The sequence below is a fragment of the Faecalibacterium sp. An192 genome, from assembly GCF_002160175.1.
Lineage (GTDB): Bacteria > Bacillota > Clostridia > Oscillospirales > Ruminococcaceae > Faecalibacterium.
The window spans coordinates 1-47946 of record NZ_NFKB01000026.1; the positions used below are offsets into that span (position 1 = coordinate 1).

General features: G+C 62.1%; 40 protein-coding genes and 2 tRNA genes. 25 read left to right on the forward strand and 17 right to left on the reverse strand.

The window, feature by feature from the left end; all coding sequences use genetic code 11:
* Window positions 1-537: 537 nt before the first annotated feature.
* A complete protein-coding gene (locus B5F27_RS09025) occupies window positions 538-3336 on the reverse strand; it encodes a glycoside hydrolase family 2 TIM barrel-domain containing protein (protein ID WP_087366752.1) in 2799 nt (932 codons plus the stop codon).
* A 246-nt stretch (window positions 3337-3582) separates the two neighbouring features.
* Between B5F27_RS09025 and B5F27_RS09030 the strand changes: the two genes are divergently transcribed.
* Both B5F27_RS09030 and B5F27_RS09035 read left to right on the forward strand, forming a co-directional pair.
* Window positions 3583-3670 (forward strand) — tRNA-Ser (locus tag B5F27_RS09030).
* A gap of 36 nt (window positions 3671-3706) precedes the next feature.
* Window positions 3707-3797, forward strand: a tRNA-Ser gene (locus tag B5F27_RS09035).
* A 57-nt stretch (window positions 3798-3854) separates the two neighbouring features.
* On the opposite strand, the gene B5F27_RS09040 is transcribed toward B5F27_RS09035, so the two are convergent.
* Together B5F27_RS09040 and B5F27_RS09050 are read right to left on the reverse strand one after the other, a co-directional pair.
* Complete coding sequence (locus tag B5F27_RS09040; protein WP_087366755.1) at window positions 3855-4205, reverse strand: cyclophilin-like fold protein; 351 nt, start codon at window positions 4203-4205, stop codon at window positions 3855-3857.
* Window positions 4206-4577: 372 nt separating this feature from the next.
* Window positions 4578-5945: an MATE family efflux transporter gene (locus tag B5F27_RS09050; protein WP_087245934.1), complete on the reverse strand. Its 1368-nt coding sequence runs from the start codon at window positions 5943-5945 to the stop codon at window positions 4578-4580.
* Window positions 5946-6302: 357 nt separating this feature from the next.
* Between B5F27_RS09050 and B5F27_RS09055 the strand changes: the two genes are divergently transcribed.
* The 4 genes from B5F27_RS09055 (at window position 6303) to B5F27_RS09070 (ending at window position 8418) form a co-directional block, all read left to right on the forward strand.
* Window positions 6303-6926: a GH25 family lysozyme gene (locus B5F27_RS09055; RefSeq protein WP_087366761.1), complete on the forward strand. Its 624-nt coding sequence runs from the start codon at window positions 6303-6305 to the stop codon at window positions 6924-6926.
* Window positions 6927-6930: 4 nt separating this feature from the next.
* Window positions 6931-7158, forward strand: a complete 228-nt coding sequence (locus B5F27_RS09060; RefSeq protein WP_087245931.1) for a hypothetical protein — start codon at window positions 6931-6933, stop codon at window positions 7156-7158.
* Window positions 7159-7174: 16 nt separating this feature from the next.
* Window positions 7175-7414, forward strand: a complete 240-nt coding sequence (locus tag B5F27_RS09065) for a phage holin (protein ID WP_087366764.1) — start codon at window positions 7175-7177, stop codon at window positions 7412-7414.
* Window positions 7415-7536: 122 nt separating this feature from the next.
* Window positions 7537-8418, forward strand: coding sequence for a LysR family transcriptional regulator (locus B5F27_RS09070; RefSeq protein WP_087366766.1), 882 nt, complete (start codon window positions 7537-7539; stop codon window positions 8416-8418).
* A 57-nt stretch (window positions 8419-8475) separates the two neighbouring features.
* Here B5F27_RS09070 and B5F27_RS09075 read toward each other — a convergent pair whose 3' ends face one another.
* Window positions 8476-9129, reverse strand: a complete 654-nt coding sequence (locus tag B5F27_RS09075) for a YitT family protein (protein ID WP_087245925.1) — start codon at window positions 9127-9129, stop codon at window positions 8476-8478.
* An 83-nt stretch (window positions 9130-9212) separates the two neighbouring features.
* Between B5F27_RS09075 and B5F27_RS09080 the strand changes: the two genes are divergently transcribed.
* A complete protein-coding gene (locus B5F27_RS09080) occupies window positions 9213-10049 on the forward strand; it encodes a MerR family transcriptional regulator (RefSeq protein ID WP_087366769.1) in 837 nt (278 codons plus the stop codon).
* Window positions 10050-10103: 54 nt separating this feature from the next.
* Here the strand turns inward: B5F27_RS09080 and B5F27_RS09085 are convergent, their stop codons facing one another.
* Window positions 10104-11411 (reverse strand): hemolysin family protein, encoded by a 1308-nt coding sequence (locus B5F27_RS09085; protein ID WP_087366772.1) that lies wholly within the window; start codon window positions 11409-11411, stop codon window positions 10104-10106.
* Between the two features lie 263 nt (window positions 11412-11674).
* The gene (gene clpB, locus B5F27_RS09090) at window positions 11675-14287 is read right to left on the reverse strand and encodes an ATP-dependent chaperone ClpB (RefSeq protein ID WP_087245919.1); all 2613 of its coding nucleotides are present in this window, start codon (window positions 14285-14287) and stop codon (window positions 11675-11677) included.
* 499 nt (window positions 14288-14786) lie between these two features.
* On the opposite strand from clpB, the gene pckA reads away from it, so the two are divergent.
* A complete protein-coding gene (gene pckA, locus B5F27_RS09095; RefSeq protein ID WP_087245917.1) occupies window positions 14787-16376 on the forward strand; it encodes a phosphoenolpyruvate carboxykinase (ATP) in 1590 nt (529 codons plus the stop codon).
* Between the two features lie 101 nt (window positions 16377-16477).
* Here the strand turns inward: pckA and B5F27_RS09100 are convergent, their stop codons facing one another.
* The 4 genes from B5F27_RS09100 to B5F27_RS09115 all read right to left on the reverse strand — a co-directional run bounded on the left by B5F27_RS09100 (window position 16478) and on the right by B5F27_RS09115 (window position 19609).
* Window positions 16478-16870: a metal-dependent transcriptional regulator gene (locus tag B5F27_RS09100; protein WP_087248321.1), complete on the reverse strand. Its 393-nt coding sequence runs from the start codon at window positions 16868-16870 to the stop codon at window positions 16478-16480.
* A 110-nt stretch (window positions 16871-16980) separates the two neighbouring features.
* The gene (locus B5F27_RS09105) at window positions 16981-17535 is read right to left on the reverse strand and encodes a Fe-S-containing hydro-lyase (protein WP_087248319.1); all 555 of its coding nucleotides are present in this window, start codon (window positions 17533-17535) and stop codon (window positions 16981-16983) included.
* A 49-nt stretch (window positions 17536-17584) separates the two neighbouring features.
* Window positions 17585-18424 (reverse strand): fumarate hydratase, encoded by an 840-nt coding sequence (locus B5F27_RS09110; protein WP_087366775.1) that lies wholly within the window; start codon window positions 18422-18424, stop codon window positions 17585-17587.
* Window positions 18425-18436: 12 nt separating this feature from the next.
* Window positions 18437-19609: a malic enzyme-like NAD(P)-binding protein gene (locus B5F27_RS09115; protein WP_087366778.1), complete on the reverse strand. Its 1173-nt coding sequence runs from the start codon at window positions 19607-19609 to the stop codon at window positions 18437-18439.
* Between the two features lie 234 nt (window positions 19610-19843).
* On the opposite strand from B5F27_RS09115, the gene B5F27_RS09120 reads away from it, so the two are divergent.
* A complete protein-coding gene (locus B5F27_RS09120) occupies window positions 19844-20968 on the forward strand; it encodes an FKBP-type peptidyl-prolyl cis-trans isomerase (protein ID WP_242956935.1) in 1125 nt (374 codons plus the stop codon).
* A gap of 68 nt (window positions 20969-21036) precedes the next feature.
* On the opposite strand, the gene B5F27_RS09125 is transcribed toward B5F27_RS09120, so the two are convergent.
* From B5F27_RS09125 to B5F27_RS09135, 3 genes are all read right to left on the reverse strand, one after another.
* The gene (locus tag B5F27_RS09125; protein ID WP_087366784.1) at window positions 21037-21909 is read right to left on the reverse strand and encodes a YitT family protein; all 873 of its coding nucleotides are present in this window, start codon (window positions 21907-21909) and stop codon (window positions 21037-21039) included.
* Window positions 21910-22139: 230 nt separating this feature from the next.
* On the reverse strand, window positions 22140-23462 hold the full coding sequence (locus B5F27_RS09130) for an NAD(P)-dependent oxidoreductase (protein WP_087248312.1): 1323 nt from the start codon (window positions 23460-23462) through the stop codon (window positions 22140-22142).
* Between the two features lie 217 nt (window positions 23463-23679).
* Window positions 23680-24711 (reverse strand): glycosyltransferase family 2 protein, encoded by a 1032-nt coding sequence (locus tag B5F27_RS09135; protein ID WP_087366787.1) that lies wholly within the window; start codon window positions 24709-24711, stop codon window positions 23680-23682.
* A gap of 313 nt (window positions 24712-25024) precedes the next feature.
* Here B5F27_RS09135 and B5F27_RS09140 point away from each other — a divergent pair, with 313 nt between their 5' ends.
* The 14 genes from B5F27_RS09140 to B5F27_RS09205 all read left to right on the forward strand — a co-directional run bounded on the left by B5F27_RS09140 (window position 25025) and on the right by B5F27_RS09205 (window position 41101).
* On the forward strand, window positions 25025-26581 hold the full coding sequence (locus tag B5F27_RS09140; RefSeq protein ID WP_087248308.1) for an ATP-dependent DNA helicase RecQ: 1557 nt from the start codon (window positions 25025-25027) through the stop codon (window positions 26579-26581).
* Between the two features lie 411 nt (window positions 26582-26992).
* Entirely contained in the window at window positions 26993-27859 is an 867-nt protein-coding gene (locus tag B5F27_RS09145; protein ID WP_087366791.1) for a type III pantothenate kinase, read from the forward strand.
* Window positions 27856-28836 (forward strand): Gfo/Idh/MocA family oxidoreductase, encoded by a 981-nt coding sequence (locus B5F27_RS09150; RefSeq protein ID WP_087248304.1) that lies wholly within the window; start codon window positions 27856-27858, stop codon window positions 28834-28836. Before B5F27_RS09145 ends, B5F27_RS09150 begins: the two co-directional genes overlap by 4 nt.
* A gap of 224 nt (window positions 28837-29060) precedes the next feature.
* Window positions 29061-29666 (forward strand): ECF transporter S component, encoded by a 606-nt coding sequence (locus B5F27_RS09155; protein WP_087248302.1) that lies wholly within the window; start codon window positions 29061-29063, stop codon window positions 29664-29666.
* 112 nt (window positions 29667-29778) lie between these two features.
* On the forward strand, window positions 29779-30582 hold the full coding sequence (locus tag B5F27_RS09160) for an NAD(P)-dependent oxidoreductase (RefSeq protein WP_087366794.1): 804 nt from the start codon (window positions 29779-29781) through the stop codon (window positions 30580-30582).
* A complete protein-coding gene (locus B5F27_RS09165) occupies window positions 30579-31181 on the forward strand; it encodes a dipicolinate synthase subunit B (protein WP_087248298.1) in 603 nt (200 codons plus the stop codon). The genes B5F27_RS09160 and B5F27_RS09165 overlap by 4 nt, the downstream gene beginning before the upstream one ends.
* Before the next feature lie 72 nt (window positions 31182-31253).
* Window positions 31254-32594 carry a serine hydrolase gene (locus B5F27_RS09170; RefSeq protein WP_087366797.1) on the forward strand — a complete coding sequence of 447 codons (1341 nt, stop codon included), beginning with the start codon at window positions 31254-31256 and terminating at the stop codon, window positions 32592-32594.
* Between the two features lie 15 nt (window positions 32595-32609).
* Window positions 32610-33176 carry a dTDP-4-dehydrorhamnose 3,5-epimerase gene (gene rfbC, locus B5F27_RS09175; protein WP_087248294.1) on the forward strand — a complete coding sequence of 189 codons (567 nt, stop codon included), beginning with the start codon at window positions 32610-32612 and terminating at the stop codon, window positions 33174-33176.
* A 5-nt stretch (window positions 33177-33181) separates the two neighbouring features.
* Window positions 33182-33991, forward strand: coding sequence for an ABC transporter permease (locus B5F27_RS09180; protein WP_242956933.1), 810 nt, complete (start codon window positions 33182-33184; stop codon window positions 33989-33991).
* A gap of 22 nt (window positions 33992-34013) precedes the next feature.
* Window positions 34014-34772: an ABC transporter ATP-binding protein gene (locus B5F27_RS09185; RefSeq protein ID WP_087248290.1), complete on the forward strand. Its 759-nt coding sequence runs from the start codon at window positions 34014-34016 to the stop codon at window positions 34770-34772.
* Window positions 34773-34807: 35 nt separating this feature from the next.
* Complete coding sequence (locus B5F27_RS09190; RefSeq protein ID WP_087366800.1) at window positions 34808-36691, forward strand: glycosyltransferase family 2 protein; 1884 nt, start codon at window positions 34808-34810, stop codon at window positions 36689-36691.
* A gap of 34 nt (window positions 36692-36725) precedes the next feature.
* Complete coding sequence (locus B5F27_RS09195) at window positions 36726-37262, forward strand: DUF5662 family protein (RefSeq protein WP_087366803.1); 537 nt, start codon at window positions 36726-36728, stop codon at window positions 37260-37262.
* 739 nt (window positions 37263-38001) lie between these two features.
* Window positions 38002-38682, forward strand: coding sequence for a vitamin B12 dependent-methionine synthase activation domain-containing protein (locus B5F27_RS09200; protein WP_087366806.1), 681 nt, complete (start codon window positions 38002-38004; stop codon window positions 38680-38682).
* Window positions 38672-41101 (forward strand): homocysteine S-methyltransferase family protein, encoded by a 2430-nt coding sequence (locus tag B5F27_RS09205; RefSeq protein WP_242962143.1) that lies wholly within the window; start codon window positions 38672-38674, stop codon window positions 41099-41101. The genes B5F27_RS09200 and B5F27_RS09205 overlap by 11 nt, the downstream gene beginning before the upstream one ends.
* A gap of 464 nt (window positions 41102-41565) precedes the next feature.
* On the opposite strand, the gene B5F27_RS09210 is transcribed toward B5F27_RS09205, so the two are convergent.
* Window positions 41566-41997, reverse strand: a complete 432-nt coding sequence (locus B5F27_RS09210) for an Rrf2 family transcriptional regulator (protein ID WP_087248323.1) — start codon at window positions 41995-41997, stop codon at window positions 41566-41568.
* A 179-nt stretch (window positions 41998-42176) separates the two neighbouring features.
* On the opposite strand from B5F27_RS09210, the gene cysK reads away from it, so the two are divergent.
* Window positions 42177-43115: a cysteine synthase A gene (gene cysK, locus B5F27_RS09215; protein WP_087248282.1), complete on the forward strand. Its 939-nt coding sequence runs from the start codon at window positions 42177-42179 to the stop codon at window positions 43113-43115.
* A gap of 488 nt (window positions 43116-43603) precedes the next feature.
* On the opposite strand, the gene nrdG is transcribed toward cysK, so the two are convergent.
* Window positions 43604-44155 carry an anaerobic ribonucleoside-triphosphate reductase activating protein gene (gene nrdG / locus B5F27_RS09220; protein WP_087366809.1) on the reverse strand — a complete coding sequence of 184 codons (552 nt, stop codon included), beginning with the start codon at window positions 44153-44155 and terminating at the stop codon, window positions 43604-43606.
* A gap of 550 nt (window positions 44156-44705) precedes the next feature.
* On the opposite strand from nrdG, the gene B5F27_RS09225 reads away from it, so the two are divergent.
* On the forward strand, window positions 44706-44927 hold the full coding sequence (locus B5F27_RS09225; RefSeq protein WP_087248278.1) for a hypothetical protein: 222 nt from the start codon (window positions 44706-44708) through the stop codon (window positions 44925-44927).
* A gap of 251 nt (window positions 44928-45178) precedes the next feature.
* On the opposite strand, the gene nrdD is transcribed toward B5F27_RS09225, so the two are convergent.
* Complete coding sequence (gene nrdD, locus B5F27_RS09230; RefSeq protein ID WP_087248276.1) at window positions 45179-47350, reverse strand: anaerobic ribonucleoside-triphosphate reductase; 2172 nt, start codon at window positions 47348-47350, stop codon at window positions 45179-45181.
* 356 nt (window positions 47351-47706) lie between these two features.
* Window positions 47707-47946, reverse strand: a 240-nt coding sequence (locus B5F27_RS16990; RefSeq protein WP_206423000.1) for a hypothetical protein, incomplete at its 5' end; no start/stop codon positions are given.

Sequence of the window (47946 nt, forward strand, 5' to 3'; positions counted from 1 at the left end):
TCCTTCTGTTGTTGATCGCACCAAAACAAAAGAACTTTTGCGTCACGAAAGATAGGGTCCCTCTGCGAGGGCCGGCTCTCACGAGCTGGCCCTCGCATTGTTTGTTATAAGGGAAACGTACAGAATAGAGAATGTACCCTGTGTCCAGAGCCCCGCTGGGGCGAGCCCGCAGGGCTGGGGGAAGAGAAACTCCCCGCTCCTTTTGCAGGAACGGGGAGTTGTGATTTTATAGAACTTTTCTGTGGGTCAGAAAATCAGGCTTTGAGGTGGTTTGCATCGTACCGGAGCGCAGCTCCGAACGCCGGGAGCGAGCCGAAGCGTAAAGGTTCCGTGAAACTGTCGGAGACCCGCAAACTGCATGGTACCCAGTGAATCCCTCTTGCGCTTAGCCAATTTTCTCTGCGGGCATGAATGCCCTTGTGAAAATTGGAGCGCGGCGCCAGCGGCGGCTCCCTGTTTCATCCACTGGATGCGGTCGCCGCCGCTGCCTTTTGCTTCCTTTTTCTTTCAAGAAAAAGGAAGGCAAGAAAAAGAAAGTCAGGAGAAAGAGATGAGGAAGGAAGTGGTGTGGTCCTCCTGGCCGCTGATGTGGTAGGCGGGCTCCACGTCGGTGCCCCAGCTGTCGATGCCGCCTACGCCGCGAACGGCGCCCATCACCGTCAGGACGGTGCGGCTCACCGGCGGCAGCTCGTCCTGGTGGGCGGCGTTCTCCAGCTCCTGGGCCGTGTAGGGCAGCGCCGAAAAGGCAAAGGGCTTGCCGTCTGCCATCTGCACCGTCAGAGACGACGTGGTGCGGCGGGCGGTGTCCTGCTGCTCCAGGGTCAGGGTGTGGGTGCCCATGTGGACGCCGCAGTCCTGGGGAACCAGATAGGCCGGGATGTGGGGCTCTTCGGCCCAGCGGCCGAAGGTCGCGCCGCGGAACCGGTCGGGGTAGGTCTCTCCCGACAGGCCGGTCCAGCAGACCCGTGCGGCAGGCCGCAGGGTGGACAGACGAACGCCGAACACCGGCAGCTCGGGAGCACTCTCGGCGCCGTGATAGTGGGCGTCCACCCGCAGGGCGCTGCCCGTTACCGTGTACAGGATGTCGGCAGAGGTGCCCGGCACCGACGGGAAAGCAAAGGTATAGCGGATGCGGACGCAGGAAGCGGTCTTTTCCTCCACCTTCCAGCCCGTCACCTGGGGATAGGCGTCGGCGGCCATCCAGGCGCCGCTCCGAATCGGGAATCCGCAGCCCTTGTCGTTTTCGGTGGCGGCACGCCAGAGGGCGGGCCGCGGTGCACGCCAGATCCACTCATTGCCATCGGCGGTGCGCAGGGAGGCCAGGCCGCCCTCGGTATAGGAGAACTGCAGCTCAAACCGGTCGCCTCGGACGCCCAGGTTCACGTCGCCCTCGGTGATGGTCAGGGGACCGCCGGCCCGCAGGGCAGGCAGGGTGCAGGCGGCCGCCCGGCGGGCGTTTTCGGCGTCGTGGGCGGCGCGGTGGGCCGGCGTGTCGTACCAGTAGCGGGCTTCCTGCATGGCCGGCTTTTCGGCGCCGTCGGCAAAGACGATGCCGTTGCCGCAGAAGGCGTAGTCGGTGGGACGCTCCCCGAAGTCGCCGCCATAGCCCAGCCGGCGGCCGGCAGGGCCGTCCTGCCACAGGGCCTGATCCATATAGTCCCAGATGAATCCGCCCTGATACTGGGGGTACTCGTCGATCAGGCGGATATAGCTCTCCATGCCGCCCAGGCTGTTGCCCATGTCGTGCATGTACTCGCAGAGGATGAAGGGCTTGGCGGGCTTGCTTTCCAGGTAGGCGCGGATCTCGTCGGGCTTGGCGTACATCCGGCTTTCCATGTCGCTGATCCGGTCAAAGGCCCGGCAGTGGAACACGCCCTCGTAATGGACCAGACGTCCCGGGTCGTTGGCGTGGAAAAAGTCGCTCATGGCCAGGATATCCTCGCCGGCATAGGACTCGTTGCCGCAGCTCCAGATCAGGACGGCGGTGTGGTTCTTGTCCCGCTCAAACATGGACCGGGCCCGGTCCACCACGCAGTCCTTCCACTCGGGCAGGCTGCCCGGCACGTTCCAGGAGGGCTCCACCGCCCCCATCTTCTGCCAGGAACCATGGCTTTCCAGGTTGGCCTCGTCGATCATATAGATGCCGTTCTGGTCGCACAGGTGATACCACAGGGTCTGGTTGGGGTAGTGGCAGGTGCGGACGGCGTTGATGTTGTTCCGGCGGAAGGTCTCCATGGCCCGGAACATATCCTCGGGACCGATGGCCCGGCCGGCCTCGGCGCTCCACTCGTGGCGGTTGACGCCGTTGAAAATGATCCGCTGGCCATTCAGCTCCATGACGCCCTGGTTCATCCCAAACCGGCGGAAGCCGGTCTCATAGGGTACCGTCTCCTGGACTTCCCCGGCGGCGTTCCGCAGGGTCAGGGTGATCTGATAGAGAGCGGGGTCGCTGTGATCCCACTTGCGAATCCGGGGCAGGGTCACCGGCTGGCCGTAGAAAAAACCGTCCTCTGCGGCCTGCAGGGGCATGGGGCCATCCCAGATGACGCCGCCGCCCGGCGCGGTCACGGTGCACTGAAGGGTGCAGCCCTCCAGCGAGGCCCCCTGGGCGGCGCTGAGCCGCAGGCGGGGGGACAGGGTGCCGGTGGTGTTGTCGGTCTCCAGACCGGCCCGCAGCCACAGATCCTCGATGTGCAGGGCGGGCTTGGCGTAGAGGTACACCGGGCGGAAGATGCCGAAGAACCGGAAAAAGTCCTGGTCCTCCAGCCAGCTGCCGCTGCAGTGCTTGTAGACCTCCACGCACAGGCGGTTTTCGCCCTCCTGCAGATAGGGCGTCAGGTCAAAGTCGGCGGGGGTAAAGCTGTCCTCACTGTAGCCCACAAACTGCCCGTTGCACCAGCAGTAGAAGGCCCGCTCCACGCCCTGGAAGGAGACGCAGACCCGCTTGTTTTGCAGGGCCTGGTCCAGGACAAAGGTTTTGACGTAGCTGCCCACAGCGGTGTCCTCCCAGGCAATCTGGGGCGGCCGGATGGCCCGGCGGCCATCCCAGGGGTACATGGTGTTGATGTACTGAATCTGACCATAGCCCTGCAGCTCGATGTGGCCGGGGACGGCGATCTCGCCGAAGCCGTCCAGACAAGCGCCGGCCTGCCAGAAATCAGCCGGCCGCTGATCGGGGCAGGGGCTGTAGGCGAACTGCCAGGGGCCGTCCAGGCTCTGGCGCAGCCCGTCGCCGGCGGCGTCGTACCAGGTGTGATCGGAGTGAGCGTCCAGCCGGTTGACCGCGAAAACCCGCGGATCTTCCAGCCAGCTCAGCTCGGGGCGGGAAGCGTTCATAGGGGGTACCTCCTTGCAAAAACCAGGCGGATGTAACAAAACCATTCTACATATGATTGTACCTTTGGGACATAGCGCTGTCAACGCGAAAATCGCCCGTGAAAGATAGAGGAATGTTGCGTCCCCGCCGGCAGGCGGCGGGACACGCGGGGGCAAAATGAAACTTTTTGCAATTTCCTCTTGACAATACGGCAGAAAACTGGTATCATAAATGGGCATTCGGTACGGCGTATGGGGTGCCCACGAGGAGAGATGTCCGAGTGGTTTAAGGAAGCAGTCTTGAAAACTGCCGTGCGGCAACGCACCGTGGGTTCGAATCCCACTCTCTCCGCCATTTTTTAATTGAATCAGTTTTAGCTGACTTTGCTCTGGAGTAGTACTCAAGAGGCCGAAGAGGCGCCCCTGCTAAGGGCGTAGGTCGGGAAACCGGCGCGAGGGTTCAAATCCCTCCTACTCCGCCAGAAAAGCACCAGAAACCACAGGATGGTTTCTGGTGCTTTTTTCATTGTCCGGACGTCTTATTCGGCCAGCGAGAAGGTGACGGTCACGTCGCCGCGGCCCAGGGCGTCGGCCCAGCCGGTCAGGTCGTTTACCCGGCCCAGACGGGTGTAGCTCCAGCTGTTGGAGCCGTAGAAAAGGACGATCTGGTCCCCCTGGTACAGGACGATGTCTCCCGCATGGGTGGTGGTCTGGCGGTCGTTGGCGGGCAGGCTCTCGCCCAGGGAGCCTACCTTTTCAAAGCCGCCGTAATTTTGCAGCCGGAGGGTCAGGGGAGATTCGGCCAGCCGCTGGGCCAGGGCCCGGGCGGCGTCGTTTTGTTCCAGCGTGGCCGCAAAGGTGCGGCCGTTTACCTGCAGTTGGATGGTCATGGCTTCTGCCTCCTTGGAAGGAATGGATGAAGCGGCCGCCGTCGGGGCGGGGCTGGACGCCCTGCTGGATGGGGTTTCGGCCGGGAGCGGAGCCGTACAGCTTCCCAGAAGCACCGCGGCCAGAAGGCACCCCAGCAGCCGGAAAACAAGCGTGTTCATGGACAGGACCGCCTTTCAAAGTAAGATGCGGGGCGGGCTGTGCAGCCGCCTCGTTTTCAGTATAAAACCGGCCGGGAGAAATAGCAAATACCTGTCTCCCATGGGCTGATATAGCCTCTGGGCATAACAAAAAGGTCCGGACAGGGCGCGCAGGGCGTCCGGTTCGGACCTTTTGTTATTTAATAGGTATTGCAGCGGGGAGAGGGCCGGGGATTATTCCCAGGCCGGGGCCGCCGGCATCCGGCACAGCCGGTGATAGAAGAAGGAGAAGCAGATCAGATGCACCGTGAAGGTGACCGCCCAGGTAACGGGATAGGACAGGTACAGGACGGTCAGGTTGTGGAAGGATGCAAAGACGGTGTAAATCCAGATGACCCGCAGGACGCAGGCGCCGGTCAGGGAGACGATGGTGGGGGTGACGGCGGCGCCCATGCCGCGGACCACGCCGCAGGTAACATCCATCAGGCCGCAGATCAGGTAGGGCAGACAGATGATGCGGATGCGTTCCAGGCCGTAGGGGATGATCTGGGGGTCGGAGGAATAGATGGACAAAAGTTCCCGCCCGAAGAAAACCGCCAGCCCGCCCAGGGCCAGGCCGATCACCGATACAATCAGAAGGCAGTCCCGCAGAATCAGGGGGATGCGCTCCTTTTTGCCGGCGCCGATGTTCTGACTGGTGAAGTTGAGGGCCGCCTGATAGACCGAGTTCATGGCGGTGTAGACGAAGTTCTCGATGTTGGAGGAGGCGGTGCCGCCGGCCACCGCCAGGGTCCCGAAACTGTTGATGGAGGACTGAATCAGGACGTTGGAGATGGAGAACACCGCGCTCTGGATGCCGGCGGGCAGGCCCACCCGGACAATCTGCACCAGCACCGGCTTGCACAGACGCATTTCCCGGGGGTGGAGCTGGTAGTGGGTGCCCGGTTCACTCAGGCACTGGATCACCAGGAACGCCGAAAGATACTGGGAGATGGAGGTGGCCAGGGCGACGCCTGCCACGTCCATCTGCAGGAACAGGACGAAGATGACGTTCAGGCCGGCGTTGGTGATGCCGGCGGCGGTCAGGAAAAACAGGGGGCGGCGGGTGTCGCCGGTGGCCCGCAGGATGCCTGCACCGAAGTCATAGATCATCATGGCGGGCATGCCCACAAAGACGATCCGCATGTAGAGGATGGACTGGTCCAGCAGGTCGGCGGGGGTGTCCATCCAGCGCAGCAGAATGGGCATCAGAGGGACGCCCACCGCCACCAGCACCACGCCGCAGAACAGAGCCAGAAGCAGGGCGGTGTGGACGGTGTCGTGGACCCGCCGCCAGTCCTGGGCGCCGTAGCTGCGGGCCATCACCACGCTGCAGCCGATGGACAGGCCCAGGAACAGGTTGACCATCAGGCTGTTCAGGGAGGAGGTGGCGCCCACCGCCGCCATGGCGCTGCTGCTGGCGAACTGGCCCAGCACGATGATATCCGCCGCGTTGAATAAGAGCTGTAAAATACCCGAAGCCATCAACGGGATGGAAAAGCGCAGCAGATTGCCCACCAGAGGGCCGCTGCACATATCCACATCAGGGGAATGCCGCTTCATTTGTTGTGCCTTCTTTCCGCAATAATCGTGTAAAAACCCAAGATTCTCCGCAAGAGAAACAAACGTCTCCTAGTTTACTCCACTGCCGCCGGAAAAGCAAATATCTATTTTGTATGCATGGATGCGCGGATTGTATAACAGAGTCCGCCCGCCCTCCGGCGCCGGGGACAAGGCCCCGGGGCGCAGTTTTCTGTGGGAAAAACGCCGGGAAATCCGGTCCAAAAGGCCACACTGGCCGCCGGCGCGGCGCTGTGGTAGGCTGAGACCGGAGAAAACCGCAGAAAGGAGGGCAGAACCCATGCAGTACAACAGCGGCCCGGACCGTTTCACAGGCGGCTGACGCCGGAAAGGAGGATTATGAAAGATATCATTGACGTGAGCCGCTACCAGGGGGTGATCGACTGGGAGCGGCTGGCGGGAAAGATCGGCGGGGCCATGCTCAAGACGGTGTCCACCAACAAGAGTTTCGGCGGCATCTACATCGACCCCCAGTTTGAGCGCAACTATGCCGAGTGCAGGCGGCTGGGGATTCCGGTGGGGGTGTACTACTACACCTACGCCCAGGACGTCCAGACGGCCGCCGCCGAGCTGGCCATGCTGCGCCAGGCGCTGACCGGCAAAACCCTGACCCTGCCGGCGGCGGTGGACGTGGAGGACAACAAGCTCAAGCCTTTGAGCGCCGACGCCCTCACCGACCTGGTGGCCTATGCCGCCGACACCGTCGAGAGCTGGGGCCTGTACGCCATGGTGTACACCTATACCTATTACGCCAACACCGAGCTGGATATGGACCGTCTGGCGGCCTACGATCTGTGGATTGCCGACTATCGCGGCCAGCGCCCCGCCCGCAGCCACGGGATGTGGCAGTACACCAGCACTGGCCAGCTGGAGGGCATCGCCGGAAACGTGGACATTTCCCACGCTTACAAAGACTATCCCTCCATCATCACCCGGGCAGGCCTGACCGGGCTGCGGGGGTGATGGAATGGAGAGCGTCATCGCGGCCGCCCTGTCGGGGGCGGTGACCCTGGTGGGAGTCCTGATCGCCAACAGCAAAAGCCAGGCCGTCACCGACACCAAGCTGGAGGAGCTGACCCGGGAGGTCCGGCTCCACAACAATTTCGCCCAGCGGGTGCCGGTGCTGGAAGAAAAGATGAAGGTCGCCGACCACCGCATCGGGGACCTGGAAAACAAACTGGAACACCTTACTTAAAAGAAAGGAGTACGCCATGAACGAAATTTCCATTGGCACCATTGCCCGCACCGCCTGCCTGGCCCTGGCCCTGACCAACCAGATCCTGTCGGCGGCAGGCAAGCCGGTGCTGCCCATCGAGGACAGCCAGCTGGAACAGCTGGTGACTTCGGGCCTCACCGTGGCCGCGTCCCTGGCCGCCTGGTGGAAAAACAACAGCTTTACCCCGGCGGCCATCCGGGCCGACGAGGCTCTCAAGGCCTTCCGCGGGCAGTAAGCTGGTGAAACAAGGGTGATACCGCTTGACAAAGGGCGGGGGAGATAGTACACTCAACAAAAGGAACTTCATCACCTTCACATAAAAGATGAAGAAGATTCACAAGTGGGGAAGTGTATCGGATGACTTTGTTTTCGTATGAGATCTTCGACGCGGTGGCGCGGCAGGGCAGCTTCAACAAGGCGGCCCAGCAGCTCCATCTGACTCCCTCCGCCATCAGCCACGCAATCGCCGTGATGGAGGAGGAGCTGGGCTTTGCCCTGTTCACCCGCGGCAAAAGCGGCGTGACCATGACCAGCTACGGCGCATCCCTTTACCCGGCCATTCGGGCGGTGCTGAACAGCGATGAAGCCCTGCAGCAGAGCATTGCCCGCCTCAACGGCCTGGAAAAGGGCAAGGTTCGCCTGGGAACCTTCAGCTCGGTGTGCACCCATCTGCTGCCGGGCATCCTCCAGAGCTTCAAGGCCCAGTATCCGCAGATCGACGTGGAGGTCTATCAGGGCACCTACGACGACGTCAAGGAATGGCTGCGCAGCGGCCAGGTGGACATCGGTTTCCTGGCCTCCAGCTGTCAGGAGGAATTCACCCTGACCGAGCTGCTGCGGGAGCCGCTGCTGGCCCTGCTGCCGGCCGACTGGCCCGCTCCGCCCGACGGGGTGATGACCCCCGCCATGATGAGCCAGAAAAACTTTGTGGTGCAGGGCGACGCCACCGACGCCGACATGCGCCGGTTTTTGAAGAAGTACAAGATCGGGGTTCAGCGCTGCTGCCATGTCATCGACGACATGGCCAACATCGCCATGGTGGAGGCCGGCGTGGGCATGTCCATCCTGCCCCAGCTGACGGTGAAGGATTGCCAGGCCAATATCCAGATCCTGCCCATCGAGCCCTCGGAGGAGCGCGTGGTGGGTCTGGCTCTGCCCCGGCCCTCGGCCATGGCCCCGGCGGTGGAACAGATGTTCCGCCACATCGTGGACTACTGCACCGGCAAGGCGGAAGCCTGAGCGTTCATCGGAAACCGCAAAAAGCGGCAGCTGTGAAAACAGCTGCCGCTTTTGTAGTTATTGGGTCTCCCGCATGGGCCGGCGGAAGGTGAAATTCTGGATGCGGTCGATAAGGTAGGAGGACAGGGTGACGGTAATCAGGGAGAAGGCGATGCGGGTCAGGGGGATGTAGCTGAGGGAGAGGAACAGGACCACCAGGTCGGTGAACAGGTAAGAGCGGGACAGCCGCCACCCGCTGACCCGGGAAATGGTGAGGGCCAGGGCGTCGTCGCCGCCGCTGGACCCGCCCTGCCGCACAATGATGCCCACTCCGACGCCCACAAACAGGGCGCCCGCCAGGGCCGCCATCAGAGGATGGCCGGACAGGTCGGGCAGCATGGGCGGGAACTGCTCCCACAGCTTGTAAAACAGGGACACGCTGAGGGTGGAAATGGCGGAAATCTTGATGAAGCCGCCGCCCAGATACTTGAAGGCCAGCAGATAACAGCTCAGGTCCAGCACCGGGGTGATGAAGGCGGGGGAAACCCCCAGCCAGTGCTCGACGAACAGCATCAGGCCGATGACACCGCCCTCGGTGATGCCGGTCTGCTGGTGAATGTTGTGGATGCCGAAGGTGGCGATCATGGCCCCCAGAAGGATGAGCCCCACCCGCCGGAAGGTAATTCCCTCTCCCAGACGGCGGAGCCAGACGGATACGGTGCTGCGAGACATACAAACTCCTCTTGCATTGCGGATTGATTTCATTACAATGATAGTATAAAGGATATAGTAACTATAGTGTCAAGGGGGCAGACATGGAAAATCTCTTTTCGATCGGCGAGGTGGCCCGCTATCAGAACATCTCCAAGCAGACCCTGATTTTTTACGACAAAATCGGGCTATTCCGGCCCACCTGGGTGGACCCGGACAACGGCTACCGCTATTACAGCGCCAGCCAGATCGACTACCTGGACACCATCCTGATTATGAAGAAGATCGGTTTCTCCCTGCAGGAGATCCGGGCCCATATGGAGCACTATGACCTGGACAGCAGCCTGGCCACCCTGCACCGCCAGCTGGACGTCATCGACCAGAAAATCGAGGAGCTGCGGATGCTCCGCAGCCGGGTCCAGAACCGGTGCGGCCAGATGGAGGCCTCGCTGGCCCACTGCCGGCCGGGGCAGAACATCGGCCTGGAATACGCCGGAGAACAGTATCTCCTCTGCCGGCCGGTGGAGCCGCCCTGTACCCTGCGGGAAATCAGCGTGGCCACCAAGCAGTGCTTTGCCGAGGCGTTCCGGGAAAAGCTGCCGGTGTTTTTCCAGTGCGGGGTGGTGGTGCCGCGGGAGCGGATTTTGGCGGGGCGGTACACCGAGGCCTCCCTGGCCTTTCTGCCCATCGAAAAGACCGACCAGGCCGGGAACATCCATCGGATGCCGGCGGGACGGCTGGCCTGCATCTATCATGTGGGGGATTATCTGTCGGTGGGCCGGTCCTACCGGCAGCTGCTGGACTATTGCCGGGACAACGGCCTGCGGATTGTGTCCGACGCCTACGAGTTCTGCATCAACGACTACCTCACCACCCACGACGAGAGCGAATACATCACCAAAATCGCCTTCTATGTGGAAAACGAAGCCCAGGAAACCTGACAACAAAAACGCCCCGCCGGTTTCAGGACCAGCGGGGCGCTGTGTTATGTGACGTTATGCAGATTCCGAGGAGCGGGAGAAGCGGCGGGGCGCCGGGTTCTCGTTTTCCTCGGGCCGGGGCGGGATGGGGGTAAGGCGGATTTCCGCCACCCGGCGGCGGGCGGTGTGGGTGACCACGCCGCTGTAGTTCCCCAGCTGGAAGCCGTCCCCCACCTTGGGCAGATGGCCGGTCAGGTCCTGCAGCAGGCCGTTGACGGTGTTGGAGTCGGTCTCCTGGGGCGGGATGTCCAGTTTGTCGTACAGGTCATCCACGCTGGCCGAGCCGGACACCAGCCAGCTGCCGTCCGACTGCTGGCGGAAGTCCTCCACCGCCTCGTCGTGTTCGTCCCAGATTTCGCCCACCAGCTCCTCCAGGATGTCCTCCAGGGTGATGATGCCCTCGGTGCCGCCGTATTCGTCCACCACCACCGCCATGTGATGGTGCTCCTCGCGGAAGGTGCGGAGCATGGCGGAGATCTTGGTGGTGCCGGTGGTGAACAGAGCCGGGGTCACCAGGCTCTGCAGGGTGGTCTGCTTGTGGAGGCGGGCCAGATAATAGTCCTTTTCGTGGACCACGCCAATGATGTCGTCGATGGTGCCGTGATAGACCGGCAGACGGGAATAGCCCGATTCGGCAAAGACCTGGGCCAGCTCCTCCAGCGGGGTGGTATCCCGCACGGCCACCACGTCCACGCGGGGGGTCAGGATTTCCTGGACCTCCACGTCGTCGAACTCAATGGCGCTGCGGATCAGCTCGCCCTCCCGGTCGGTCAGCTCGCCTTCGCTCTCGGCCTCCGAGACCATGGTGATCAGCTCGCCCTCGGTGATGGTGTCGGGCTCCTCCTGGGCGCGGAAGAAATGGCCGATCAGCTTTTTCCACTGGGTGAACAGCCAGTTCAGCGGGGTCAGCAGGGTGACAATCACCTGCAGGATGGGGGCCACCGCGGTGGCGAATGCCTCGGGGGATTCCTTGGCCATGCTCTTGGGGGTGACCTCGCCGAAGATCAGCACCACCAGCGTCAGCACAATGGTGGAGAGGGTGGGGCCCTTTTCGGCGCCCACCAGCTGGATAAAGAGAACGGTACCCAGAGAGGAGGCCGAGATGTTTACGATGTTGTTGCCGATGAGGATGGAGGACAGGAGCTTGTCATACTGCTCCGCCAGCGCCAGCACCCGCGCGGCCTTTTGGTCGCCGTTTTCGGCCCGGTTTTTCAGCCGGATCTCGTTCAGAGAGGAATAGGCGGTCTCGGAAGCGGAGAAAAAGCCGGAAAGAGCGATCAACACGACCAGCGCCGCAACGATCATCATACTGCCATCGTCCATAATGGATAAATCAACTCAACTTTCTTTGGTCAAAGGGTGAAAAACGGACGGGCCCGCCGGGTTCCAACGGCCGGAAACAGGCCCGGGGAAAGGGCCCGGAACAGGGCGGCTTTCCCGCGCATGGGCGGAGCGTCCGCCCAAAAAAATGTGCCTCCCGACGCCGGCTTCCGGCGACGGAAAGCACATTTCAATGCTTATCATAGCATATTTAGCCCATGTATTCAAGGGGCCGGGCCGGATTTGCCCGCCCCTTTACAGAGGCTTTACCTGAGGATAAACTGGCTGCCGTCCCAGTCCACCGTCAGGGTTGCACCCTCGGCAAAGTCGCCGCGGATGATGGCCTTGGCCACGATGGTCTCGATGCGGCTCTGGATGAACCGCTTGATGGGACGGGCGCCGTAGACGCTGTCGTAGGCGGCGTCCAGAATGGCGTCGCAGGCGGCGGTGGTGATCTCCAGCTTGAGGTGCTTGCCCTCCTCCATCCGGCGGCGCAGGTCGTTCAGCTGCAGGTCCACAATCTTGCGGGCCTCCTCTTTGGTGAGGCTCTTGTAGTAGACGATCTCGTCCAGACGGTTGAGGAATTCCGGACGGAACTTGCTGCGCAGCAGGGCGTCGATCTGCTGGCGAGCCTCGGCGCTCAGCTCGTTGGAGCCGGAGGCGCGGCTCTGCTCCAGGTCGTTCAGGATGATGTCGCTGCCCAGGTTGGAAGTCAGGATGATGATAGTGTTCTTGAAGTCCACCGTCCGGCCCTGGCTGTCGGTGATGCGGCCATCGTCCAGCACCTGCAGCAGGATGTTGAAGACGTCGGGGTGGGCCTTTTCCACCTCGTCGAACAGCACCACGCTGTAGGGCTTGCGGCGGACGGCCTCGGTCAGCTGGCCGCCCTCCTCATAGCCCACGTATCCCGGAGGCGCGCCGATCAGGCGGCTGACGCTGAATTTCTCCATATATTCGGTCATGTCGATCCGAACCAGGTTCTTTTCATCGTCGAACAGGCTCTCGGCCAGGGCCTTGGCCAGCTCGGTCTTGCCCACGCCGGTGGGGCCCAGGAACAGGAAGCTGCCGATGGGCCGGTTGGGGTTGGCGATGCCGGCACGGCTGCGCAGGATGGCTTCGCTCACCTTGGTGACGGCCTCGTCCTGGCCGATGACCCGCTTATGCAGCACATCGTCCAGGTGGAGCAGTTTCTCCCGCTCGCCTTCCACCAGCTTCTCCACCGGAATGCCGGTCCAGCGGGCCACGATCCGGGCGATTTCCTCGTCGGTGACGCGGTCCCGCAGGAGGCTGGCCTCCTTCTTCTCGGCGGCCAGTTTTTCCTCGGCGGCCAGCTCCTTCTGGAGCTCGGGCAGGCGGCCGTATTTCAGCTCGGCGGCCTTGTTCAGGTCGTACTCCCGCTGGGCTTTCTCGATGGCGGCGTTGGTCTGCTCGATCTGCTCCCGCAGGGTCTGGACCTTGCCGATGGCGTTCTTCTCGTTTTCCCACTGGGCCTTCATCTGCTTGAACTTGTCCTGCAGCTCGGCCAGCTCCCGCTCGATGTCCTTCAGCCGGCTCTGGCTCAGGGCGTCGGTCTCCTTTTTCAGGCTGACCTGCTCGATCTGCAGCTGGGTGATCTTGTGGGCCATGTCGTCCATCTCGCTGGGCATGCTGTCCATCTCGGTCTTGATCATGGCGCAGGCTTCGTCCACCAGGTCGATGGCCTTGTCGGGCAGGAAGCGGTCGGTGATGTACCGGTCGCTGAGGGTGGCGGCAGCAATCAGGGCGCTGTCGTTGATCTTGACGCCGTGGAACACTTCATACCGCTCTTTCAGGCCCCGCAGGATGGAGATGGTGTCCTCCACGGTGGGTTCGTCCACCTGCACCGGCTGGAACCGGCGCTCCAGGGCGGGGTCCTTCTCGATATACTGGCGGTACTCGTCCAGGGTGGTGGCGCCGATGCAGTGCAGCTCGCCGCGGGCCAGCATGGGTTTCAGCAGGTTGCCGGCGTCCATGGCGCCGTCGGTCTTGCCGGCGCCCACAATGGTGTGCAGCTCATCGATGAAGAGGATGATTTTGCCCTCGCTCTTCTTCACCTCGTTCAGCACGCTCTTGAGCCGCTCCTCGAACTCGCCGCGGTACTTGGCGCCGGCCACCAGAGCGCCCATGTCCAGGCTGAAGATGGTCCGGTCTTTCAGGTTCTCGGGCACGTCGCCCCGGACAATCCGCTGGGCCAGGCCCTCGGCGATGGCGGTTTTGCCTACGCCGGGCTCGCCGATCAGACAGGGGTTGTTCTTGGTTTTACGGGACAGGATGCGGATGACGTTGCGGATCTCCTGGTCCCGGCCAATGACGGGGTCCAGCTTCTGCTTGCGGGCCAGATCCACCAGATCCTGACCGTACTTCTGCAGGGCGTTGTAGGTCTCCTCGGGGTTGTCGGTGGTGACGCGCTGGTTGCCGCGCACCGAGCTGAGCACCTTGAGGAAACTGTCCTTGGTGATGCCGAAGGCCCGGAACAGTTCGGCGGTGTTGCTGGTGGTCTCGCTCAGCAGGCCCAGCATCAGATGCTCGACGCTGATGAACTCGTCCTTCATGGCCTTGGCCTCCCGGGCGGCGGCGCTCAGGGCCTTGTCGGCGGCCTGGGAGATATAGATTTTGTCGGGGTCACGGCCCGAGCCGGACACCCGGGGCAGGGCAGACAGCTTTTCAGCCACGGCAGCGGTGAAGCTGCCGGTGTCCACGCTCATTTTCTGGAGCAGCTGGGGGATCAGCCCGTTTTCCTGGCTGGCAATGGCCAGCAGCAGGTGTTCGGGCTCCAGGGCGTTGTGCTGGTACTCCACAGCCAGCTGCTGGGCCGCCTGGATGGCCTCGATGGTTTTCTGGGTGTATTGATTGGTATTCATAAAAGCTTCCCTCCATTCACCGGTGCGCTCGGCGCACGCGGGGGTGCAGTGATGCCGTAAAGTGGATGATTCCGCCGGCGGTGCAGCGTGACTTTGTCACTCTTGCGACGCAGCTGCTAACACGGCGGCGGGAGAAAGAAACCCGACCCCAAAGGGGCGGATGTACAAACGAATTGAATCATGGAGCGCACCTCCTGAACGGTTTTAGCACTCTAGCCTTACGACTGCTAAGAGTATAGCCCTTTCCCGCCTTTCTGTCAAGGGGAAAGGGCCGGAAAACCGGATGTTCACAAAAAGTTTACGCCTGCCGGGGAGATAGACAAACATTTGGCAATCTCTGCCCCTTTTGTTGTGGGAGCATCCAAAAAGCGGCTTGTGCCCTTGTAATGTGCGGGAAAAATGTGGTATAATTACACTGACCAGATAGGTATGTGCCGCCTGGCGGGATGCAGGGCGGCGTCTTGTCTATGGATAAACACTAAACGGAGGGACGTAAGCAATGGAAACGTATGGCATTGAGAAATACGGCATCATTGGCCCCAAGGCCGTGTACCGCAACCTGACCCCTGCACAGCTGACTGAGGCTGCACTGCGCCGCGGCGAGGGCAGCCTGAGCAAGACCGGCGCCCTGGTGGTGACCACCGGCAAGTACACCGGCCGCTCGCCCAACGACAAGTTCATTGTGGACACCGAGGGTGTGCACAATGACATCGCCTGGGGCAAGGTCAACCGCCCCATCAGCCGCGAGAAGTTCGACGCCATCAAGGGCAAAGTGGCTGCCTACCTGCAGGGCCGCGAGATCTTCATCTTTGACGGCTACGCCGGCGCAGACCCCAAGTACACCAAGAAGTTCCGCATCATCAATGAGCTGGCCAGCCAGAACCTGTTCATCCACCAGCTGCTGATCCGCCCCACCGCAGAGCAGCTGGCCGAGTACGGCGAGGCTGACTACACCATGCTGGTGGCCCCCGGCTTCAAGTGCGATCCCGCTGTGGACGGCGTCAACAGCGAGGCCGCCATCATGATCGACTATGAGGCTCACCTCATCGTCATCGCCGGCAGCCAGTACAGCGGCGAGATCAAGAAGAGCGTCTTCTCCACCATGAACTACGTCATGACCAAGGAGAACGTCCTGCCCATGCACTGCTCGGCCAACATGGATCCCGAGACCCACGAGACCGCCGTCTTCTTCGGCCTGTCCGGCACCGGCAAGACCACCCTGTCTGCTGACCCCGCCCGCAAGCTGATCGGCGACGACGAGCACGGCTGGAGCCCCGACGGCATCTTCAACTTTGAGGGCGGCTGCTACGCCAAGTGCATCAACCTGAAAGAGGAGAACGAGCCCGACATCTTCCGCGCCATCAAGTTTGGTTCTCTGGTGGAGAACGTGGTCATGGACCCCGAGACCCGCGAGCTGAACTTTGACGACGACAGCCTGACCGAGAACACCCGCGTGGGCTACCCCGTGGACTACATCTCCAACGCTCAGATCCCCGGCGAGGGCGGCATCCCCAAGGTGGTCATCTTCCTGACCGCTGACGCCTTCGGTGTTCTGCCTCCGATCAGCCGCCTGAGCAAGGAAGCCGCCATGTACCACTTCGTCACCGGCTTCACTTCCAAGCTGGCCGGCACCGAGCGCGGCATCACCGAGCCCCAGCCCACCTTCTCCACCCTGTTCGGCGAGCCCTTCATGCCCATGGATCCCCAGGTCTACGCCAAGATGCTGGGCGACAAGCTGGATGCTTACGGCACCAAGGTCTACCTGGTCAACACCGGCTGGGCAGGCGGCAGCGCAGCTGCAGGCGCCAAGCGCATGAAGCTGAGCTACACCCGCGCCATGGTCTCCGCTGCTCTGAACGGCGACTTTGACAACGTGGAGTTCAAGCATCACGACGTCTTCAACGTGGACTATCCCACCAGCTGCCCCGGCGTGCCCGCCGAGATGCTGGATGCCCGCGGCATGTGGGCTGACAAGGCTGCTTACGACGAGCAGGCCAACAAGCTGGCCAAGATGTTCGAGGACAACTTCTCCAAGAAGTATCCCCACATGGCCGCTGAGATCGCCAACGCTGGCCCCAAGGCAAAGTAAGGGATTTTTCCATCCAATCTGAATCATAAAAAAGCCCGCCGTCCTGGTTTTCGGGACGGCGGGCTTTTTGTTGTTTTTGGCGCTGTGGAAACGACGGGGACTTATTCGCCCTGGCAGGTGCTCTCGGCGTCGGTGAGGAGGGCGCGCTGGCGGATTTTCTCCAGGGTGACCTCGCTGAGGATGTGTTCTGCCTTGCAGGCGTCCTCGGCGGCGGTCTTTTCGTCCACTCCCAGCTGCATAAAGAAGTGGGTCAGCAGGCGGTGACGGCTGTAGATCCGCTCTGCGATTTCCTTGCCCGGCGGCAGCAGGGTCAGATTGCCCTCGCCGTCCACCGCGATGTAGCCGTTTTCGCGCAGCTTTTTCATGGCGATGCTGACGCTGGCCTTGGTGAAGCCCAGCTCATTGACAACGTCGATGGAGCGCACCTTGCCCTGACGCTCGGTCAGCATCAGGATGGTTTCCAGGTAATCTTCTGCGGACTGGTGGATGGTCATGATTGGTTCTGCCTCCTGTTTTCTGCCCGGCGGGCAGGTGATGATGGGATTATGATAAGAGTACCACAACCGGCGTCGTAACGCAAGGTCAGGGGGCCGGTTTCAGGCCGTTACAGGCTGGCCAGATAGGCGGCGGGGCCGGCCTGGTACAGGTCGCCTCCCACGCTGTCCAGAATGACGGTCAGAGGCATATCCTGGACGGTGAGCCGGCGGACCGCCTCGCAGCCCAGATCGGGCCAGGCGATGACCTCCAGCGATTCCACGCTCTTGGCCATCAGGGCGCCGGCCCCGCCCAGGGCGGCCAGATAGACGGCGCCGTTGCGCTGGACGGCGGCCTTGACGGCGTCGCTGCGCTTGCCCTTGCCGATCATGATTTTGTTGCCCAGGTCCAGCAGACGGGGGGACATGGCGTCCATGCGGCCCGAGGTGGTGGGGCCCGCCGAGCCGATGACCTGACCGGGCCGCTCGGGGGTGGGGCCGACGTAGTAGATGGCGCTGCCCTCAATGGGGAAGGGCAGGGCCTCGCCGGCGTCCAGAGCCTCCATCATCCGCTTGTGGGCCTGGTCGCGGGCGGTGTACACCACCCCCGACAGCAGCACGGTGTCCCCGGCCCGCAGGGGGGCCAGGTCTTCCGCTGTGCAGGGGGCTGTCAGTTTGTATTCCATAGGGGTTCGACTCCTTGCTTGTAAACAGGTGAATGGCTGGGCCGGCGGTTCACAGCCGGGCGGTGGCCCGGCGGGTGACGTGACAGGAGACGTTCACCGCCACCGGCAGGCCGGCCACATGGGTGGGCATCTGCTCGATGGCCAGGCCCAGACAGGTGGTGCGGCCGCCGAAGCCCTGGGGCCCGATGCCCAGCGCGTTGATTTCCTCCAGCAGGGCCTTTTCCAGGTCGGCGTAGTAGGGGTCGGGATTGGGGACGTCCAGGGGGCGCAGCAGGGCTTTCTTGGCCAGATAGGCCACCTTGTCAAAGCTGCCGCCCACGCCCACGCCCAGAATCACCGGCGGGCAGGGGTTGGAGCCGGCCTGGCGGACGGTGTCCACCACAAACTGCTTGAATCCCTCCACGCCGTCGGCGGGTTTGAGCATCCCGATGCGGCTCATGTTCTCGCTGCCGAAGCCCTTGGGGGCCACGGTGATGGTGCAGCCCTCGCCGTTGACCAGATGGACGGTGATGGCGGCGGGGGTGTTGTCGCCGGTGTTGCCCCGGCGGAGGGGATCGGCGGCAATGCTCTTGCGCAGGTATCCGTCGGTGTAGCCCCGGCGGACGCCCTCGTGGATGGCGGCCTCAAAGTCCCCCTCGATGTGGACGTCGGTGCCCAGCTCCACAAAGACACAGGCCATGCCGGTGTCCTGGCAGATGGGCAGGCCGGCCTCGCCGGCGGCGGTCAGGTTGTCGCACAACAGGCCCAGGGTGGTCTGGGCCAGAGGCCAGGGCTCGGAGGCCCGGGCCGCCTGCAGAGCGGCTTCCACGTCGGCGGGCAGATGGGTGTTGGCCTCAATGCACAGGGCCGCCACCGCCTCGGTGATCCGCTGGGCGGGGATGGTTCTCATGGCGTTCCCTCCTTACAGCCGGGCCACGCCGGTCTCCCGGGCAGCCTGGGCCACGGCGTTGGCCACACTCTCGGCCACGCGGGGATCAAAGGCGTTGGGGATGATGTACTCGTCGCTGCGCTCTTCATCGGTAATCAGGTCGGCAATGGCGTAGGCGGCGGCCAGCTTCATGGAATCGTTGATGTCCCGGGCCCGCACCGACAGGGCGCCCTTGAACAGGCCGGGGAAGCACAGGACGTTGTTGACCTGGTTGGGGAAGTCGCTGCGGCCGGTGGCAATCACCCGCACGCCGCCGGCCTTGGCCTCGTCGGGCATGATCTCGGGGGTGGGGTTGGCCATGGCAAAGACGATGGCGTCCTTGGCCATGTGGCGGCACATCTCGGTGGTCAGGCAGCCGGGCTTGGACACGCCGATGAACACGTCGGCCCCCTCAATGGCCTCGGCCAGACCGCCCTTGATCTGGCGGGGGTTGGTGACTTCACCCAGCCAGTTCTTGTGGGCCTCGGCGCTGTTGCAGCCCTTGTACAAGGTGCCGAACTGGTCCACGGCGATGATGTCCTTGGCGCCGGCGGTCATCAGCATCTTGATGATGGCGGTGCCGGCGGCGCCGGGGCCGTTCAGGACGATGTGGGCGTCCTCCATCTTCTTGCCCACCACCCGCAGGGCGTTGATGAGGGCGGCGGTCACCACAATGGCGGTGCCGTGCTGGTCATCGTGAAAGACCGGGATGTCCAGCTCCTTCTCCAGCACCTGCTCGATCTCAAAGCACTCGGGGCTCTTGATGTCCTCCAGGTTGATGCCGCCGAAGGTGGGGGCGATGGCCTTGCAGGCCGCGATGACGCTGGCGGCGTCGGGGGCGTTGATGCAGACGGGGAAGGCGTCCACCCCGCCGAACTGCTTGAACAGGACCGCTTTGCCCTCCATCACCGGCAGGGCGGCTTCGGGGCCGATGTCGCCCAGGCCCAGCACGGCGGTGCCGTTGGAGACCACCGCCACCATGTTGTTCTTAAAGGTGTAGCGGTAGACGTCCTCGGGGTTGGCGGCAATCTTGCGGCAGGGCTCGGCCACGCCGGGGGTGTAGGCGGTGGACAGATCGTCCCGGGTCTTGACCTCCACCTTGCTGACAATGCCCACCTTGCCGTGGTGGGTCTCGTGCATTTCGAGAGCTGCTTTATTGTAATCCATAGAATCCTCCTCCATATGGCTGACGTTTTTTCTATTGTAGCACAAAGGGGGCGGGCTTTTCCAGCCGCAGAGACCGCCATGGGGAAAGTTTATGGGAATTTTGTAAAAGAACTTTCTTTTTTTACAATTGTCCGCTATACTGAAGTACATCCTGCCCGGCCCGGGCAGATCTTTTGCACCCAATACAACCGGCGCGGCGGCCCGCTGCGCCCCTGTCATCAGGAGGTTTTTCACTTGAAGCATCTTCGTTCTGCTGCGGCGCTGGCCGCTGCGCTGGCGCTGGCGATTTCGGCGGCCGGCTGCGGCGCGTCCTCCTCGGAGGCCACCAGCTCGGTGCTGGGCCCCGCCGCCAATTACGACTATCAGAACTTTACCTACAGCCAGGGCCTCGACACCAACGGCCATTGGGAAGGGGTCACCGCCCTGGACTATGTGACCCTGCCCGAGGACTTTGCCTCCATCTCCCTGCGCAAGTCCGACGTGGAGCCCTCGGAGGAGGATCTCCAGGCCCAGTGGGACAGCCTGCTGGACAGCTACCGCATCAATCAGCCGGTCACCGGCCGGGCAGCTGAGGAGGGGGACATTGCCAACATCGACTACAGCGGTACGGTGGACGGCGTGGTCTTTACCGGCGGCACCGCCGAGGGCTATGACCTGACCCTGGGCAGCGGCACCTTCATCGCCGGCTTTGAGGATCAGATCATCGGCCACAACGTGGGGGACAACTTCGATGTGACCGTCACCTTCCCCGACGACTACGGCGACTCCACCGATGAGGCCGGCAACACCATTACCCTCTCGGGCAAGGAAGCCGTCTTCAACGTCACCCTGAACAGCCTGTCGGTCAGCGTCCTGCCCGAGGCCACCGACGCCTGGGTGGAGGAGAACTTCGGCGAGCTGAACGACCTGCACACCGTGGATCAGGTGGACCAGTACTTCTACGATGCCCTGTACCAGTCCAACCTGACCAACGCCATTGTGGACTACCTGACCGAGGAGTCCAAGGTGTCCAGCATTCCCGACGTGGTGCTGAACTACCAGGTGAACAGCCAGCTGAGCTACTACAACAACTACGCATCCATGTTCGGCTACAGCACCCTGGATGAGTTCCTGTCCGGCTTCCTGGGCTACGACAGCGCCGACGCCCTGCTGGCCGACACCGAGCAGGATATCCTGACCTCCTGCAACCAGCTGCTGATCTTCCAGGCGGTGGCCGAGAGCCTGAATCTGGCCCCCACCGACGCCGATCTGGAGACCTACGCCAGCTACACCGAGACCATGGGCGAGGGCTATGTCCATCTGCTGGCCCTCCAGGACCGGGTCCTGGCAACCCTGCGGGAAGGCGCTCAGGTGGCCTGATCCCAACCAAAACAGCATAGAACAAAAGAGCGCCCTTCCGGCTTGGAAGGGCGCTTTTGTTGTAAGGGTTATTCTCGGTAGTCTTTTTCCAGGGAGAAGCCCCGGCCCCGGACCTCGGTGACCTCGCTGACCACCATAAAGCAGGCGGGGTCGATGGCCCGGACCAGCTTTTCCAGCCGGGGAAGCTGGCGGTTGGAGATGACGGTCAGCAGCAGCTGGCCGGGCTGGCGGAGATAGCCGCCCTCGGCGGACAGAAGGGTGACGCCCCGGTCCAGCTCCGAGAGGATCACCGAACGGATTTCGTCGGTGTGGGCGCTGATGATCTTGACCTCGGTGCGGTGCTCGCCCATCATGATGACCTTATCCAGGACGGTGGAGTAGACAAACACCAGCACGATGCCGTAGAGCACCTGTTCCTTGGGACTGGAGACGGCCTGGGCCATCAGGATGGTGAGGTCAAAGACGGTCATGCTGACGGCCACCGGGATGCGGAAATACTTCTGGAGAACCAGCGGGGGAATGTCCATGCCGCCGGTGGAACCGCCGGTGCGGATGACGATGCCCAGAGAAATGCCGATGCCCAGCCCGGCGAAGATGGTGCACAGCAGCAGGTCGTCGGTGAGGACGTAATCCTGAAACAGTCCCTCCCAGATGGCCAGGGTGAGGGGGGACAGAAAGGTGCTGGCCAGGGTGGAGATGGCGAACCGGCGGCCCAGCAGGACCCAGCCCACCACCAGCATCAGGACGTTGACAAAGAGAAGCACTCCCGACACCGGCAGGCCGCTGACGCGGTTGGCGGCCAGGGCGATGCCGGTGGCGCCGCCAGTAATCAGGCCGGAGGGAATCAGGAACAGGACCACGGTGAGGGAGTAAAGGGCGTTGCCGGCCACCAGGGCCAGGGCGGTCCGCAGAATGCGGAGCGTTTCGCTGCGGTGATTCATGGCAGACACCTCCTTGATGCAGTATGCCACGCAAACGGAAAGAAATCAAAGCCCGGAGAAGGCCCGCACAAAATTAGGATATGGGCCTCGGGTCCGGACCTATCCGGGAAAAAGGGGTTTCCCCGGAACAAGGCAAAAAAGAAAAGCCCCGCGTCCACCGAAACCAGCAGACGCGGGACAACTTTATTCTATCAAAAAGGCCCAGAGAGGTCAAGTGAAATCCCTGTGCATCAGATCTTCAGATCCTGCTCCCCCAGCACGTCGGAGGTGGGGGTGTCAAAGACCGGGATGTTGGCGTAGGGATCGGCGGCATCGTCGGCGGGCAGGGACTTCATATACTCGTCCATGGCGACGGCTACGTCCTTGGCCATGGCCACGGCCTCCACCACGGTGCGGGCGCCCTTGACGGCGTCGCCGCCGGCAAAGACGCCGGGACGGGTGGTGCGGCCGCTGGGGTCCACCGTCAGCAGGCCCTTCTGGTTGGTGTCGATGCCGGTGGTGGTCTGAATCAGGCTGCTCTCGGAGCCCTGGCTCACCGAAATGATGACGCCGGTGTGGGCGTAGAATTTCTCGCTGCCCTCCACCTGGGTGAAGCGGCCGTCCTCGCCCTTGACGGTGTCGCGGCAGATCAGGCCGTCGTCCCGGATCTCCACCGGGGCCTTGCAGAACCGGAAGCCCACGCCCTCCAGCTTGGCGTAGCTGACCTCATAGGCCGAGGCGCTGATGCAGCTCTCGTCCCGGCGGGCGTAGCAGGTGACGTGGCGGGCGCCGTTGCGGATGGCGGTGCGGGCGCAGTCCATGGCCGAGTTGCCCACGCCGATGACCGCCACATTGTCCCCCAGCCGGAAGGCCTTGCTGTTGGCCAGGTAGTCGATGCCGAAGGCCACATTGCCCAGGCTTTCGCCCTTGATGTGCATGGCGTTGGCCTTCCACAGGCCGGCGCCGATGAAAATGCTCTTGTAGCCGTCCCGGAACAGGTCGTCGATGGTGAGGGTGCGGCCGATTTCGGTGTTGGTGCGGACCTTGATGCCCTTCAGCTCCAGGTGACGGTACTGGAAGTCGTCCAGGACGCTGTCGGGCAGGCGGTAGTTGGGGATGCCGTACCGCATGACGCCGCCGATCTTGTCCCGGGCCTCAAAGATGGTGATGTCATAACCCCACCGGGCCAGCAGCACCGCAATGGTCAGGCCGGCCGGGCCGGAACCAATGATGGCGGCCCGCATGCCGTTCTTGGGGGCGGGACCGGCCACCATCTTGTTGGCGTAGGTGGTGGAAATGTAGTTCTCAATCACCGAGAAGTGTACCGGGTCGTGGGAGGGCATCCGGTTGCGGATGCAATGGCCCTCGCACTGCTTTTCGTGGTCGCAGACCAGGCTGCAGACGGTGGTCAGGGGGTTGTTTTCAAACAGCATCCGGCCCGCCTTGTCCATCTCGCCGGCCTTCAGCAGGCGGATGACTTCGGGAATGTTGGTGCTGATGGGGCAGCCCTGCTGGCACATGGGCTTTTTGCACCCCAGGCAGCGGTTGGCTTCGTCCAGAACGTGTAACGCCATAGATGATATCCTCCTTGTGTCCGATTGGTACGCTTCTCTGAAATGTTGTATCCAACAACAGCTTGCTATAATAATACACCCTTTGGCCCCGGCTGTACAATGACGGATTCACTGATTTTCAGCAGGATTTTTTGGCTTTTTCGCCGGAAGTGCCAACGCCGGCGGGGCCAAGCTTCAAGAAAAGCCCCCGGCGGCGGGCCGGGGGCGGAAAAAACGATCAGTTGAACTTGACGATCTTGCGGGCGAGACGGTAGCCGAAGATGGTGACCTTGTCGCCGCCGGGGATTTTCAGGTTGGTGGCGCCGCCCAGGGACAGCTTGACCCGGCGGTAAACCCGGGGGCTCACATGGGCCCGCAGATAGGCCCACAGATCGGCCTTCTTGACCTTGGCCTCGGGGCTGCCGTCCAGAATCAGGAAGATGTCGCTGATGGCCATCATGGTGGACAGATACTGGCTCATGTAGCTGCGCAGGCGGTGCTGCTCGGGGGGCAGGGCGTCCAGATCCTGGCAGTCGATCATGTACCGGGTCACCCGCAGCTGCTGGTCCACCCGCTTGACCATGACGCTCTCGTTGACGCTCTGGTCGGCCCGGCCGATGAAGTAGCGGTACAGATCCAGATCCATGTAATACATGCTCTTGACGTAGGGCAGGGGCTGGTAGACAAAGATGTTGTCCACATAGAAGGTGTGCTTGGGCAGCACCATGCCGCAGCGGCGGAGCACCTCGGTGCGGTAGATGACCGAGTGCATCAGGATGTTCTGGTCGGGGCGGAAGTGGCCCACGTGCATCCAGGAAAACAGACGGTTCTGGGGGAACACGTTGGTGTAGCGGACGGTGTGGCTGGTGCCGTCCTCTACGTGCTCATAGACGTAGTTGCAGAACATCAGGTCGGGGGCGGTGCCGCGGTGGAGCAGGAGGCGGAGCCGGTTCAGCACCTTTTCCAGGGCCTCGGTGTCCAGCCAGTCGTCGCTGTCCACTACCTTATAATAAATGCCGGTGGCGTTGCGGATGCCCTGGTTGACGCCCTCGCCGTGGCCGCCGTTCTCCTGGTGGATGGCCCGGACGATGGTGGGGTATTTGGCGGCGTATTCGTCGCAGATGGCGGGGGTTTCGTCCTTGGTGGAACCGTCGTCCACCAGGATGATTTCGGCGTCCTCCCCGGCGGTGAGCAGGGTGTCGACACAGTGACGCATATAGGCCGCGGAGTTGTAACAGGGCACGGCAAAGGTGATGAGTTTTTGATCCATAATTGTTTAACCTCGTTTTGGATGGATAGACGTTGGCGGGACAGCCGCAGATCCCGGTCAGATGCGAGATAACCTTCCGCACCGGGGCGGATGGGAATGGCGCCCAGGGGGCATAGTTCCGTCCAGTGTCCGCGTTACAACTATTATACCATGTCATGAGGCAAAAATCTATCCGCCCCAAAGGCCTCAAAAACCCAAAAATGCTGGAAAATCCGCTAAAAACTCGTGAAAACAAGTCATAAAATGCGGACCGCTGGCCCCAAAACAAAAAATGTGGTATACTGCATACCGATCGACCGAAGGGAGGGCCATCATGGAGGATCAGTACAGCGTTTTAAAACGGGTGTTCGGCTATGACCGTTTCCGCCCAGGACAGGAGGAGATCGTGGAGGCGATTCTGTCGGGGCGGGATGTGCTGGCGGTGATGCCCACCGGCGCAGGCAAGTCCATCTGTTACCAGGTGCCGGCCCTGATGATGCCGGGGATCACCCTGGTGGTCAGCCCCCTCATCAGCCTGATGCAGGACCAGGTCCGGGCGCTGGTGGCGGCAGGCGTGCCGGCGGCCTACCTGAACAACAGCCTCAACGACAACCAGAAGGCCCTGATGCTCCGCCGCGCCCAGGAGGGCCGGTACAAAATCATCTATGTGGCGCCCGAACGGCTCCAGATGCCGGGATTTCTGCGGTTTGCCGAGGAACAGCCCATCAGCATGGTGACGGTGGACGAAGCCCACTGCATCAGCCAGTGGGGCCATGATTTCCGGCCCAGCTACCTGCAGATTCAGGATTTCGTCCGCCAGCTGCCCACCCGCCCGGTGGTCAGCGCCTTTACCGCCACAGCCACCGTCCGGGTTAAGGAGGACATCGAGGATAAGCTGGATCTGGAGCGGCCCTTCCGCCTGACCACCGGCTTTGACCGGCCCAACCTGCGGTTTGAGACCATGCGGGTGATCTCGGGGGAAAAGCCCCACGCCCTGGTGAAGTTCCTGCTGGAGGAGGGAGATGCCCCCGGCATCATCTATTGCAGTACCATCCGCCAGGTGGGGGAAGTGACAAACCTGGTGTCTCAGGTGGGAATTGCGGCGGCGCCCTACCACGGCAGAATGTCCCCGGAGGAACGCAAGAAAAACCAGGAGGATTTCCTCTATGACCGGATCCAGGTGATGGTGGCCACCAACGCCTTCGGTATGGGCATCGATAAGCCCAATGTCCGCTTTGTCCTCCATTACAATATGCCCAAGGACATCGAGAGCTACTATCAGGAGGCGGGCCGCGCCGGCCGGGACGGGGAACCGGCCCGCTGCGTTTTGTTCTACGCCCCCAGCGACGTGCGGATTGCCCAGTACCTCATTGACCGGGAGGAGCAATCCGGCGACCAGCCCGACGAGGTGCGCCAGGCCGTGGCCGAACAGGCCCGGGAACGGCTCAAGTACATGACGTTTTACGCCACCACCCGGCGGTGCCTGCGGGCGGATCTGCTCCGCTATTTTGGAGAAAAGAGCCCCATGACCTGCAACAACTGTTCCAACTGCCTGGCCGTCAAGGTGCCTGTGCCCCAGCGCCGCGCGCCCGACCCCAACGACCCCACAACCGATCCCAACCGCCGCAAGGCCAGCCGGGAGGCCGCCCGCCTCACCCTCAGCACCCAGGACGAAGAACTGCTGGCCGCCCTCTATGCCCTGCGCAAGGAGTTGGCCCGCAAGGAAAAACTGCCGGCCTTCATGGTTTTCTCCGACGCCACCCTGCGGGATATCTGTACCCGACGTCCCACCACCAAGGAAGACCTGCTGCAAATCAGCGGCATTGGTGAAACGAAGGCCGCCCGGTATGGCCCTGCATTTTTGACCCTGGTCAAACGGCATGCCAAGTAAATGATAAAAATATTTTTACTATTCGCTTGGTTCACCTGGAAAAATCATCGGTTCTGTTGTGCTGATCTTAATCTTAAAAGAACGCCCCTCTCCTTTTATGGGAACGGGGCTTTGTGATTTTATGCAACTTTTTGGTGAGCCATAAAACCAGGTTTTGAGGTGGTTTGCATCGTATCCGGGCGCAGCCCGGACGTAACGTGAGCGCGGCATAGTCTGCAACCCTCACAAACGGCATAAAGAGCGGCCAGAGTTGATGGTACCCAGTAAAGCTTTTTGCCAAGCTTTTTCTCGAAAAAGCGGGGAGCACTTGTAAGTTACGTTAAAATGAGGTAAAATAAAGCGATCTAAACGGATGCTGCCAAACGCGCAGCGATAGATTGGAAGGGAGGGGCCGAAAGGCTTTCAAAACACATGATCTTAGCCATCGATATAGGCAACACCACCGTCGCCCTGGGCGGCATCAAGGACGGACGTGTATGCTTTGTGGCCCATATGGATACGGTGCGCACCCATACCGCAGCCGAGTACCGTGCTGAAATGGATCGGATTTTTTCGCGGCGGCGCAACCCCGAACGCAAAGTGTGGTTCGAGGGGGCTGTGCTGACCAGCGTTGTGCCTCAGCTCACCGGAGCTCTGGCGGTGTGCGCACGGCACTATACCGGCAAGGACCCGGTGATTGTGGGTCCCGATATCCGCACCGGCCTGACCATGGGGGTTCCTGATCCCTCCGCTGTGGGCAAGGACCGGATTGCAGACGCCGCCTATGCGGCGGCCAATTACCCTCTGCCGGTGATTACGGTGGACCTGGGCACCGCCACGACCTTTAATGTGGTGGATGAAAACCGGGTGTTCCGGGGCGGGGTGATCTGCCCCGGCCTGTCCACCGGCCTGCGGGCACTGGGAGACCGGTGCGCCCAGCTGCCCCAGATTCATCTGGCGCGGCCCCGCCACGCCATCGGCACCACTACCCAGGAATGTATGCTCTCGGGCTCGGTGATGGGCACCGCCGTCCTTCTGGACGGAATGGCGGCCCGGATCGAGGAGGAGCTGGGCAGCTCCGCTACCCTGGTGCTGACCGGCGGCCTGGCCAAATATGTGGCCCCCCTGTGCCGGCATCCCCTGACCTATGACCCCGAACTGATGCTGAAGGGTCTGGCTTTGCTGTATGAGATGAACAGCCGTCCGGCCCGCCGGGGCGACAGCCGCCGCCTGCATCCCTCGCGCCGGGAAGACCAGCCCCGGGGCGGGCGGCAGATGAAAAGGAGGACGGCAGGATGAAACTGGGCATTGTAGGCAGCGGAAAAATCGTCCAGGAGTTTCTGCCCTGGCTGGCACAGTCGCCGGTGGTAGAGGTGGCTGCCCTGTGCAGCACCCAGCGCAGCGCGGCCCAGGCCAAGGCCCTCTGTGAACAATATGGGGTCCCCCTTCATACCACCGACTATGAGGAACTGCTGAAGGCGGTGGATACTGTCTATGTGGCGCTGCCCAATCTGCTCCACACCGCCTATACCAGGGCGGCGCTGGAGGCGGGCCGGAACGTCATTGTGGAAAAGCCGCTGGCGCCCTGCGCCGCGGAGGCGGTCCAGCTGGCCGACCTGGCCCGCAAAAAGGGCCTGTTCCTCTTTGAGGCGGTCACCACCCTGTACATGGAAAATTACCATAAACTGCGTCAGCTGCTGCCCCGGGTGGGCCCGGTGAAGCTGGTGCAGTGCAATTTCAGCCAGTATTCCAGCCGGTACGACGCCTTCTGCGCCGGCCAGGTGGCCCCCGTCTTTGACCCCAACCAGGCGGGCGGCGCGTTGATGGATCTGGCCGTCTACAACATCAGCTATCTGGTGGGCCTGTTCGGAGAGCCCCAGCAGGTCCATTATACCGCCAATGTGGAGCGCGGCATTGATACCAGCGGCATCCTGACCATGGATTACCGCTCCTTCAAGGCGGTGAGCATCGCCGCCAAGGACTGCGCGGCCCCGCCCCGGTATGTGATCCAGGGCACCCGCGGCTATCTGCTCCAAAAGAGTACCGCCAATTTCTGCGGCCCTCTCACCCTCCATCTCAACGATGGAAAAGAGGAACACTTCTCCCTCAACGGCAAGCGCCCCCGCTGTGCGGCGGAATTTGAGGCGTTTGCCCGGGCCATTGACGCCGGTGACCAGGAAATGTGCAGCGGCATGCTGGATACCTCCCTGGCGGTGAGCCGGGTTTTGACGGTGGCCCGGAAGGATGCGGGGATTCGGTTCCCCTGCGACAGGTAAACGCCTCTTGGCATTTTGTACCGGCACTCCAACCCAAGGCCGGACGAATCATGCAGCCGCCGCCCGGCGGTCGGGCCGCGGCAGAGAGGATGGAAATAGAAAAAGGCGGTGGGAAGGTCCGGCTGTGGGGCCGGACGAAAAAGCTTTGGTTCGCAAACACAAAAGCTATAGTTTTGCGCTGTATCCGTTTTTGAGGGCGGAACGGCAGCAGGAGGAATGACATTATGAATCGCAATCATACCAATCTTCAGGCATTGACCCGGCTGGCCCTGTTGGTAGCCATCGAACTGGTGATGAAGGCCATCGGCCTGGGCAGCGTGCCGGTGGGCCCGCTGTACATGAGCTTTTTGACCCTGCCCATTGCGGTGGGCGCCATCACCATGGGCCCTCTGGCCGGTCTGATTCTGGGCGCCGTGTTCGGCGCGGTCAGCTTCTATGACGCCATCACCGGCGGCTCCGCCATGACCAGCGCCCTGTTCCAGGTCAGCCCGCTGCACACCTTTATCCTGTGCGTGGGCATGCGTCTGCTGATGGGCCTGTGCGTGGGCCTGATCTATGAGGCCCTGCGCCGCCTGGACAAGAAGGGGAACTGGAGCTGCATCGTCAGCGCCATGTGCGCCCCGCTGCTCAACACCGTTTTCTTCATGGGCTACATCGTCCTGGCCTTCTATAACTGCGACTACGTCCAGGGTCTGGTGGCCGCCAACGGCGCCACCAACCCCCTGATCTTTGTGGTCCTGCTGGTGGGCGTCCAGGGCGTGGCGGAGTTCCTGGTCAGCGGTCTGCTGGGCGGCATCGTGGCACGCGCCGTGGAGCGGTATATCAAATAAATCCAAACGATCCCTTTTGCATCGCAGGCAGGCCGGAAGGCCTGCCTTTTTTGCTGCGGTCCGCACACCCTGGCCCCGGCCCGCATAGGCTGAGTCACAGGGGGGATGCACCATGACAGATAAGCTCTTTGCGGTGGTAGGCGACGACGCCCGGCAGGCGGCCGCAGGCCGGGCCCTGGCCCGGGCGGGGTTCCGGGTGGGCGGGCCGGGACAGATCGGCTGGGCCGACTATATTCTGCTGCCCCTGCCGCTGGATGTGGAGGCGGTGGGGCTGGCGGGACTTCTGCGGTCCGCCAAACCGGGGGCCCTGGCTCTGGCCGGCAAACCCTCCGCCGAGGCCCGGCGGCTGGCCCGGGAGGCGGGCATCACCATGGTGGACTACTTTGCCCGGGAGGAGCTGACCGTCCTCAACGCCATCCCCACGGCGGAGGGGTGCATCGGGATTCTGCTGGAGCGCCGGGTGCGGACTCTGTGGGACGCGCCGGTGCTGGTGACCGGCTATGGCCCGGTGGGGCAGGCGCTGGCGGTGCGCCTGACGGCCCTGGGCGCCCATGTGACGGTGGCGGCCCGGCGGGCCTCCCAGCGGGCCCTGGCCCGGAGCCAGGGGGCCCACTGGGTGATTCCTCTGGAGGAATTGGCGGCGGCAGCCCCCGGTTTTGACGCGGTGGTGAACACCATTCCGGCCCTGGTCCTGACCCGGCCGGTGCTGGCGGCCCTGCGGCCCGGCAGCCTGATTGTGGATCTGGCCAGCCGGCCGGGAGGCACCGATTTTGCCGCGGCGGCCGCGCTGGGCCATACCGCCCTGCCGGCCCTCAGTCTGCCCGTGCGCTGTGCGCCCGAGAGCGCGGGAGAATATGTGGCCAATACGGTGCTGGAAATCATCAGGGAACGGGCGGAACAGGAGGCGGCAGAATGAACGGGAATCAGATCGGCACGGTGGCCTTTGCTCTGTGTGGAAGCTTTTGTACTTTTGAAGCGGCGGTACCCCAGGCGGCGAAACTGGCGGCCCGCGGCTGGCAGGTGATCCCGGTGATGAGCTTTGCGGCGGCGGGCACCGATACCCGGTTCGGCAGCGCCGCCGGCTGGAAAGCCAAGCTGGAGGCGGCCGCCGGCCGCCCGGTGCTGGATACCCTGACCGGGGTGGAGCCCCTGGGCCCCAAACACATGGCCGACGCCCTGGTGATCGCTCCCTGTACCGGGGCCACCCTGGCCCGGCTGGCGGCGGGGCTGTCCGACACCCCGGTGACGCTGGCGGCCAAGAGCCTGCTGCGGGTGGGGTGCCCGGTGGTGGTGGCGGTGTCCACCAACGACGGCCTGGGGGCCTCGGGAGAGAATATCGCCCGCCTGATGCAGCGGAAGGGCTTCTATTTTGTCCCCTATGCCCAGGACGATCCGGTGGGCAAACCCCAGAGCCTCAAGGCCGATATGACCCTCATTCCCCGGACCCTCCGGGAGGCCATGGCGGGCCGCCAGCTCCAGCCGGTGCTGCTGCAGAGACCTCTTTTCCCTCAATAAAAAGTGTGCTATACTATAAAAGATCCAGAAAGAGGCGGAGCGCCGGGCGCTTTTGCCGGGAAAGAGGGAAGAATGAAACAACTGACCACAGCTCTTGCAGCCTTTGCGGCTCTGCTGGTGCTGACAGCCTTCGGGCTGCCGGCCGGGGCGGCGGGCCCGTCTCTGGGCGCCACCCAGGCCTACTGTATCATTGATGCCGAGACCGGCCTGGTGCTGGCCCAGCAGAACATGGACCAGGAGCTGCACCCGGCCTCCATCACCAAGGTGATGACCCTGGGCCTGGCCTGCGAAAAGGCCCAGGGAGACTGGACCGGCGTGGTGACGGTGAGCCATGAGGATGTGTATTCCCTGGCCGGCACCGATTCCAGCCACATCGCCCTGCTGGAAGGGGAACAGGTCCCGGTGAAGGACCTGCTCTACGCCACCATGATGGCCAGCGCCAACGACGGGGCCAACGTGCTGGCGGAATACTTCGGGGGCGGGTCCATCGCCGACGGCGTTCAGGCCATGAACGACCAGGTGGCCGAGCTGGGTCTGGCCCACACTCATTTTGCCAACCCCCACGGCATCAGCGACGAAAACCACTATACCAGCTGCTACGACATGGCCCAGATTCTCCGCTGGGCTTTGACCCAGCCGGGGTTTGAGGAGCTGTTCACCAACAACGAGATGTATATCATGCAGCCCACCAACCTCCAGCCGGTGACCCGTTACTTCTCCCAGCAGGACTCCATGCGGATCGGTTCCAGCATGTTCTATGAGCCCACCATCCTGGGGTCCAAGATCGGGTATACCGACATTGCGCGCCAGACCTATGTCTGCCTGGCCGAGAAAAACGGGGTCAAGGTGATCTGCGTGACCATGCGCAGCGAGAGCAAGGCCGACCGCTACACCGACGTCCGCGCCCTGCTGGACTATGCCTTCTCCACCTGGACCGGCTATACCGATGTCCCGGGCATGACCGGCGCGGCCAGCATTACGGTGCGGGGCGGCGGCGACGTGCTGGGCACCCTGAGCCTGGATGCACCGGGCATCCGGGTGCCGCTGGCGGCGGGCCTGACGGCGGAGGACGTGACCCTCAGCATCGACCTGCCCGAGGTGTACACCCTGGGCGGCGAGCTGAACGGCTGGGCGGTGTACACCGTCCACGGCGGAGACTGGCAGGAGACGGCCAGCATCCGGGTGCCGCTGACCACCACCGGCCTGCGGAATGCTCTGGAAACCAGCCGCGGCGCCGCCCACCCGGCGGCCGGGGATGTGGCGCCCCGCTCAGGGATTCCCATGGTGATGGGGGCCGCTGTGCTGGCGGTGGTGATTGTGGGGGCCGGCGCTTTCTGGTATAGCCGCCGCCGCGGCGCTGTTGTACGCTTAAACAGGGCACAACCTGCTGATAGTTCTTATAAACAAAAATAAAAGAGGTATACGATTATGGGTAAGTTCACTTTTACGCAGACTGAGATCCCCGGCGTGGTGGTCATCGAGCCCCAGGTGTTCGGCGACGACCGCGGCTATTTCATGGAGACCTACAAGAAAGAGGATTTTGCGGCGGCAGGCATCCCGGCCGAGTTCGTTCAGGACAACCAGAGCCGTTCCACCCGGGGCGTTCTGCGGGGCCTCCACTTCCAGAAACAGCACACCCAGGGCAAACTGGTCCGCGTCACCCTGGGCGAGGTGTATGACGTGGCGGTGGACTGCCGCCCGAACAGCGCCACCTTCGGCAAATGGGTGGGCGTCACCCTCTCGGCCGAGAACAAAAAGATGTTCTATATCCCCGAGGGCTTTGCCCACGGCTTCCTGGTGCTGAGCGACGTGGCAGAGTTCTGCTATAAGTGCACCGATGTCTACGACCCCACCAGCGAGGGCGGCATCCCCTACGATGATCCCACCGTGGGCGTGGTGTGGCCCGACTGCGGCTGTGAGCACAAGACCAGCGCCAAGGACAAGCTCCATGAGCCCTTTGCCGCCCAGACCTTTGACTTCTTTGCAAAGTGGTGACGGCTGTGGCAAAACTGAAAGCAATGTGGGGCGCCCTGTGGCGCTACCGGTATCTGTTGTACAATCTGGTCAGCCGGGATTTCAAGCTGAAATACCGCCGCAGCGTCCTGGGCGTGGTGTGGAGCGTCCTCAACCCGCTGCTGATGTGCCTTGTGTACTGGGCGGTGTTCAGCAGCCTGATGGATATGCGGGGCAGCGGCATTGACAACTTCCCTGTGTTCCTGATGTGCGGCCAGCTGCTGTTCAACTTCTTCAACGAATCCACCTCCACCAGCATGGGCAGCATCCTTGCCGCCGCCCCTCTGCTGAAAAAGGTCTATATCCCCAAATATATCTTCCCCCTGGAGAAGTGCTGCTTCGCCATGGTGAACTGTGTGTTCAGCTTTGTGGCGCTGCTGCTGGTCATGATCTTCACCGGCAGCTCCTTCCACCTGACCCTGATCCAGGCGGTGTACCCTCTGGTCACCCTGTTCTTCTTCAGCCTGGGGGTGTCTTTGTTCCTGGCGGCGGCCACCGTCTTTTTCCGGGATATTCAGCACATCTGGAGCGTCTTTGTGACCGCTCTGCTCTACTTCTCGGCCATCTTCTATGACCCCGCCCAGATGACCTTCTCCATCGGCGGGTTCAATATGCAGCAGGTCATCGCCCTCAATCCGATTTACTGGTATATCACCGGCTTCCGCCGCACCGTCATGTGGGGCATCCCGCTGGATCTGCGGATGGTGGAGGTCTGCGGCCTGTGCGCCGTGATCTCGCTGCTGGTGGGGGTGACGGCCTTCCGCCGCACCCAGGACCGCTTTGTCCTGCATATCTGATGAGGGGGAGGAGACAACACCCATGGACACACCCAATACACAGCCCATCATCGAGATCAAAAATGTCTCGATGTGCTTCAACCTGGCCAGCGAAAAACACGAGAGCCTGAAAGAATACTTTCTGGCCATGGTCCAGGGCCGGCTGCACTACGATGAATTTTACGCCCTCAAAAACGTCAGCCTGGACATCATGCCGGGGGACTTTTACGGTCTGGTGGGCCTGAACGGCTCAGGCAAGTCCACCCTGCTCAAGACCATTGCGGGGGTGTACAAGCCCACCCGGGGCCAGGTGACGGTGCGGGGGACCATTGCGCCCCTCATCGAGCTGGGCGCCGGCTTTGACATGGACCTGACCGCCCGGGAGAACATCTACCTGAACGGCACGGTGCTGGGCTTTTCGCCCAAGTACCTGGACGAAAAGTTCGACGAAATCGTGGAGTTCAGCGAGCTGCAGAACTTCCTGGACGTTCCCCTGAAAAACTATTCCTCGGGCATGGTGGCCCGCATCGGCTTTGCCATCGCCACCATCACCAAGCCCCAGATCCTGATTGCCGACGAGGTGCTGTCGGTCGGCGACTTTTTGTTCCAGCAGAAGTGTGAAAAGCGGATGCAGGAACTGATGGCCGGCGGCACCACCGTGATTCTGGTGTCCCACTCCATCGAGCAGATCGAGCGGATGTGCTCCAAGGTGGCCTGGCTGAGCCATGGCCAGCTGAAGATGAACGGCGACACCAAGACGGTCTGCGACGCCTACAAGGCGGTCCAGCGGGGCCAGGCCTGAGGCCGGGACCCATCAAGAGATACGAGGGAAAACATATGAACGAACAGCAGCGCAAACGCATCCGGGAGCTGAGCCGCTATGCGGTGACGGTGGCCAGGGAAGAAGGTCTGCCCGCCATGGCCAAACGGAGCGCGGGCTTCATCAAGCGCCGCTTTTTCGGCAAAAAGGCCCGCTATCTGCCCGACAAAAAGGTTCTGGCAGCCCAGCGGGCCCTTTATGAGGGGAAAACCCGGGCAGACTGCGGCCTGCCCACCATCAGCATCCTGACCCCCCTGTACAATACGCCGCCGGTCTACCTGCGGGCCTTTCTGGATTCCTTTGTGGGGCAGACGGCGCCCAATGGCCAGCTCTGCCTGGCGGACGCTTCCGACAGCGCTCACCCCGAAGTAGGGGAGATTGTGCGGGAATATCAGGCAAAGAATCAACAGATCGTATACAAGAAGATCGAAAACCAGGGCATTGCCCAGAACACCAATGCGGCCGCCGCCCTGGCGGACGGGGAATATCTGGCCCTGGCCGACCACGACGACGTCCTGGCCCCCCATGCCATGTATGAGATGGGCCGGGCCATCCTAGACCTGCGGGCCGCAGGCCAGCCCGACGGGTTCCTGTACAGCGACGAGGCCCTCTTTGAAAAGGACATCCGCCGCCCCCGGGCCGCCCATTTCAAGCCCGACTATGCCCCGGACTACCTCCTCTGCTGCAACTACATCTGTCACCTGGCGGTGTTCCGCCGGGAACTGTATGAGCAGATCGGGGGCGAGCGGCCGGAATGCAACGGCAGCCAGGACCACGACCTGTTCCTCCGCCTGATCGAAAAGGTGGGAGGCGCCGCCCACCTGCCCCAGGTGCTGTACTATTGGCGGGTTCACGCCGGGTCCACCTCGGGGGGCACCGACGCCAAGCCCTATGTGGCCGCGGCGGCCAAGCGGGCCCTGGCGGACCACCTGGCCCGCACCGGCCAGAAGGGCGAAGTCACCGACGGCCTGTTCCCCAGCACCTACCGGGTGCGGTGGGAGGTGGAGGGCGAGCCCAAGGTCAGCGTTCTGATCCCCAACAAGGACCATACCGACGACCTGGAACAGTGCCTCCACAGCCTCTATGCCCGGACTCTCTGGGAAAACTATGAGGTCATCGTCATCGAGAACAACTCAGAGAAGCCCGAGACCTTCGCCTATTACAAGGAGGCCCAGCGCCGCTATGAGGGCCTGCGGGTGGTGCAGTATCCGGGCAAGGGGTTCAACTTCTCGGCCATCAACAACTTTGGCCGGAAGTATGCTTCCGGCAGCTATTTGCTGTTGCTGAACAACGACGTGGAAATCACCGACGGCGAGTGGATGACCGAGCTGGTCCGCCAGTGCGCCCGCCCCCGGGGCGGCGCCATCTGCGGGGCCATGCTCTACTATCCCGACGACACCATCCAGCATGCAGGCGTCATCACCGGCCTGGGCGGTTATGCCGGCCACAGCCACAAGTACAAGAACCGGGGCGGCAGCGGCTATATGTTCCGGGCCGCCACGGTGCAGGACTTTTCGGCGGTGACGGGGGCCTGTCTGCTGGTGAAAACCAGCGTCTGGGACGCCGTGGGCGGGCTGGATGAGCGGTTCGCGGTGGCCTTCAACGACGTGGATTTCTGCCTGCGGGTGCGGGATGCCGGATATCGGGTCATCTGGACCCCCTATGCCTGGCTGTACCACCACGAGAGCAAGAGCCGCGGCTCGGACGAAAAGGACCCCATCAAGGAGCGCCGTTTTGCGGCCGAGCAGCAGCGTCTCTATGACCAGCACGGCCGGAACAACATCCTCAACGATCCCTACTACAACCCCAGCCTGACCCACGACCGGGAGGACTTTTCCGAGAGCGCCGACCTGAAACGGCTCCAGTCCGGGGAACTGCGGGTGCGCTACAGAGCGCAATAAAACGCAAAAACAAAACCAAAAGGAGAGATGCAGTGTGAACGTTCTGGGGCATTTCAGCACCATCACCCGGCACAAGATGCTGGTGATGCAGTATTGTTTTGCGTGCGGGCTGTATAAGCAGGGCCTGGCCCACGATCTGAGCAAGTACAGTCCCACCGAGTTCATACCTGGGTGCATCTACTATCAGGGAGACCACAGCCCCAACGAAGCCGAGCGCCAGGCCAAGGGATACACGGCGGCGTGGCTCCATCACAAGGGCTGCAACAAGCATCATCTGGAGTACTGGATTGATTACGGCGGGGGCAAGACCGGCCTGATCGGCATGAAGATTCCCCTGCGGTACATCTGCGAGATGGTCTGTGACCGTGTGGCGGCCAGCCAGGTTTATCTGGGGGACCGCTACACCGATGCCTCGGCCTGGGAGTATTACCAGCGCAGCCGGGACCATTACCTGATGCATCCGGCGTCCCGGGCCATGCTGGAAAAGCTCCTGAAAATGGTCCGCGACCAGGGCCAGGACGCCACTTTCGCCTACATGAAAGCCCTCCTTGGCCTCCACCAGGAATACTGACCTACTTTTCTGGAAGAAAAGTAGGCAAAGGCAACGGCGGCGACCGCGTCCAGTGGACGAAACAGGGAGCCGCCGTTGGCTGCGTAGCTGAGGCGCTGCCTGCGGCAGAAACAGCCGAGGCGGAGCAGGGACAGCGGTCTGCTTTTTGCGTGGGCGCTGCGCCGCCCGAAGCAAAAACAGGGCACCGCAACCCGGAGCAGCGCTCCAATTTTCACAAGGGCATTCATGCTCGCAGAGAAAATTGGCTAAGCGCAAGAGGATTCACCTGGTACCACTGGCTGCTATGGTTCTCACCAAGTCCAGTCGGCGGCAAGGTTTCAGCCGCTTTATGAGGTTCCCGGGCTGCGCCCCGTTGAGTCCAAGGTTTTGCGAGTCCTAATCTGTTTTTTTATTCCGTCGTGCTGCTTTCCGCATATAGGAAAGCTCCATAAGTACAAAATCTCCGCTTCTGCTTGCCGCAGGGGCGGGGATTTTTGTTTATAGAGCTTTTTCGCAGGTCAGAAAACGGGTCTTGAGATGGTTTGCATCGTACCGTGCCGCAGGCACAAACGCCGGGAGCGAGCCGGAGCGTAACGGTTCCGCGGAACGATCGGAGACCCGGAAACTGTATGGTACCCAGTAAAGTTCTTTTTGCTCCCTTTTTCTTTCAAGAAAAAGGGAGGCAAGAAAAAGGAAGGTTTTGATTTTGGGGGAAACTGTGCTACAATAAAGCAATCATGAATGAAAGGGGGCTTTGTGGATGTCCACGGCAGTCTGTCGGGTTCTGGAACTGAAACGGCCCGAAGAAATTGATCTGGCCCAGGCGGCACGGTACTTGGGGGCGCGGGGTGAGCCGGATTCGGCCACAATGGCTCTGCTGGACCGGTGTGCCCGGCCGCTGCTGAATGCCGCTGCGCCCCGGGCGGTGTATCTGCGGGCGAAAAAAGATGATTTGGCCTCTCTGTGGCAGGGGGCGGACGTGGAACGCCACCTGGCCGGCTGTCCCGAGGCGGTGCTGCTGGCGGTGACGCTGGGCCCCGGGGTAGACGCCCAGATCCGCCGCGCCGGCATCGGAGATGTGGCCGCCCAGGCCGCCACCGATGCGCTGGCCAGTACCCTGGCGGAACAGGTCTGCGACCAGGCCGAGGAGATTCTGCGGGCCATGGCCCGGGACCAGGGCCTGTATTTGACGGGGCGCTATTCGCCGGGATATGGGGATTGGCCCATCGCGGTGCAGCCCCGGCTGGCGGCCCTGCTGGATACCCAGAAGCGGATCGGCCTGTATGTCACCGATACCTTTTTAATGCTTCCGCGCAAGAGCGTGACGGCGGTGCTGGGTCTCAACGATGTGCCCGTCACCGGCAAACGGGCGGGTTGTGCCCACTGTGCCCTGCGCGATAAATGCGAATATCGAAAGAGAGGCGTAACCTGTGAGAGCTGAAGAACTTTTTTCCTCCGCCCGCACCATCCTGCTGGATGGCGCCATGGGCACCATGCTGCAGGCGGCGGGCCTGCCCCTGGGCGCCAAGCCCGAGGCCCTGAACCTGGAAAATCCCGCCCTGATTGAATCCATCCACGCCCAGTATGCGGCGGCAGGCAGCCGCATTGTCTGCGCCAATACCTTTGGCGCGTCGGCCCACAAGCTGGCGGGTACCCCCTACACGGTGGCCCAGGTGGTGGAGGCGGGCATTGCCTGCGCCCGCCGTGCCGCGGCGCCCCATGGGGCATGGGTGGCTCTGGACGTGGGCCCTCTGGGGGAACTGCTGGAACCGGCAGGCACCCTCGCCTTTGAGGATGCGGTGGCCGACTTTGCCGAGATCATCCGGGCCGGCGCGGCAGCCGGGGCGGACCTGGTACTGCTGGAGACCTTCACCGATCTGTATGAGCTGAAAGCCGCCCTGCTGGCCTGCAAGGAAAACTGTGACCTTCCGGTTCTGGCCAGCATGAGCTTTGAGGCCGGCGGCCGGACCTTTACCGGGTGTACGGTGGGCAGCTTTGCCGCCACCGCCCGGGGTCTGGGTGCGGATGCCCTGGGCATCAACTGCAGTCTGGGCCCCAAGGAAATTTACCCCATGGCCAGGGCCCTCTGTGAGGCGGTGCCGGGGGATTACCCGGTGTTTGTCAAGCCCAATGCCGGCCTGCCCCGGGCCGACGGCAGCGGCTACGACATCACCCCCCAGCTCTTTGCCATGCAGCTCAAGCCCTACCGGGAACTGGGCCTGTTCGCGGCGGGAGGCTGCTGCGGCACCAATCCCGATTTCATCCGGGCGCTGCACAAGGTTTTTGACGACTGCCCGGTGGGCCGCCCGGCCCATCCCATGCCGTCGGTCCTGTGCACCCCGGTGCAGTGCGTCCAGGTGGACGGCATCACGGTGGTGGGCGAGCGGATCAACCCCACCGGCAAAAAGCGGTTTCAACAGGCGGTCCGGGAAGGGGATGTGGACTACATCCTGGCCCAGGGCATCAGCCAGGCCGACAGCGGCGCGGTGGTGCTGGACGTCAACGTGGGTGTTCCCGGGGTGGACGAGCCCGCCGCCATGGAAAAGGTGGTAAAGGCCCTGCAGAGCGTGGTGTCGCTGCCCCTGCAGCTGGACTCCTCCAACGCCGAGGCCCTGGCCCGGGGTCTGCGGGCCTACAACGGCAAGCCCATTGTCAACTCGGTCAACGGGGAACAGGCGGTGCTGGACCGCCTGCTGCCCCTGTGCAAAAAGTACGGTGCCGCCGTGGTGGGCCTGACCCTGGACGAAAACGGCATCCCCAAGACCGCCGCCCAGCGGGTGGCCATTGCGGCCCGTATCCGGGATGCGGCCCTGGCGGCGGGGATTCCTCTGGAGGATATCTACATTGACTGCCTGACCCTGACCGCCAGCGCCCAGCAGGACGACGTCATGACCACCCTGGAGGCCCTCCGGGCCTGCAAGGAGGAGCTGGGGGTGCGGACGGTGCTGGGCGTGTCCAACATCAGCTTCGGCCTGCCCTGCCGTCCCTACCTGAACACCGCCTTTTTGACCATGGCCATGCAGGCCGGTTTGGATTTGGCCATCATGAATCCCGCCAGCGAAGAAATGATGGGCGCGGTGTTTGCATACAATGTTTTGTCAGGCCGCGACCGGCAGAGCGGGGCCTATATTGCCCGTTATGCCGGCCGCGCCATGCCGTCGGCCGCGCCCCAGCCGGTGCAGCAGAGCACCAGCGGTGCGGCGGCCGGTGAGGCAGCCGGGGAGAGCGGACCCTATGCCGCCCTGATGCGGGCGGTGGAACAGGGCCTCAAGGGCGAATCCGCCGCCGCCACCCGGGCCCTTCTGGCAGAGCACCCGCCCTTGGACCTGGTGGATCATGCCCTGATCCCGGCCCTGGACGTGGTGGGCGCGGGCTATGAGAAGGGGACTCTGTTCCTGCCCCAGCTGCTTCAGTCGGCCAGCGCGGCCCAGGCTGCCTTTGAGGAGATCAAGGCCGCCGTCGCCAAACAGGGCCGCCCCGGTGAGAGCAAGGGCAAAATCGTTCTGGCCACCGTCAAGGGGGATGTCCACGATATCGGCAAAAACATTGTCCGGGTGATTCTGGAAAACTACGGCTTTGACGTGCTGGATCTGGGCCGGGATGTGCCGGTGGAGACGGTGGTGGAGGCGGTGCGCCAGAGCGGCGCCCGGCTGGTGGGCCTGTCGGCCCTCATGACCACCACCCTCAAGAGCATGGCCGAGACCATCGAGGCCCTGCACGCCGCCAAGCTGGACTGCAAGGTGATGGTGGGTGGCGCGGTGCTCACCGAGAGCTACGCCATGCAGATCGGGGCCGACTGGTACGCCAGGGATGCCAAGCGTTCCGCCGATATCGCCAAGGAGTTTTACCAGGTCCAGTGACCCCGGCCCCCGGCGGCCATATGTTTGCAAATCGTTCAAAAAGAACACAAAAAGCTGCCACAAATTGGCTGTATACTTAAAGTGCAGTCGGGGAGGAGAACAGACCTCCCCCTCAAGTGGATTCAACTCCCTTTCCAAAGGTCCCCCCAGACCTCACCGCAGCCCCGCCCAGCAGGGCGGCAGGCCGCGGCTCCGACATCCTACTGTTCCCCCGCCCATGCCAGGCAATCGCCGGGCGGCGGACAGACTACTTACTCTCTCCCGCTTCGGCGCGGAGTTCCTGATACAGGACAGCACCGGCACTTTTCCTTTTTCACGGTGCTGTCCCTTTTCTTTGCAGACGGTGGTCCGGCCTGGACGGCGGCAGCCCACAGGCCGGACACCGGCAAAACCTTGTGCCAAAACGCGAAAAGCGCCCGGCCTTCTCCTTGCGGGAAGGCGGGCGCTTTTTGTATGGGCGGAAATCAGATCACATAGTCGTCCCCGGACTGGGCCGGCCGGGCCAGGTCGGCCAGGGTGATTTTGTCCAGATAATCCCGGATGACCTCGTTCAGGCCGCGCCACATCTCATAGGTGCGGCACTCGGACAGGCGGCCGCAGGCCGCTGCACCCGGTTCCAGACAGGTGACCGGGGCCAGATTCCCCTCGGTCAAAAGCAGGATATCGCTGATCCGGTATTGATCGGCGGGACGGGTCAGGCGATAGCCGCCGCCCTTGCCCCGCAGCCCCTGCAAAAGGCCGTTTTGGACCAGGGATTTCAGGATGTTTTCCAGGTATTTTTCCGAGATGCCCTGCCGGGCGGCGATTTCTTTGAGGGGCATGTATTTCTCCGACTGATGTTCGGCCAGGTCGATCATGACCCGCAGCGCATACCGCCCTTTTGTCGAAACAATCATATTCGTCTGCTCCTGTTCCAAGGCTGCACATGGCAGAGCCTTTTTAACCTATTATACGACAGGGTAAGTGACTTTTCAACTGTGCTGTGGGAAAATGTTGACAAAATCCTCCGGTGCAGTTATAATTCCCTTAAACCGACTGGTTGAGTTGGTAAACCGCCCTGTGAGGAGGAATGAATATGAGCAAGATCTACACCGCAGCAGACCAGCTGATCGGGCACACCCCCCTGCTGGAGCTGACCCATATAGAGAAGAAAGAGGGCCTGGAGGCCCGCATCCTGGCCAAGCTGGAGATGTTCAACCCCGGCGGCTCGGTGAAGGACCGTGTGGCGAAAGCCATGCTGGACGACGCCGAGGCCAAAGGCCTCCTGAAGCCGGGCGCCGTCATCATCGAGCCCACCTCGGGCAATACCGGCATCGGCCTGGCCAGTGTGGCGGCGTCCCGCGGGTATCGGGTCATCATTGTGATGCCCGAGACCATGAGCATGGAGCGCCGGCTTCTGATGAAGGCCTACGGCGCCGAGCTGGTCCTGACCGAGGGCAGCAAGGGAATGACGGGGGCCATTGCCCGGGCCAACGAGCTGGCCGCCGAGATTCCCGGCTCCTTCATCCCGGGACAGTTTGACAACCCCGCCAACCCGGCGGCCCACGAGGCCTCTACCGGTCCCGAGATCTGGGCCGACACCGACGGGCAGGTAGACATCTTTGTGGCGGGCATCGGCACCGGCGGCACCATCACCGGCGTGGGACGGTATCTCAAGAGCCAGAACCCCGACATCAAGGTGGTGGGCGTGGAGCCGGCCACCTCGGCGGTGCTCAGCGGCAAGAATCCCGGGTCTCACGGGCTCCAGGGTCTGGGGGCCGGTTTTGTTCCGGCCATTTTGGACACCTCCATTTACGACGAGATCATCCCGGTGACCGACGAGGAAGCCTACACGGCCGGCCGGAATCTGGGCCGCGAGGAAGGCGTTCTGGCGGGCATTTCTTCGGGCGCGGCCCTCTGGGCAGCGGTCCAGCTGGCTCGCCGTCCCGAGAACAAGGGCAAGACCATCGTCACCCTGTTCCCCGACACCGGCGACCGCTATCTCTCCACCCCTTATTTTTCCGAGAAAAAGTAAGCCCCCCCTACTTTTCTGGAAGAAAAGTAGGCAAAAGACTTTTTACTGGGTACCATGAAGTTTCCGGGTCTCAGACAGTTTCACGGGGCCGTTACGCTCCGGCTCGCTCCCGGCGTTTGTGCCTGCGGCACGGTACGATACAAGGCGGATTTGGATCGATCGGCACGTCCTGCGGACAAAACAGGGAGCCGCCGTTGGCAACGTAGGCGAGGTGCTGCCCGCGGCAGAAACAGCCGAGCCGGAGTTGGGGCCGTGGTCTGTCTTTTGCGAGAGCGCGGCGACGCTCGAAGCAAAAGCAGGGCACCACAACCCGGAGCAGCGCTCCGATTTTTGCAAGCGCCCGCCGTGGCGCGCCGCAAAAATCGGCTAAGCGCAAGAGGAAAGAGCTCCGGCTCGCTCCCAGCATCTGTGCCGAAGAAAAGCATCAAAGAAAAATCCCTGCTCCTGGTTTGGGGGCAGGGATTTTTTGTTGGAAAGTGGGTTGAAGCTTACATGGTATGGGTGGAAAAGACCGGCTCATCCTCCCACAGCACCGGCTGTCCGGCCGCCAGGGTCTTGGGCATATCCAGCAAGCGCTGGTTGGCGCTGCCCCGGAACCGGAGGCTGATGTCATACTGAGCCTGCACAAAGGGACCGTCCACCAGCACGTCCAGCAGGGACAGGATTTCGTCGGTGGCCTCGCACCGGCAGCGGGAGGGCTCTTTGCCCTGCAGCTGTTCCAGGGTATAGCCTGAGTAGCACCAGATGGTCTTGGTGGGGTAAAGGGCCTTAAAGTTGCGCAGGAAGGGCAGCAGCTCCCGCTGGTTGGCCGGCTCCATCGGCTCGCCGCCCAGCAGGGACAGACCCGTGATGTAGTCGGGCTGGCAGGAGGCAAAAATCTGGTTCCGCACCTCCTTGGTGAAGGGGGCGCCGTAGCCAAAGTCCCAGGCGATTTCATTGAAGCAGCCGGGGCACCGGTGGGTGCAGCCCGACACGAACAGGCTGGTCCGCACCCCCGGACCGTTGGAGATGTCGTAGTATTTGATGTTGGCGTAATTCATGGGAATTCCTCCTTGCCGCGGCGGACGGCCGCGCAGTAATGACAGCGGTAAATAGGGCGGTTTTGTTTGTGATGGAATTGCTGATGTGGGAAAGAAGTACAGTGTTTTCGATTGGCGCACATTTTTCCGTATAGTTGGAACGAAAAATATCGTCTGAACCGTCTGAAACTTGTGTGTGACGCCGAATTCTGTGATTATTCACAAAAAAGTATTGAATTCCTTGTGCAAGGTGAATATAATACGGGCAAGGACGCAGATAGAGGGCGTCCGGAAAGCCCGGCAGCGAGAAGCCGGGAATAACTGCTCCGCTTGGTGGAAAGCGGAGACGGATTGCCGCAGCATTGAGGCGGGCAATCCAAATCCATTGCAAAGGAGATTGCGTATTATGAAATATATTGAGATGATTCTTAATTCCTTCAGCTGCAACGCCGCAGTGCAGAGCCGCATGGAGGACGCCTGTGTGGATCGCTGGGGCTTCTGCCTGGACAACCAGATCTGAGCAGAGCACCGGAGGATGTTCCAAAAAACCCGAGAAAGGAAGGACCTTTTTATGATCGAACGAGTAAGAGTGAAGAACATTGACCAGATCAACAAGATCGCACACATTGCCAGCGCCCTGAACAGCGACGTGGGCATCCATGATGCAAACGGCCAGATTGCCGATGCAAAGAGCCTTCTCGGGCTGCTTCGGCTGGACTATAGCCGTCCCGTCGAGGTCGTCTCGGAGAATGCCCATGCCCTGCGCGCCTGCGTGCGTGCCTGTGCAGTGTAAGCATCCGCCGGAATGAGCGGAACGCTGCAGGCTTTGTGCCTGTGACTGAATCAGAAGAAAGCCCCCGCCGGAGTGAATCCGGCGGGGGCTTTTTGTCGTGCCTGGGGCACGCGCAGAAAGAGGACCCGGGCCGTGATGTTCAGGCTATGTTTCCACAGGGAACGGACTGTCCCTCGGGGCGGCCCCCCGGGGCAGCGCGACGCAGGGCATAAAAAGCCCCGCCGGGGGAGGAAAACCCGACGGGGAGCTTGTTAGAGGTGAAGCACCCGGTCCCGGATCTCCTGGGTACGGCCCTGATTCCAGAACTGAGTCCCGATGTAGCCGCAGGTGCGGCGGGCCACATTCAGCTTGCTCTGGTCGCGGTTGCCGCACTTGGGGCATTCCCAGACCAGCTTGCCGTCGTCCTCGACGATGCGGATTTCGCCGTCGTAGCCGCAGCACTGGCAGTAGTCGGACTTGGTGTTCAGCTCTGCATACATAATGTTGTCGTAGATGAACTGGAGCACGCTCATGACGGCCTCCAGGTTATCCTGCATGTTGGGCACCTCGATGTAGCTGATGGCGCCGCCGGGAGACAGCTCCTGGAACTCGCTCTCAAACTTCAGCTTGGTGAAGGCGTCGATGTTCTCCGACACATGGACGTGATAGCTGTTGGTGATATAGTTCTTGTCGGTGATGCCGGGGATGATGCCGAACCGCTTCTGCAGGCAGCTGGCGAACTTGTAGGTGGTGGACTCCAGCGGGGTGCCGTACAGGGAGTAGTCCATGTTCTCGGCCTGCTTCCATGCCTTGCAGCAGTCGTTCATGTGCTGCATGACGCTCAGGGCAAAGGGTTTGGCCTCGGCGTCGGTGTGGCTCTTGCCGGTCATATACTTGACGCACTCATACAGGCCGGCGTAGCCCAGGCTGATGGTGGAGTAGCCGCCATAGAGCAGTTTGTCAATCTTCTCGCCCTTCTTCAGACGGGCCAGAGCGCCGTACTGCCACAGAATGGGGGCAGCGTCGCTCAGGGTGCCCAGCAGACGCTGGTGGCGGGCCTGCAGGGCCCGGTGGCACAGATCCAAACGCTCGTCGAAGATCTTCCAGAACTGGTCAAAGTTGCCCTTGGAGCTCAGAGCCACGTCCACCAGGTTGATGGTGACCACGCCCTGATTGAATCGGCCGTAGTACTTGGGCTTGTTGGTCTCGGGGTCCACGTAGGGGGTCAGGAAGCTGCGGCAGCCCATGCAGGTGTAGCAGTGGCCCTCGCCATTCTTGTCGACTTTCAGCTCCAGCATCTTCTTTTCCGAGATGTAGTCGGGCACCATCCGCTTGGCGGTGCACTTGGCGGCCAGCTCGGTCAGATAGTAATAGGGGGAGTCGGGGTGGATGTTGTCCTCCTCCAGCACGTAAATCAGTTTGGGGAAGGCGGGGGTGATCCAGACGCCGGCCTCGTTCTTGACGCCCTGGTAGCGCTGGCGGATGGTCTCCTCAATGATGATGGCCAGGTCGGCTTTCTCCTGGGGATTCCGGGCCTCGCCCAGATACATAAACACGGTGATGAAGGGGGCCTGGCCGTTGGTGGTCATCAGGGTGACCACCTGGTACTGGATGGTCTGAACGCCGCGGTTGATCTCAGCCCGCAGCCGCTTTTCCACAATGGCCTTTTTCCGCTCGGCGGAGACGGGCAGGCCCTCCATCTCGCTTTCCACCTCGGCGGCGATCTTCTTGCGGGAGACGTCCACGAAGGGAGCCAGATGGGTCAGGCTGATGCTCTGGCCGCCGTACTGGTTGGAAGCCACCTGTGCAATGATCTGGGTGGCGATGTTGCAGGCAGTGGAGAAGCTGTGGGGCTTCTCAATAAAGGTGCCCGAAATGACGGTGCCGTTCTGGAGCATATCCTCCAGGTTGACCAGATCGCAGTTGTGCATGTGCTGTGCGAAGTAGTCGGCGTCGTGGAAGTGGATCAGACCTTCCTGGTGTGCCTTGACGATGTCGGGGGGCAGCAGCAGACGGGCGGTCAGGTCCTTGGAGATCTCACCGGCCATGTAGTCGCGCTGGACGCTGTTGACGGTAGGGTTCTTGTTGGAGTTCTCCTGCTTGACTTCCTCGTTGTTGCACTCGATGAGGCTGAGGATGCGCTCGTCGGTGGTGTTGGTCTGGCGCTTCAGGTTCTGGATGTACCGGTAGGTAATGTAATGGCGGGCCACATCATGAGCCTGAATGTCCATCAGCTCGTTTTCCACCATGTCCTGAACTTCCTCGACGCTCACCGCACGGCTCAGCTGCTGGCAGCGGCCGGTGACGGCGGCGGCGATGTCGGTGATCTGTTCCCGGGTCAGACGGAGATTTTCCTCCACCGACTCGTTGGCCTTGGAGACAGCCACAATAATCTTGGTAATATCGAAGGGCACCTCGGTACCGTTTCGCTTGATGATCTTCATGCGATTCCTCCTCCTTTGTCCGCTTGCGGCAGCAGACGGCGGTGAACGCCCTCTGGCTGCCTATATATAATAATAGAATAAAGCTTGCGCTGGAATGGGTTGACCGCCCGGGAAATCTACTATATATAGAGGAGAGAACCCCTGAAAACGGTCGTCCCGCGCGGCCGTCCGCGCGGTGTGCAAGACTATGATACCATTATTTAGTGGCAAGTCAAGGACTTCAACCCCATATTTAGTGTTTTTGGAGGGATGCCCAAAAAAGGCACAAGATTTTGGGGCGGAATCATGGCTCCCAAAAAGTCTTGAAAAAAGTTGGAAAAAGTGCTTGACAAAAGTCGGACTCTGTAGTATTATACTCAGGCGCCCGGCGGAACGGCTTCCGCGAGAGTCCGAAAGAATGAAAGCACTTCAAAATCACTTGAAAAAAGATGAAAAAAGTGCTTGACAAAACGGACCGGACGTGGTAAAATAAACAGGTCGCAGGCCAAGAGGCTGAGCGGACAGGACCTTGAAAATTGAACAATATCGAATACTTGTAACGGAACCTTTAAAGTGTTGGAAACACTTAAAATTCCAAAAAGTAATTCATACAGGAC

Bases quoted from the DNA above. Each gene is read 5' to 3' on its own strand.
- B5F27_RS09025 (WP_087366752.1), bottom strand. From the start codon at position 3,336: ATGAACGCTTCCCGCCCCGAGCTGAGCTGGCTGGAAGATCCGCGGGTT.
- B5F27_RS09040 (WP_087366755.1), bottom strand. From the start codon at position 4,205: ATGACCATCCAACTGCAGGTAAACGGCCGCACCTTTGCGGCCACGCTG.
- B5F27_RS09050 (WP_087245934.1), bottom strand. From the start codon at position 5,945: ATGAAGCGGCATTCCCCTGATGTGGATATGTGCAGCGGCCCTCTGGTG.
- B5F27_RS09055 (WP_087366761.1), top strand. From the start codon at position 6,303: ATGAAAGATATCATTGACGTGAGCCGCTACCAGGGGGTGATCGACTGG.
- B5F27_RS09060 (WP_087245931.1), top strand. From the start codon at position 6,931: ATGGAGAGCGTCATCGCGGCCGCCCTGTCGGGGGCGGTGACCCTGGTG.
- B5F27_RS09065 (WP_087366764.1), top strand. From the start codon at position 7,175: ATGAACGAAATTTCCATTGGCACCATTGCCCGCACCGCCTGCCTGGCC.
- B5F27_RS09070 (WP_087366766.1), top strand. From the start codon at position 7,537: ATGACTTTGTTTTCGTATGAGATCTTCGACGCGGTGGCGCGGCAGGGC.
- B5F27_RS09075 (WP_087245925.1), bottom strand. From the start codon at position 9,129: ATGTCTCGCAGCACCGTATCCGTCTGGCTCCGCCGTCTGGGAGAGGGA.
- B5F27_RS09080 (WP_087366769.1), top strand. From the start codon at position 9,213: ATGGAAAATCTCTTTTCGATCGGCGAGGTGGCCCGCTATCAGAACATC.
- B5F27_RS09085 (WP_087366772.1), bottom strand. From the start codon at position 11,411: ATGGACGATGGCAGTATGATGATCGTTGCGGCGCTGGTCGTGTTGATC.
- clpB (WP_087245919.1), bottom strand. From the start codon at position 14,287: ATGAATACCAATCAATACACCCAGAAAACCATCGAGGCCATCCAGGCG.
- pckA (WP_087245917.1), top strand. From the start codon at position 14,787: ATGGAAACGTATGGCATTGAGAAATACGGCATCATTGGCCCCAAGGCC.
- B5F27_RS09100 (WP_087248321.1), bottom strand. From the start codon at position 16,870: ATGACCATCCACCAGTCCGCAGAAGATTACCTGGAAACCATCCTGATG.
- B5F27_RS09105 (WP_087248319.1), bottom strand. From the start codon at position 17,535: ATGGAATACAAACTGACAGCCCCCTGCACAGCGGAAGACCTGGCCCCC.
- B5F27_RS09110 (WP_087366775.1), bottom strand. From the start codon at position 18,424: ATGAGAACCATCCCCGCCCAGCGGATCACCGAGGCGGTGGCGGCCCTG.
- B5F27_RS09115 (WP_087366778.1), bottom strand. From the start codon at position 19,609: ATGGATTACAATAAAGCAGCTCTCGAAATGCACGAGACCCACCACGGC.
- B5F27_RS09125 (WP_087366784.1), bottom strand. From the start codon at position 21,909: ATGAATCACCGCAGCGAAACGCTCCGCATTCTGCGGACCGCCCTGGCC.
- B5F27_RS09130 (WP_087248312.1), bottom strand. From the start codon at position 23,462: ATGGCGTTACACGTTCTGGACGAAGCCAACCGCTGCCTGGGGTGCAAA.
- B5F27_RS09135 (WP_087366787.1), bottom strand. From the start codon at position 24,711: ATGGATCAAAAACTCATCACCTTTGCCGTGCCCTGTTACAACTCCGCG.
- B5F27_RS09140 (WP_087248308.1), top strand. From the start codon at position 25,025: ATGGAGGATCAGTACAGCGTTTTAAAACGGGTGTTCGGCTATGACCGT.
- B5F27_RS09145 (WP_087366791.1), top strand. From the start codon at position 26,993: ATGATCTTAGCCATCGATATAGGCAACACCACCGTCGCCCTGGGCGGC.
- B5F27_RS09150 (WP_087248304.1), top strand. From the start codon at position 27,856: ATGAAACTGGGCATTGTAGGCAGCGGAAAAATCGTCCAGGAGTTTCTG.
- B5F27_RS09155 (WP_087248302.1), top strand. From the start codon at position 29,061: ATGAATCGCAATCATACCAATCTTCAGGCATTGACCCGGCTGGCCCTG.
- B5F27_RS09160 (WP_087366794.1), top strand. From the start codon at position 29,779: ATGACAGATAAGCTCTTTGCGGTGGTAGGCGACGACGCCCGGCAGGCG.
- B5F27_RS09165 (WP_087248298.1), top strand. From the start codon at position 30,579: ATGAACGGGAATCAGATCGGCACGGTGGCCTTTGCTCTGTGTGGAAGC.
- B5F27_RS09170 (WP_087366797.1), top strand. From the start codon at position 31,254: ATGAAACAACTGACCACAGCTCTTGCAGCCTTTGCGGCTCTGCTGGTG.
- rfbC (WP_087248294.1), top strand. From the start codon at position 32,610: ATGGGTAAGTTCACTTTTACGCAGACTGAGATCCCCGGCGTGGTGGTC.
- B5F27_RS09185 (WP_087248290.1), top strand. From the start codon at position 34,014: ATGGACACACCCAATACACAGCCCATCATCGAGATCAAAAATGTCTCG.
- B5F27_RS09190 (WP_087366800.1), top strand. From the start codon at position 34,808: ATGAACGAACAGCAGCGCAAACGCATCCGGGAGCTGAGCCGCTATGCG.
- B5F27_RS09200 (WP_087366806.1), top strand. From the start codon at position 38,002: ATGTCCACGGCAGTCTGTCGGGTTCTGGAACTGAAACGGCCCGAAGAA.
- B5F27_RS09210 (WP_087248323.1), bottom strand. From the start codon at position 41,997: ATGATTGTTTCGACAAAAGGGCGGTATGCGCTGCGGGTCATGATCGAC.
- cysK (WP_087248282.1), top strand. From the start codon at position 42,177: ATGAGCAAGATCTACACCGCAGCAGACCAGCTGATCGGGCACACCCCC.
- nrdG (WP_087366809.1), bottom strand. From the start codon at position 44,155: ATGAATTACGCCAACATCAAATACTACGACATCTCCAACGGTCCGGGG.
- B5F27_RS09225 (WP_087248278.1), top strand. From the start codon at position 44,706: ATGATCGAACGAGTAAGAGTGAAGAACATTGACCAGATCAACAAGATC.
- nrdD (WP_087248276.1), bottom strand. From the start codon at position 47,350: ATGAAGATCATCAAGCGAAACGGTACCGAGGTGCCCTTCGATATTACC.